60 protein-coding genes, 3 tRNA genes and 4 pseudogenes (2 of these 67 cut by a window edge) are annotated in these 55381 nt (G+C 56.8%); 35 read left to right on the plus strand and 32 right to left on the minus strand.

The features are described from left to right. The 7 genes and pseudogenes from astA to ASE07_RS15395 all read right to left on the minus strand — a co-directional run. A protein-coding gene (gene astA / locus ASE07_RS15370) for an arginine N-succinyltransferase (RefSeq protein WP_057291785.1) crosses the window boundary here: on the minus strand, positions 1–289 show its 5' end (the start). The gene continues 785 nt to the left of window position 1, outside the view; only the first 289 of its 1074 coding nucleotides appear in the window; the start codon lies at positions 287–289; its stop codon lies off the left edge, out of view. A gap of 8 nt (positions 290–297) precedes the next feature. After that, positions 298–1314: an arginine N-succinyltransferase gene (locus ASE07_RS15375; protein WP_057291702.1), complete on the minus strand. Its 1017-nt coding sequence runs from the start codon at positions 1312–1314 to the stop codon at positions 298–300. Between the two features lie 42 nt (positions 1315–1356). Further along, positions 1357–2613: an acetylornithine/succinylornithine family transaminase gene (gene astC, locus ASE07_RS15380; RefSeq protein WP_057291703.1), complete on the minus strand. Its 1257-nt coding sequence runs from the start codon at positions 2611–2613 to the stop codon at positions 1357–1359. Positions 2614–2794: 181 nt separating this feature from the next. Beyond that, a pseudogene (locus ASE07_RS29790) lies at positions 2795–2905 on the minus strand (ArgR family transcriptional regulator); the annotation flags it as partial. A 177-nt stretch (positions 2906–3082) separates the two neighbouring features. Continuing rightward, a complete protein-coding gene (locus ASE07_RS15385) occupies positions 3083–3973 on the minus strand; it encodes a DMT family transporter (RefSeq protein WP_057291704.1) in 891 nt (296 codons plus the stop codon). 145 nt (positions 3974–4118) lie between these two features. After that, a complete protein-coding gene (gene amaB, locus ASE07_RS15390; RefSeq protein ID WP_057291705.1) occupies positions 4119–5642 on the minus strand; it encodes an L-piperidine-6-carboxylate dehydrogenase in 1524 nt (507 codons plus the stop codon). 14 nt (positions 5643–5656) lie between these two features. After that, positions 5657–6748 (minus strand): saccharopine dehydrogenase family protein, encoded by a 1092-nt coding sequence (locus ASE07_RS15395; RefSeq protein ID WP_057291706.1) that lies wholly within the window; start codon positions 6746–6748, stop codon positions 5657–5659. A 141-nt stretch (positions 6749–6889) separates the two neighbouring features. Here ASE07_RS15395 and ASE07_RS15400 point away from each other — a divergent pair, with 141 nt between their 5' ends. After that, on the plus strand, positions 6890–7336 hold the full coding sequence (locus ASE07_RS15400) for an Lrp/AsnC family transcriptional regulator (protein WP_057291707.1): 447 nt from the start codon (positions 6890–6892) through the stop codon (positions 7334–7336). A 62-nt stretch (positions 7337–7398) separates the two neighbouring features. Next, a complete protein-coding gene (locus tag ASE07_RS15405) occupies positions 7399–7734 on the plus strand; it encodes a hypothetical protein (RefSeq protein ID WP_057291708.1) in 336 nt (111 codons plus the stop codon). A gap of 10 nt (positions 7735–7744) precedes the next feature. Here ASE07_RS15405 and ASE07_RS15410 read toward each other — a convergent pair whose 3' ends face one another. Further along, positions 7745–8734 (minus strand): serine/threonine protein kinase, encoded by a 990-nt coding sequence (locus ASE07_RS15410; RefSeq protein ID WP_057291786.1) that lies wholly within the window; start codon positions 8732–8734, stop codon positions 7745–7747. Between the two features lie 135 nt (positions 8735–8869). Between ASE07_RS15410 and ASE07_RS15415 the strand changes: the two are divergent. Further along, positions 8870–9553, plus strand: a pseudogene (locus ASE07_RS15415) (UPF0149 family protein); the annotation flags it as partial. 317 nt (positions 9554–9870) lie between these two features. Here the strand turns inward: ASE07_RS15415 and ASE07_RS15420 are convergent. The 5 genes from ASE07_RS15420 to ASE07_RS15440 form a co-directional block, all read right to left on the minus strand. Then, positions 9871–11661 (minus strand): glycoside hydrolase family 2 protein, encoded by a 1791-nt coding sequence (locus tag ASE07_RS15420; RefSeq protein ID WP_057291709.1) that lies wholly within the window; start codon positions 11659–11661, stop codon positions 9871–9873. A gap of 127 nt (positions 11662–11788) precedes the next feature. Further along, the gene (locus tag ASE07_RS15425) at positions 11789–14014 is read right to left on the minus strand and encodes a family 1 glycosylhydrolase (protein WP_057291710.1); all 2226 of its coding nucleotides are present in this window, start codon (positions 14012–14014) and stop codon (positions 11789–11791) included. A 449-nt stretch (positions 14015–14463) separates the two neighbouring features. Continuing rightward, positions 14464–14976 carry a glycine zipper 2TM domain-containing protein gene (locus ASE07_RS15430; protein WP_057291711.1) on the minus strand — a complete coding sequence of 171 codons (513 nt, stop codon included), beginning with the start codon at positions 14974–14976 and terminating at the stop codon, positions 14464–14466. A gap of 133 nt (positions 14977–15109) precedes the next feature. Then, positions 15110–15340: a hypothetical protein gene (locus ASE07_RS15435; protein ID WP_057291712.1), complete on the minus strand. Its 231-nt coding sequence runs from the start codon at positions 15338–15340 to the stop codon at positions 15110–15112. A 174-nt stretch (positions 15341–15514) separates the two neighbouring features. Beyond that, the gene (locus ASE07_RS15440; RefSeq protein WP_057291713.1) at positions 15515–15721 is read right to left on the minus strand and encodes a hypothetical protein; all 207 of its coding nucleotides are present in this window, start codon (positions 15719–15721) and stop codon (positions 15515–15517) included. Positions 15722–16243: 522 nt separating this feature from the next. Between ASE07_RS15440 and ASE07_RS28865 the strand changes: the two genes are divergently transcribed. After that, on the plus strand, positions 16244–16408 hold the full coding sequence (locus ASE07_RS28865) for a hypothetical protein (RefSeq protein WP_156396658.1): 165 nt from the start codon (positions 16244–16246) through the stop codon (positions 16406–16408). 79 nt (positions 16409–16487) lie between these two features. Here the strand turns inward: ASE07_RS28865 and ASE07_RS15445 are convergent, their stop codons facing one another. Continuing rightward, the gene (locus tag ASE07_RS15445; RefSeq protein WP_057291714.1) at positions 16488–16778 is read right to left on the minus strand and encodes a hypothetical protein; all 291 of its coding nucleotides are present in this window, start codon (positions 16776–16778) and stop codon (positions 16488–16490) included. Between the two features lie 286 nt (positions 16779–17064). On the opposite strand from ASE07_RS15445, the gene ASE07_RS15450 reads away from it, so the two are divergent. From ASE07_RS15450 to ASE07_RS30390, 6 genes are all read left to right on the plus strand, one after another. After that, positions 17065–17289, plus strand: coding sequence for a hypothetical protein (locus tag ASE07_RS15450; protein ID WP_057291715.1), 225 nt, complete (start codon positions 17065–17067; stop codon positions 17287–17289). A gap of 191 nt (positions 17290–17480) precedes the next feature. After that, entirely contained in the window at positions 17481–17735 is a 255-nt protein-coding gene (locus ASE07_RS28870) for a DUF1488 family protein (protein WP_156396659.1), read from the plus strand. 230 nt (positions 17736–17965) lie between these two features. Then, positions 17966–18274, plus strand: a complete 309-nt coding sequence (locus ASE07_RS15460; protein ID WP_057291717.1) for a hypothetical protein — start codon at positions 17966–17968, stop codon at positions 18272–18274. Positions 18275–18733: 459 nt separating this feature from the next. Then, on the plus strand, positions 18734–18856 hold the full coding sequence (locus tag ASE07_RS30385; protein ID WP_268793433.1) for a hypothetical protein: 123 nt from the start codon (positions 18734–18736) through the stop codon (positions 18854–18856). 197 nt (positions 18857–19053) lie between these two features. Continuing rightward, complete coding sequence (locus ASE07_RS15465) at positions 19054–20196, plus strand: mechanosensitive ion channel family protein (protein WP_235548481.1); 1143 nt, start codon at positions 19054–19056, stop codon at positions 20194–20196. A 61-nt stretch (positions 20197–20257) separates the two neighbouring features. Further along, the gene (locus ASE07_RS30390; protein ID WP_268793434.1) at positions 20258–20380 is read left to right on the plus strand and encodes a hypothetical protein; all 123 of its coding nucleotides are present in this window, start codon (positions 20258–20260) and stop codon (positions 20378–20380) included. Positions 20381–20593: 213 nt separating this feature from the next. Here the strand turns inward: ASE07_RS30390 and ASE07_RS15470 are convergent, their stop codons facing one another. Next, positions 20594–20860, minus strand: a complete 267-nt coding sequence (locus ASE07_RS15470; protein ID WP_156396661.1) for a hypothetical protein — start codon at positions 20858–20860, stop codon at positions 20594–20596. A 458-nt stretch (positions 20861–21318) separates the two neighbouring features. On the opposite strand from ASE07_RS15470, the gene ASE07_RS15475 reads away from it, so the two are divergent. The 3 genes and pseudogenes from ASE07_RS15475 to ASE07_RS29795 all read left to right on the plus strand — a co-directional run. Beyond that, on the plus strand, positions 21319–21513 hold the full coding sequence (locus ASE07_RS15475) for a hypothetical protein (protein ID WP_057291719.1): 195 nt from the start codon (positions 21319–21321) through the stop codon (positions 21511–21513). 250 nt (positions 21514–21763) lie between these two features. Then, positions 21764–21997, plus strand: a complete 234-nt coding sequence (locus tag ASE07_RS15480; RefSeq protein ID WP_057291720.1) for a hypothetical protein — start codon at positions 21764–21766, stop codon at positions 21995–21997. 184 nt (positions 21998–22181) lie between these two features. Then, positions 22182–22406 (plus strand): annotated as a pseudogene (locus tag ASE07_RS29795) (J domain-containing protein); the annotation flags it as partial. 306 nt (positions 22407–22712) lie between these two features. On the opposite strand, the gene ASE07_RS15490 reads toward ASE07_RS29795, so the two are convergent. Further along, complete coding sequence (locus ASE07_RS15490) at positions 22713–22925, minus strand: hypothetical protein (protein WP_057291722.1); 213 nt, start codon at positions 22923–22925, stop codon at positions 22713–22715. Between the two features lie 307 nt (positions 22926–23232). On the opposite strand from ASE07_RS15490, the gene ASE07_RS15495 reads away from it, so the two are divergent. After that, positions 23233–23763: a surface-adhesin E family protein gene (locus ASE07_RS15495; RefSeq protein ID WP_057291723.1), complete on the plus strand. Its 531-nt coding sequence runs from the start codon at positions 23233–23235 to the stop codon at positions 23761–23763. Between the two features lie 195 nt (positions 23764–23958). Here ASE07_RS15495 and ASE07_RS15500 read toward each other — a convergent pair. Continuing rightward, positions 23959–24034 (minus strand) — tRNA-Asn (locus ASE07_RS15500). A 214-nt stretch (positions 24035–24248) separates the two neighbouring features. On the opposite strand from ASE07_RS15500, the gene ASE07_RS15505 reads away from it, so the two are divergent. Both ASE07_RS15505 and ASE07_RS15510 read left to right on the plus strand, forming a co-directional pair. Then, positions 24249–24545, plus strand: a complete 297-nt coding sequence (locus ASE07_RS15505; protein ID WP_057291724.1) for a hypothetical protein — start codon at positions 24249–24251, stop codon at positions 24543–24545. A gap of 576 nt (positions 24546–25121) precedes the next feature. Beyond that, on the plus strand, positions 25122–26027 hold the full coding sequence (locus ASE07_RS15510; RefSeq protein ID WP_057291788.1) for a YihY/virulence factor BrkB family protein: 906 nt from the start codon (positions 25122–25124) through the stop codon (positions 26025–26027). Positions 26028–26763: 736 nt separating this feature from the next. Here ASE07_RS15510 and ASE07_RS15515 read toward each other — a convergent pair. Together ASE07_RS15515 and acs are read right to left on the minus strand one after the other, a co-directional pair. Next, positions 26764–26854: transfer RNA gene (locus tag ASE07_RS15515), tRNA-Ser, on the minus strand. 209 nt (positions 26855–27063) lie between these two features. Beyond that, positions 27064–29046 (minus strand): acetate--CoA ligase, encoded by a 1983-nt coding sequence (acs, locus tag ASE07_RS15520; RefSeq protein WP_057291725.1) that lies wholly within the window; start codon positions 29044–29046, stop codon positions 27064–27066. Between the two features lie 303 nt (positions 29047–29349). Between acs and ASE07_RS15525 the strand changes: the two genes are divergently transcribed. The 5 genes and pseudogenes from ASE07_RS15525 to murI all read left to right on the plus strand — a co-directional run bounded on the left by ASE07_RS15525 (position 29350) and on the right by murI (position 32649). After that, positions 29350–29970, plus strand: coding sequence for a YqhA family protein (locus ASE07_RS15525; protein ID WP_057291726.1), 621 nt, complete (start codon positions 29350–29352; stop codon positions 29968–29970). A gap of 17 nt (positions 29971–29987) precedes the next feature. Beyond that, the coding region (locus tag ASE07_RS15530; protein ID WP_156396683.1) for a fumarate hydratase at positions 29988–31151 on the plus strand (1164 nt) is incomplete at its 3' end. A 1-nt stretch (position 31152) separates the two neighbouring features. Beyond that, positions 31153–31547: pseudogene (locus tag ASE07_RS30695) on the plus strand (fumarate hydratase C-terminal domain-containing protein); the annotation flags it as partial. A 3-nt stretch (positions 31548–31550) separates the two neighbouring features. After that, positions 31551–31781 (plus strand): fumarate hydratase C-terminal domain-containing protein, encoded by a 231-nt coding sequence (locus ASE07_RS15540; protein WP_057291728.1) that lies wholly within the window; start codon positions 31551–31553, stop codon positions 31779–31781. Positions 31782–31830: 49 nt separating this feature from the next. Next, positions 31831–32649, plus strand: a complete 819-nt coding sequence (murI, locus tag ASE07_RS15545; protein ID WP_057291729.1) for a glutamate racemase — start codon at positions 31831–31833, stop codon at positions 32647–32649. Between the two features lie 91 nt (positions 32650–32740). Here murI and ASE07_RS15550 read toward each other — a convergent pair. Continuing rightward, positions 32741–32816: transfer RNA gene (locus tag ASE07_RS15550), tRNA-His, on the minus strand. Between the two features lie 179 nt (positions 32817–32995). Between ASE07_RS15550 and ASE07_RS15555 the strand changes: the two genes are divergently transcribed. The 3 genes from ASE07_RS15555 (at position 32996) to ASE07_RS15560 (ending at position 34086) form a co-directional block, all read left to right on the plus strand. Continuing rightward, positions 32996–33199 (plus strand): hypothetical protein, encoded by a 204-nt coding sequence (locus ASE07_RS15555; protein ID WP_057291730.1) that lies wholly within the window; start codon positions 32996–32998, stop codon positions 33197–33199. 5 nt (positions 33200–33204) lie between these two features. Next, positions 33205–33423, plus strand: a complete 219-nt coding sequence (locus ASE07_RS28875; protein WP_156396663.1) for a hypothetical protein — start codon at positions 33205–33207, stop codon at positions 33421–33423. A 258-nt stretch (positions 33424–33681) separates the two neighbouring features. Beyond that, positions 33682–34086: a hypothetical protein gene (locus tag ASE07_RS15560; RefSeq protein WP_057291731.1), complete on the plus strand. Its 405-nt coding sequence runs from the start codon at positions 33682–33684 to the stop codon at positions 34084–34086. 73 nt (positions 34087–34159) lie between these two features. On the opposite strand, the gene ASE07_RS15565 is transcribed toward ASE07_RS15560, so the two are convergent. The 3 genes from ASE07_RS15565 to ASE07_RS28880 form a co-directional block, all read right to left on the minus strand. After that, positions 34160–35302, minus strand: a complete 1143-nt coding sequence (locus tag ASE07_RS15565) for an alanine racemase (protein WP_057291732.1) — start codon at positions 35300–35302, stop codon at positions 34160–34162. A 158-nt stretch (positions 35303–35460) separates the two neighbouring features. Beyond that, positions 35461–36633 (minus strand): PilT/PilU family type 4a pilus ATPase, encoded by a 1173-nt coding sequence (locus ASE07_RS15570; protein ID WP_057291733.1) that lies wholly within the window; start codon positions 36631–36633, stop codon positions 35461–35463. A gap of 192 nt (positions 36634–36825) precedes the next feature. Next, positions 36826–37035, minus strand: coding sequence for a hypothetical protein (locus ASE07_RS28880; RefSeq protein WP_156396665.1), 210 nt, complete (start codon positions 37033–37035; stop codon positions 36826–36828). Between the two features lie 115 nt (positions 37036–37150). Between ASE07_RS28880 and ASE07_RS15575 the strand changes: the two genes are divergently transcribed. From ASE07_RS15575 to ASE07_RS28110, 4 genes are all read left to right on the plus strand, one after another. Then, positions 37151–37552 (plus strand): DUF883 family protein, encoded by a 402-nt coding sequence (locus tag ASE07_RS15575; protein ID WP_057291789.1) that lies wholly within the window; start codon positions 37151–37153, stop codon positions 37550–37552. Positions 37553–37685: 133 nt separating this feature from the next. Next, positions 37686–38057, plus strand: coding sequence for a phage holin family protein (locus ASE07_RS15580; RefSeq protein WP_162256891.1), 372 nt, complete (start codon positions 37686–37688; stop codon positions 38055–38057). Further along, complete coding sequence (locus ASE07_RS15585; protein WP_057291735.1) at positions 38054–38494, plus strand: hypothetical protein; 441 nt, start codon at positions 38054–38056, stop codon at positions 38492–38494. Before ASE07_RS15580 ends, ASE07_RS15585 begins: the two co-directional genes overlap by 4 nt. A gap of 123 nt (positions 38495–38617) precedes the next feature. Further along, positions 38618–38722, plus strand: coding sequence for an entericidin A/B family lipoprotein (locus tag ASE07_RS28110; protein WP_442946079.1), 105 nt, complete (start codon positions 38618–38620; stop codon positions 38720–38722). A gap of 178 nt (positions 38723–38900) precedes the next feature. On the opposite strand, the gene ASE07_RS15590 is transcribed toward ASE07_RS28110, so the two are convergent. Further along, positions 38901–39572 (minus strand): hypothetical protein, encoded by a 672-nt coding sequence (locus ASE07_RS15590; RefSeq protein WP_156396666.1) that lies wholly within the window; start codon positions 39570–39572, stop codon positions 38901–38903. Between the two features lie 239 nt (positions 39573–39811). Between ASE07_RS15590 and ASE07_RS15595 the strand changes: the two genes are divergently transcribed. The 4 genes from ASE07_RS15595 to ASE07_RS15610 all read left to right on the plus strand — a co-directional run bounded on the left by ASE07_RS15595 (position 39812) and on the right by ASE07_RS15610 (position 44091). Further along, complete coding sequence (locus ASE07_RS15595; RefSeq protein ID WP_057291737.1) at positions 39812–40588, plus strand: hypothetical protein; 777 nt, start codon at positions 39812–39814, stop codon at positions 40586–40588. Continuing rightward, positions 40585–42048: a RimK family protein gene (locus ASE07_RS15600; protein WP_057291738.1), complete on the plus strand. Its 1464-nt coding sequence runs from the start codon at positions 40585–40587 to the stop codon at positions 42046–42048. The genes ASE07_RS15595 and ASE07_RS15600 overlap by 4 nt, the downstream gene beginning before the upstream one ends. Further along, positions 42045–43301, plus strand: a complete 1257-nt coding sequence (locus ASE07_RS15605) for a carboxylate-amine ligase (RefSeq protein WP_057291739.1) — start codon at positions 42045–42047, stop codon at positions 43299–43301. The genes ASE07_RS15600 and ASE07_RS15605 overlap by 4 nt, the downstream gene beginning before the upstream one ends. 82 nt (positions 43302–43383) lie before the next feature. After that, the gene (locus ASE07_RS15610) at positions 43384–44091 is read left to right on the plus strand and encodes an N-formylglutamate amidohydrolase (protein WP_057291740.1); all 708 of its coding nucleotides are present in this window, start codon (positions 43384–43386) and stop codon (positions 44089–44091) included. A gap of 128 nt (positions 44092–44219) precedes the next feature. Here ASE07_RS15610 and ASE07_RS15615 read toward each other — a convergent pair whose 3' ends face one another. Then, on the minus strand, positions 44220–45107 hold the full coding sequence (locus ASE07_RS15615; protein ID WP_057291741.1) for a succinylglutamate desuccinylase/aspartoacylase family protein: 888 nt from the start codon (positions 45105–45107) through the stop codon (positions 44220–44222). A gap of 235 nt (positions 45108–45342) precedes the next feature. On the opposite strand from ASE07_RS15615, the gene ASE07_RS15620 reads away from it, so the two are divergent. Both ASE07_RS15620 and ASE07_RS15625 read left to right on the plus strand, forming a co-directional pair. Then, positions 45343–46017 carry a glutathione S-transferase family protein gene (locus ASE07_RS15620; protein WP_057291742.1) on the plus strand — a complete coding sequence of 225 codons (675 nt, stop codon included), beginning with the start codon at positions 45343–45345 and terminating at the stop codon, positions 46015–46017. Beyond that, positions 46014–46325 carry a 2Fe-2S iron-sulfur cluster-binding protein gene (locus ASE07_RS15625; protein WP_057291743.1) on the plus strand — a complete coding sequence of 104 codons (312 nt, stop codon included), beginning with the start codon at positions 46014–46016 and terminating at the stop codon, positions 46323–46325. The genes ASE07_RS15620 and ASE07_RS15625 overlap by 4 nt, the downstream gene beginning before the upstream one ends. A 179-nt stretch (positions 46326–46504) precedes the next feature. Here the strand turns inward: ASE07_RS15625 and ASE07_RS15630 are convergent, their stop codons facing one another. The 7 genes from ASE07_RS15630 to ASE07_RS15660 form a co-directional block, all read right to left on the minus strand. Next, positions 46505–47107 (minus strand): dienelactone hydrolase family protein, encoded by a 603-nt coding sequence (locus tag ASE07_RS15630; protein ID WP_235548482.1) that lies wholly within the window; start codon positions 47105–47107, stop codon positions 46505–46507. Between the two features lie 616 nt (positions 47108–47723). After that, a complete protein-coding gene (locus ASE07_RS15635; RefSeq protein ID WP_057291744.1) occupies positions 47724–49295 on the minus strand; it encodes an FAD-dependent oxidoreductase in 1572 nt (523 codons plus the stop codon). 14 nt (positions 49296–49309) lie between these two features. After that, positions 49310–49570: a hypothetical protein gene (locus tag ASE07_RS15640; protein WP_057291745.1), complete on the minus strand. Its 261-nt coding sequence runs from the start codon at positions 49568–49570 to the stop codon at positions 49310–49312. A 40-nt stretch (positions 49571–49610) separates the two neighbouring features. Next, the gene (locus ASE07_RS15645; protein WP_082584181.1) at positions 49611–50651 is read right to left on the minus strand and encodes a UDP-glucuronic acid decarboxylase family protein; all 1041 of its coding nucleotides are present in this window, start codon (positions 50649–50651) and stop codon (positions 49611–49613) included. Further along, the gene (locus ASE07_RS15650; RefSeq protein WP_057291746.1) at positions 50648–51808 is read right to left on the minus strand and encodes a glycosyltransferase family 9 protein; all 1161 of its coding nucleotides are present in this window, start codon (positions 51806–51808) and stop codon (positions 50648–50650) included. Before ASE07_RS15650 ends, ASE07_RS15645 begins: the two co-directional genes overlap by 4 nt. Further along, complete coding sequence (locus ASE07_RS15655; protein WP_057291747.1) at positions 51805–53520, minus strand: carbamoyltransferase family protein; 1716 nt, start codon at positions 53518–53520, stop codon at positions 51805–51807. Before ASE07_RS15655 ends, ASE07_RS15650 begins: the two co-directional genes overlap by 4 nt. A gap of 223 nt (positions 53521–53743) precedes the next feature. After that, positions 53744–54061, minus strand: a complete 318-nt coding sequence (locus ASE07_RS15660; protein ID WP_057291748.1) for a hypothetical protein — start codon at positions 54059–54061, stop codon at positions 53744–53746. 347 nt (positions 54062–54408) lie between these two features. Between ASE07_RS15660 and ASE07_RS15665 the strand changes: the two genes are divergently transcribed. Beyond that, positions 54409–55381, plus strand: partial view of an ABCB family ABC transporter ATP-binding protein/permease gene (locus ASE07_RS15665; RefSeq protein ID WP_057291749.1) — the 5' portion only. It continues 830 nt past the right edge of the window; only the first 973 of its 1803 coding nucleotides appear in the window; it begins with the start codon at positions 54409–54411; its stop codon lies beyond the right edge, outside the window.

The raw sequence follows: 55381 nt of genomic DNA on the forward strand, positions 1-55381 counted from the left end.
AATGCACCAGGGTGCCGAGACGATAATTGTAGAAAGGTTCGTCCAGTCCGACCGCACTCTTGATCGCAGACACGCCGACAAGTTTGTTGCGCTCGACATCTTCCATGACGAACATGTAGTCACGCTGCGCCGGCGCTATCGTTTCAGCAAAGGACGCGCAGGCGATCTCAAGGCGACGGCCCAAACTCTTGCGATCCGGCTTGAGCGTCGTCATGCCGGGGCCGACCTGGGTAGCAAGGTCGAACAGGTCGTCGAGGTCACCTTCCCTGATCGCACGTATCACCAACATGGGCTGGCTCATAGTTTCACCCATAGGACAGGATCGCCTCCAACCACATCAAGGCCGCGCATGACGTCTTGCGAGAGCAGGATATCCTCGCTGAGTTCCGGCGATGCGCAGCGCGTAACCGTCACGCGGAAGCGGTCTTCGCGTACGGTAGCGATCAGGCAGGTTTCGATATCGCCGTCGGTATGGCCGGCCCCTACCTTGCGCTCCATCGACTCTGAAAACGAACGCAGCGCATTCTTGTGCGCCCGCAGTACCGGGCCACCGTCAAAGATATCGACATATTCATCAGGCTCGAAGCCTTCGCCCGACAAAATCCGGAACGGCAGTTCCCCCTCGCTATGCACCTGACCCAGCGCAGCCTGCGCGTCACCGGGAAGCAGCGGCACATAGACCGGGTAATGCGGCATCAATTCCACGATCAGCGTCCGGTTACGCGCCCCTTCGATCATGCGTTCCGCTTCCAGAAAATCCATGCCAAAGAATTTGCGGCCGAGTGCTTCCCAGAAAGGCGAGCGGCCATCGGCATCGGTCATGCCCGACATCGATGCAAAGAATTTGTCGCTGAAACGATGCGGTGCGACGGCGGCAAACAGCAGGCGCGCCCGTGACAGCAAGGCGGCACTGTCGCCGGCACGCCGCTCACGCAGATAAAAACTCGACAACTGTGAATGGCTGGTCAGGTCGGAACAAAGTGTCAGCGCGTGCACGTTGTGACTGATATTGAGGTCGCGCGACACCTGGCTCAGCACATCATTGCGAAACGCGAAAAAGGTACCTGACGCACCGGCCGTCGCGGAAATCGCCGCCGTGCCGGCAATCGCCCCATCCGGCCCTTCCATGACGAAAAAGTAGGCTTCCTCGCTCGGCACATCGGGTTGCGCGGAGAACGACGCGATCGAACGCTCCACCGAGCGCTCGATGGTTTTGCGTGTGCGCGGCAAGGTATGGACGCCCGGTGTCGTGACGGCGGCCAGGGTTTCCAGCACCGGGATATCGGCTATTTCTACGGGCCGGACGACAAACATGGGGCTCTCCAGTCTATGCCTGCTGCATTGCGATTATCGCGATTATTGCGGCGTTACAAGCGCATCGAGCGCTGCACGCATACGGGCAATACCCTCGTCGATCTGCGCGTCGCTGATCACCAGCGCGGGCAGCAGCCGCACCACATCGGGGCCGGCGATCAGCACCATCAGTCCCTGCGCTTCCGCGGCCTTGATGATGTCCTTCGCTTTGCCGCGATAACTGTCGGCCAGCACCATGCCCAGCATCAGCCCGCTCCCCCTGACCAGGGAAAAGATCTGCGGATAATCGCGCACGACGCCGTTAAGCTTGCCGACCAGGAGCTCGGCGGCCTGATTGACACGTGCAAGGAAAGCTGGAGTGTTGACGATTTGCAGCACGCGCAGTGCCACCGTTGCCGCCAGCGGATTACCGCCATAGGTGGTGCCATGCGAGCCGACGGAAAATGCCGCGGCGATCGACTCGGTTGTCAGCATGGCGGCGACCGGATAGCCGTTGCCAAGTGCCTTGGCCGAAGTCAGAATATCCGGTGTCACGTCATAGCCCATGTAGGCGAACAGCTTGCCGGTGCGTCCCATGCCGCACTGGACTTCATCAAAGATCAGCAGTGCGCCGCGCGCATCGCAGAATTCGCGCAAGGCTTTCAGGTAAGCGGGGTCAGCCGGCAGCACACCGCCCTCACCTTGCACCGGTTCCACGACCACCGCGCAGACATCGTCGTCAATGGCGGCCCGTGCTGCCTCGATATCATTGAAGGGAACATGGCTCAGTTGTTCTGGCAGCGGCTCGAAGCCTTCGGTGTACTTGGGCTGGCCGCCGATCGAGACAGTAAACAGGGTACGACCATGAAAGGAATTCACGCAGGAGACGATGCGTGATTTGTGCGGACCAAACTTGGTGTGGGCATATTTGCGCGCCAGCTTGAAGGCGGCTTCATTGGCTTCGGCACCGGAGTTACAGAAAAAGGCACGGTCGGCGAAGGTTGCCTCGGTCAGCGCGCGTGCCAGTTGCAGCACGGGTTCGTTGGTATAGCCATTGCCGACATGCCATAGCTTGTCGGCCTGGGCACGCAAGGCCTCGACGACGGCAGGATGGGAATGCCCGAGGCCGGTAACGGCAATGCCCGCGGTAAGGTCAAGGTATTGTTTGCCCTGTTGATCCCACAGGTCCAGGCCCTGCGCCCTGACCGGCACCATGTCGCTCGGTGCGTAGGTTGGCACCATGACTTCATTGAAAGTCTGGCGGCTGACCGGGTCTGCATGGAAACTTGCTTCGTTGTCAGGTCGCGGAATGGCATTCATTACAGGCTCCGTTTCATCGTGTAGGGAAATTATAGATAGCGCGTGGTGCAAACTCTGTTAAAACTGCGGCGCCGATTTTCAACAATTCGCAGCACATGTCTTATTGAGTGTTTCGCATTGCCATTGTTCATGTTGTTGATGTTGTTTATATTGCTCAGTATCACTCAGGCCGCGATTCCGGCAGCAGCTGCCGTGCCCGGTGCAGGCGTAGCTCAAGGTAATAACGGGACGGCACACTGTCGAGATATTGCCTGAACTGCCTTTCCAGCTGACAACGCGAAATGCCAACCAGGAAAGGGCATGGATCAGGCAGAGGTATCCGGAATGCCATTGTGTGCCAATGTGCCAATGTGCCAACACTGGCGACCTACCAAGAGGCTTGCCGGGAATCTGCAAAAGTCCGTCCCATTTAAAAATCTCTCAGATGGCCAAACAGGCACTCGATGTCCTGAATTAAACCTTTACCTTATCAGCTCGAAGCAACGGCCACCGACCGTCGCTGGCGCGGCGCCCATTGGCTGACAATCATGCCAAGGATCAATAGAAAACCGCCAAACACGCTGCGACTGGTCATGGTTTCGGCCAGCCAGAAATAGGCGGCAATCGCGGCGCAAGCCGGCTCGAACGCATACACGATCGCCGCTTCGTTCGCACTGCTGTGTCGCTGCCCCCAGGTTTGCAGGGCAATGATCGCTGCTGTCGCGAAGGCCCCAAGATAGGCAAGGTTTGCCATGTTGTCGCTGACGCCCTGCCGGAGTTGTTCCAACGTCAAATGCTCGGGCGTGAACATTGCGATCGCTGCTCCGGCCAGGCAGGCCACCGTCAGAATCTGCATCGCGGTGAGCGCCATCAGATCGCTGGCTTTGCGCGTCAGGGTTTCCATCAGCTTGACGTACACGCCAAAGCACAGCGCGCCGCACAATGCCAGGGTGTCGCCGCTGCTCCAGCCACCGCCGTCCCAGCACATTGCAAACAAGCCGGCGATGGCCAGCAGTACGGCGGCGATGATGCGGTTTTCCGGCATGCGACCGGCAAGTATGCCCAGCAAGGGAACGATCAGCACGTTCAGGCCCGTGATGAATGCATTGCGGTTTGCGCTCATCTGGCCCAACGCCTCCACCTGCAACATGAAGGCGGCAAACAGCATCATGCCGAGCACCCCGCCCCAGATGAAATCCGGGCGCCGTGCCTTGAGCAGGAAAGGCAGCAGCAGCAGGCTTGCCATCGCAAAGCGAAGGAAGGCAATCCACACCGCTGAGAAATGGCTCGACAGGTCCTTCATTGCGGGGAAGGTGGTACCCCATACCATGGTGACGATGAGCAAAGCGAGAACACCGCGAAAGCGAAGCGGAATCAACATGAAAAACCTGAAAAGTGGAAAGCCGCCTATTATCGGTGTTCTTGTTGCCGCATGCATCGAGTTGAGGCACAAGACGCACCCGGCCAGCGGTGCATGCTGGCCGGGTTGAGGCAAGTTTCGGGATAAGCCTGTATTTCAGAATCGATCAGATATCGAAGCTGATGCCCTGCGCAAGCGGTAGCGCATGACTGTAGTTGACCGTATTGGTCGCTCTCCGCATATAAGCCTTCCAGGCATCGGATCCGGATTCCCTGCCACCGCCAGTTTCCTTTTCTCCGCCAAACGCGCCACCGATTTCCGCGCCGCTCGGACCGATGTTGACGTTGGCGATGCCGCAGTCGCTGCCCGTTGCAGACATGAACAATTCGGCTTCGCGGATATCGGTCGTGAAGATGCTTGACGACAGTCCCTGCGGCACGGCGTTGTTCCATTCGATCGCCTGTTCAAGCGCATCGTAACGCACGACATAGAGAATGGGCGCAAAGGTCTCGTGATGCATGATCTGCGTCTGCTCCGGCATCTCCACCAGCGCCGGACGCACGTAATAGCCGCGTTCGCAACCGGCCATCTCCACTCGGTCCCCGCCGGATACCTGGCCGCCATCGGCCCTCGCCTTGTCCAGCGCAAGCTGCATCGCCTCGAAGGCTCCGGCGTCGATCAACGGGCCGATCAGTTTGCCGGGCTCCAGCGGATTGCCGACTGCAAGCGTGCCATAAATTTTCTGCAGGCGCGGGACGAGGCTGTCGTAAATCTGCCGATGCACAAACAGCCGGCGCAAACTGGTACAGCGCTGCCCCGCCGTGCCAACCGCGGAAAAGACGATGGCGCGCGCCGCCAGTTCCAGGTCGGCACTCGGCGCGACGATCATCGCATTGTTGCCGCCCAGCTCGAGCAGCGAACGCGCCAGTCGTTGCGCGCAGCGCTGTGCTACCGCACGGCCCATGCGCGTGCTGCCCGTCGCACTGACAAGTGGGACGCGCGGATCATCGACCAGTGTCTGTCCGATATCGCTGCCGCCAATCAGCAGTTGCGACAAGCCTGCCGGCGCATCGCTGCCAAATCGCTTACACGCCCTGTCAAACAAGGCTTGCACCGCGACAGCGGTCAATGGCGTTTTTTCCGACGGTTTCCAGACCACGCTATTACCGCAAACAAAAGCCAGCGCCGCATTCCACGACCAGACCGCCACCGGGAAATTGAATGCCGAAATCACGCCGACCACGCCCAGCGGATGCCAGGTTTCCATCATCCGGTGTCCCGGGCGTTCAGACGCGATCGTGAGGCCATAAAGCTGCCGTGACAGTCCGACAGCGAAGTCGCAAATGTCGATCATTTCCTGCACTTCTCCCAGGCCTTCCTGCAGGATCTTGCCGGCCTCCATTGTGACCAGCCGGCCAAGCGCGTCCTTGTGCGTGCGTAGCTCCTCTCCGAAGAGTCGCACCAACTCGCCGCGACGCGGTGCGGGCACCATACGCCAAACATGGAAAGCACGGTGCGCGCGGGAGATTTTTTCAGCCGCCTCCTGGTGGGTATCGGCATGCAGAATTGCCATCACTTCGCCATTGATCGGTGACATGCTGCGCACAGCATTGCCTTCATGAGCGGAAAGCCCCGCATCCAGGACATTCAGAAGACCCAGTTGCGCCAACACATCCTTGATGGTTTCCATGTTGTTTTCCTTTCTCAGGCCGCATAGACGCGGCCGAAGCGGTTGTCGAGAAAATCTTGCAGGCTTGCCTGTTCCTGGCGGATCAATCCGCGCTTCGGTAAACGACCCTGCATGACCAGGTCCACCATGGTACAGAGTCCGGCCGCCGTGGTGATCTGAATCGCTGACATCAACTGGCCATTGACAGGCTGGCTGTAGATCTTCCGGGCATAGGTCTCCTGTTCCAAACGACCTTCACGTTGGCCGCACACGCTGGCAAAAACCAGCACGACATCCTGCCGCGTCATGGGAATCGACGATTCCAGCACTTCCTTCAGAATCGGCCGCCGCTCCAGCAAGCCGAGTTGCAAGTCGCGCACCAGCATCTTGATGATATCGCGGTGCCCCGGATAGCGAACTGTCTTGTAGTTCAGGTTCTGTACCTTGCCAGCCAGGGTTTCACACAGGGTACCGAGGCCGCCCGAGGTATTGAAGGCTTCATAGTCGATACCATCGAGCGAGAAATGCTCGACCTCCTCCAGCGGCGATACTTCGCGCAGCGCCCCATCCACGATGGCCTCGCAGGGATTGCAGTATTCATTGATCAGACCATCGGTACTCCAGGTGAGGTTATATTTCAGCGCGTTGCTTGGGAAGGTAGGCAATGCCCCAACGCGCATGTTGACGTCGCGCAGCGTATCGAAACGGCTGGCCAGGTCATTGGCGACAATGGAAATAAAGCCTGGTGCGAGCCCGCATTGGGGAACGAATGCGGTCGCGGCGTCTTCCGCGAGTTGCTTGACGATACGTGTGCTTTCCACATCTTCGGTCAGGTCAAAATAATGAGCGCCGGCTTTCTTTGCCGCGCCCGCAATGACCGGCGTCAGAAAATAGGGACAGGCGGAAATCGCAAGGTCGTGGCCGTGGATCAACTCTGTCACCGCTTTTGCATTGCCGATATCGACAGAGACCGTCGTCACATCAGGAAAATTCATTTGCCGCACATGGGCGAGACGCTGTGGGTCGCGGTCGGCCACCGTCAATGTATAGTCGCCGCTGTGCGACAGAAGATTAAGGATGGCATCGCCGATTTTTCCTGCACCAAGGAGGATCAGTTTGTTTTTCATGTGGCTCTCTTCTTGTCAATGGACCAGGCTGGCCATGCAAAAAGTGTAAGGGTGAGCCTGGTCAGAAGATAGAGAGCAAAGTGACGTCATCATGTATGATTCCGCTACAAAACGTCGAAACTTCAAGACACTTCGCCTGCTATGAAACCGGTACTCGACGAGATCGACAATAAAATCCTCGCCTTATTGATGGATGACGCCCGCATGCCGGTGGCGACCATCGCCAAACGGATCGACATCGCGCGTACCACGGCGATTGCACGTATCAGTAATCTTGAGAAACGCGGCGTCATTGCCGGCTACGGGGTACGCCTGAACCAGGAGTTGTACCAACCGGCAGTGCGCGCCTACGTGGGCATCGCCGTCGATCCCGGCAAGGCAACATCACTCGTTAAGCTACTGCAGCGCATGCCGGAAGTCGAAACCTTATGCGCGGTAAGCGGACCGGTGGATTACATGCTGACACTGCGTTGCCAGTCGACCGGCGAACTCGATCGCCTGCTTGACCAGATCGGCGCAATCGACGGCGTGCGTCAGACATCGACCTCCATCATCCTGACCAAGCGGATTGACCGAAGTCCGGTCTGAATAAATCAAATGCGGCTAAGGTTCGTTGAGATGAACGCGCTGCGGCCCTCAAGGAGAAACTCATGCATTCCATTCCAGAATCGAAAAAAAACCACTTGTGGCGCAAGGTTGTCTGGTTCACCGATCCGGATGAGCATCCGCTCGGGCCGCATCATTCGGTGGAGGTCTATTGCAGCGAGGAGTCCAATGGCTACGCCGTCTGGTATGTGCGCAAGCTGGGCAAGGATGATCCGCGCGGCGGCCGCATCGACAATGCCGACTACCTGCTGCATTACTTCCCGAAGAACGCCCGTGACGATGCGATCGAGCGCGCGGTCCTGATCGCCAACAGCGATCCGTCAGCCGACAGGATTATTGCAAATCTCGACGCGCTGGCCGCTGCGGCACAGCGCGTCTGACACCGAAGCGTCACGCGGGCCACAAGGGCGGCTCATCCATCAGGGCCGCCTGCTCGCGCAGTTCGAGTATCCGGTCCTGCCAATAGCGCTGTGTGTTAAACCAGGGAAAGGCGACCGGAAACGCCGGGTCATCCCAGCGCCGCGCCAGCCAGGCTGAATAATGAATCAGCCGCAGCGTACGCAAGGCTTCGATCAGAAACAGTTCACGCGGGTTGAAATCGTAAAAGTCCTCATACCCTGCCAGGACATCCGATAACTGCCGCACCATGTCGCTCCGCTCACCGGACAACAGCATCCACAGATCCTGGATCGCCGGTCCCATCCGGCTGTCGTCGAAATCCACAAAATGGGGTCCTGCATCGGTCCACAGCACATTTCCCACATGACAGTCGCCATGCAGGCGCAGCATCGCCACATCGCCTGCACGGTCATAGCAGCGCCGCACGCCGTCCAGGCATTGCTGCACAATGCTCCGATAAGCCTGTTCAAGATCTTCGGGAATAAAGCGGTTCGCAATCAGGTAATCCAGCGGCTCGACGCCGAAGGTTTCCACGTCGAGTTGCGGCCTGGACTGGAACGGCTCAATCGCACCCACGGCATGAATCCGGCCAATGAAGCGGCCCATCCATTCCAGAGTGGCACTGTCGTCGAGTTCGGGTGCGCGGCCGCCCTGACGGGGAAAGACAGCGAAACGGTAGCCGGCGTGGGTGTGCAGGGTGCGGCCGGCAATTTCCAGCGGCGCGATGACGGGAATTTCCTGATCCGCCAAGGCTTTGGTAAATACATGCTCTTCATAAATCGCTTCGTCCGACCAGCGCTCGGGCCGGTAAAACTTGGCAATCAGTGGCGCACCCTCTTCCATGCCGATCTGGTACACCCTGTTTTCGAAGCTATTGAGTGCTAAAAGACGCCCATCGCTAAAAAGTCGAACGCTTTCCAGTGCATCAAGCACCGCGTCAGGGGTAAGGGATGAAAATGGATGCACATTCGGCGGAGTCATTGCGTCATTGTAGGCGCTTATCGCCGCAATGGCGAAGGCAACCGTGCCATCAAGCAATCTATATGATGTGCAACGTTCGTAAATCCTGTTTGCGGCTTACACTATGTGTTTTCCAGCTTTGGCTTAGGTATTCCCATGCATCTCGACGAACCCCTCTCCGATAAAGAATTCAAGGAACTCGACCAGTTCCTCCTGTCCGACCGTTGCGCCGACGATGGCATGACGATGGACTCTCTTCATGGCTTTCTGACGGCACTGGCCATCGGCCCGGAAGAAGTCCTGATGTCGGAATGGCTGCCGGTGATCTGGGGCTCACATGGCGACAAGGGCCCAGCGTTCAAGAACCCGAAAGAAGCCGAGCGGATTACCGGCCTGATCGCGCGCTTCATGAATGAGGTGGCGATTACCTTCGAAGTCGCGCCCAAGGAATTCGAGCCGCTCTACTGCGAACATGAAGTCGATGGCCGCACCCTGCTCGATGCCGAAGCATGGGCCTGGGGGTTCTGGGAAGGGATCAACCTGCGCGCCGAAGCATGGGCGCCGATCTGGTCGTCCGAACTGGCCGACATGGTTCGTCCAGTTTATCTGCTGGGCGCCGACGAAATCGAGGAAGAAGAAATGGCGCTGGTCGACGACCCGGTCAAGCGCCATAAGCTGGCGATCGAGATGGAAGCGGCAATTCCGCATATTCACCGGTTCTGGCAGCCGCATCGCAAGTCGGCGGTCCAGCAAGTGCAGCGGGATACGCCCAAGATCGGCCGGAACGATCCCTGCCCTTGCGGCAGCGGCAAAAAATACAAGAAGTTGAGATCGATGGATTTTTTTGACTGGCAAGGCGCAGGAGGAGTCAATAGCGAGCTATTGACGACGAGTGCAACGCAGGCAGGCGGCTCGGCGCCCCCGGAAAAAGACGCGATCTCATGGTGCGTTATGGGTTGGGATTGGTATAAGGCGCTGTAGCTTTTTCATACACCGCGTTCCCTGGCTTGTGCAGACATCGAAGGCATGCGTTAGACCGCCAATAAACGAGGCCGGAGTCTGAATCAGACTCCGGCCTTTTCCCACAACTTCATCGAACGGGCTGGGGGCCATCAAAACGCCCTGCCCCATCCTGCCCGACATTCACCAGACTTCACTCAAATCCCATACTGTTTTTTCGCATTCGGCTTGAAATTGCGGGTGGCGGCATAGATTTCTTCCAGCGGCAGCTTCGGTGACCGGTCGGCAGTGAGCAGTCCATTGGCCTCCTGGAAGGTATCGGCAAACTGGGTATAGCAGAAGCCGCTGAACATCGGCGTCTCGTTCACCACTTCCAGCAGCCTGCGATAGCTGTCGAGGAATTCCTGGTCGCTGTCGGCCAGCGAATAACCCCATACATTTTTCACTCCCGCTTCCGGCCGCTTTGCATAGGTGATCCCGCCGAACTCGGTAAGAATAATCGGCTGGCCACGATGGGGATAACCGTCGAGCGTCAGGATGCGACCTCCAGGCCGTCTGCGGTCAAACAGCTCTTGCGTAGTCACATTGGAGGAATAACGTGCCGCCAGCCGTTCCGCGTCTCCATCATAATCGTGAATACCGAGCAGGTCGGTGGCCGATGCCTCCCAGCCGTCGTTCCCGATGACGGGTCGCGTGGAGTCAAAGGTGCGTGTAAGGTGATACAAGGCTTCGACGGCGTTGCGATGGGCCTGCATTGATGTCAGGTTCGGCACGCCCCAGGACTCGTTGAATGCGACCCAGACGATGATACAAGGGTGGCTGTAATCCCGATCGATCACTTCGCTCCACTCGCGCACCATGCGGGTGATCGCCTGCGGCGTGAAGCGATACGATGAAGGCATTTCTTCCCACACCAACAGGCCCAGCCTGTCCGCCCAATACAGATAGCGCGGATCTTCAATCTTCTGATGCTTGCGCACGCCATTGAAGCCCATGGCTTTGGCTAGTTCGACATCACGCCGCAATGCATCGTCCGACGGCGCGCATAGCAGTGTATCGGGCCAGTAGCCCTGGTCCAGCACCAGCTTCAGATGATAGGGACGGCCATTCAGCATGAATCGGTCGCGGTTGATATTCACCGACCTTAATGCCGTGTAGGATTTGAGCTTGTCGATCACCTGGTTCTCATGCCACAGCGTGATGTCGACATCGAGCAAGGTAGGATGCTCGGGGCTCCAGAGCAATTCATTGCGCGAATCGTCAATGCCTGGATCGGACAAGGCAATCTTGCGATGCGCTTCGCCGCCGATCACCTTGTAGTGGTCATCCGCAAGCATCTTGTTGCCATGCCTGATCCTGACTTCGACCGAGAGATTGTCTTCCAGGTCGCCGGCGACGAAGGCCTCGCAACCGATTTCGAAACCTTCGAAGTGCGGTGTCCAGCGCAGCTTTTGAATGTAAGTGCGCGGCACGCGCTCCAGCCAGACGGCCTGCCAAATGCCGGTGGTTCTCGGATACCAGATGGAATGCGGTTCCAGTTGCCAGTCCTGTTTGCCGCGTGGCTTTGACAGATCGAGCGGGTCATCTTCGACATACACGGTCACGACGTGACGCGTCTGGCCTCCCAGCGCCGTCGTAATATCCGCATAGAAAGAACTGTGCCCACCCTCATGCTCGGTCACGCGGTGACCATTGACCCAGACGACGGCATGATAGTCGACAGCGCCAAAATGCAGCAGTACGCGTTCACCTTCCGGATCGAGATCAAATTCCCTCTGATACCAGCAGGCGCGGTTGAATCCGCGATCGCCAACTCCGCTCGCCTGGGATTCCGGCGGGAAGGGAACCTCGATGTTATGTGTCCACTGGATAGAATCAGCCGGGTGAGTGTATTTCCTGTCGTTATCAAACGTAAAGCTCCACTGGCCGTTCAGGGGTTGCCAGTGCTCACGTACCAACTGGGGACGCGGGTATGCATAATCAGCCATTCTTGTTCCTGTTCCTTTTTATGTGGTCGGCGGTACCACGTTTGGAGTGAAACCAAACGTGGCTGTTCCCACGCCGGCCAAAGAACTTGCGCGATCACCTTGCAACCCCGGTCAAAAGCGGTTGACTTCAGGCGGCTTCGCGCTCGGATGGGCTGTCGCTCCAGGCGATGGTGTTCTCCTGCACGTACCGCTCTATGGCGCTGGTAAAGCTCGGAAGGATCAATCCACGCTCACTGGTCAAGGCCGTGATACCACTGCTGGCGCCTCGGACTCTCATCAGCGTGCCGGTATCCATGCCGGCCTGTCGCGCGGCTCTTTCGGCGAACTCAAACCAGGAAATAGCGCCCTGATTGGCAAGATGCCAGATGCCGTTGACACGATCGATCAGCAGGTCGATCGTGGCATGCGCCAGGTCAGGCACATAGGTGGGCGACACATGGACTTCATCGCTGGCTTCCACCTGGCGACCGGCAGCAAGATCACGCAACACTGCATGGACAAAGTTATAGCGGTCCCAGGGACCGAAGAATGCGCTCGTACGCACAACTAATGCGTCGGGGAAAACCTGCATCACGCGTTTCTCCGCCTCGGCTTTGCTATTGCCGTAGACGCACAACGGCGAGACCTTGTCGCTTTCCACATAGGCGCGGCCCAGCGTGCCGTCGAATACCAGATCCGAAGAAAAGGTGACATAGGGAATTCCCATCCTGGCGCAGGCCCGGGCAAGCATTTCCGCACCGGCGGCGTTTTCACGGAAGCAGCGGTCCGATTCACGCGCCGCATCCGCCACACGCACATACCCGGCGGCATTAATGACTGCCCATGGCCGGTGTCGCGCCAGGGCAGCTTCTACCGACGCCTGGTCGGCGATATCCATTTCATCGCGGGTCAGCAAGTCATGCGCCAGACTGCGGTGTTCGCACACGCGGGCAAGCGCCCTGCCAAGCGTGCCACGACCGCCGGTGATCACCAGCTTGCGGGCGCTACTACTGACATAAGGGACCCTGCTCGGTTGCGGCGGAGGTACGAAAAAGCGATCGCCGCGCTGCCACCAACCGAGTCCGTCCAGCACCGGATGATCGAATTTCCCCTCTTTGGCAAGCGAGGAAACAGCCTCGGCAAGCGCTGTAGGACGAAGGGTGCTGCCCTTGCCGCGTACATCGAATACACCGCTCTCATAGAAGCCGTTTTGCTGAGTTAGCAGGGAGTTCCAGTCGACGCAACCAAAGATTGACCAGACGGACACAGCGCGGATATCAGCGCCTTCGGCGCGCAGGTTTTGCGCCGCTTGCCAGACCTGCCCGAGCCAGCGCAACTGGTCATCGCGCGATCCGCCAAGATGTGCTTCAGTGACAGCAATCGGAACACGATAGCGCTCCCACACTTCGCGCAGACGCGCCTCGGGCCCCGTCAATCCGTCCGCCTGGTACGCACGCGTCGCATGCACATCAACGTAAGGAACCGCATCCGTATGAAAAGCGGGTGGATAGTTCCGGAAACGATGATCGAGAAAACGCTCGCTGGTGACGTAATGATTGATGCCGATCATGTCGGGAATACATGGCTGATTGACAAATTCATCCAGTTGCCCGGCCTCGATACCGGCGTCAATAAAACGCTGGTACCAGTAATGCGTCTTATCGATGCGACCGCAGAGTAGATCAAAGGAAAGCCAGCGCCGCTCGTTTTCATAATCGGCCTGGTGCTGTAACCGCGGCACACTAAAGATCTTGCCCATGTCCTCCGTCTGCACCAGCTTGGCGTCGGGGATGTGCTGACGGATTGCGCGCATTGCCAATACCGTGCCACGGCATTCGGTATACAGGGCGCGCAGCATGGTGTTCTCGTCGCGGCCATGCGGATACCAATGGCCATACAGACCACTGAAACGTGCCGTGGTCAGCGGCTCGTTCACGGGCGTGAAGAGCTTGACCCATGGATACCGTTTCGCAACGCGCTCAGCATGGCGAGCGAGCAATATCGGAAAGTCGGGGTCCAGCAGATTGGTATAAGCCGGACCGCTGCCGTGATGCACCAGTCCGGCAATGGGCGAAATGCCGAGCGCCCGCATACGGTCCATGCGCTCATCATGCCAGCTCCACACGCACTCGTCTGGATGATCCGGCGAAATGGTTTCCCAAAGGACTGGATAACGCAGCGTCCGGATACCGAGGCCTGCGATAGCGTCCAGGTCTTGCAGGCGACTGGCATGGCCGGTTTCTTCAGCTTGGTTTCGGAATTTGTCCTGGATCCGGACAACGGTACATTCAATGCCGCCCCACAGTTCCAGGGGCGTTTGGCTGATGGTATGAGAAGTAGAAGAGGGCTTGCTATTCGTATTGGTTAGATTCATAGCCGCATAGATAAAATGGAGTGAATGAAATGATCCCTACTCGTCTCCTGAGTGTTAGTGATAAAGATCAAGCACACACATCAAGTACACGCGCAGGTATAGCTGCGTGCGTTGAATGTCGGTCGATCTGATTGACAGCGGCTGCTTGCTTCCCAGCAAGCAGCCACATGAGGCTTGATTCGCTTGTTATGGCGATGTGATTACGTTAATAACGAAGACCTGTAGTGGCCGCAATTGTTCCTTGATATTTCGCCAAGTGGCGGTTGTTATCAAGCTGCGGTCGGACACCAAACCCGGCGCACGGGGGGTGTAAATAATTTTGCATCATCGTTGATGCGCCCTGCCGGTGCGCCGTTGAGGCCGTCACTGAAACCGATCTGCCTCCCCAGCGGGCCATGCGGAGAGACGGAAAGCCACGATGTCATGTCGCTTTATGCATGGAACCGGTATTACATGCGCGGGGCAACAGAAACACGTACGCGCAGGCGCTCGCCCGGATCGTAGGGCATCATGCTTGTATAAGTATGACCGTGATATTCATAGGTGACTGCATAGCCGTTATTGCGGGTCTGCCAATTGTCGACCTGGCGGCACTGGCGCACCGGCTGCTGCTCGGTGAACGTGCCTGCGTTGCTGTTTTCGACGCGGTCCCCGACGATGGCACCGGCAATGGCGCCAGCTGCCGTGGCAACAGCCCGCCCGCTGCCGCCACCCACCTGGTTGCCGAGTAAGCCGCCTGCGACGCCACCAACAATGGAGCCGCCGACACCGCGCTGCTGCTGGCGCTGTACCGGCACATACTCCGTATGGCACTCCTGCTGCGGGTAATTGACCTGCTCTATTTGGGGTGTCACGCTGAGCACCCGTGCATAATCGTCGAAATCCGCTGCAAATGTTGCCGATGCAGCTGCGGATGCAATAGTGGCCAGCGCGAGCGCAGCCACGGTCAGGGTTTTGGACATTTTTTGCCTCCCGGGAATAACAACGTTAAATCGTACGTCGTTAAACGCCTGAAGCAAGTAAATGTATTACGGGAATATGTAACGATATGTATCGTCATTCCCCAGCTTTTTTAAACCCATCCTTTATTTATCGTTAAACCCCAGCAATATCCGGTCTGGCGCTGACCATGCGGCTCAACTGGACGAGCAAAGTCCCTTGCACCATCGACACCGCAACATTGCTACCTAGCCTGAAGCCACGCATCGCTGCAGCATCCATCAACTGTAATACCTGCTCATGAGTTAAATGATGAAAATCGTCCATTCCGTATAACACTTCACGGTTGTGGGAGTTAAGCTCGGTGATGATTTCTTCCGGGGTCATGTCGCCTCCAGCGTAGCAAGCTTGTTGATAGTAATGCTGATTTATCAACATTTTTGACGACGCCGGAAATCTGGACCCTGCGCAATTTCGCAAAGCGCTTACGCCGGCCTTGTCGCCGGTCAAGGTTTATTGAAAATTTGTCATTGCGCCAAAAACACCCGGTCTTATGACTTGCTATGCGGGAGGATTATTGAATGCTTCTTCTTCGATGCGGTAATCGTCCGCACAGGTTTTACTGCAAAAGCGCCGAATGTTGTCCAGCGGCTGATTACAATACCAGCAAGCGCCTTTCGGCTTCAGTGTGGCCATGCGCATCGCATCGACGACCCGATCCTGGCCATTAGACTCGCCTTGCTCTTCAGTATGGTCTGCGTCACTCATGATTCAGCCGCCACTCCCTAACCGACAACGATTGCGCCGAGAGACAAATTGCAATCAGTATAGTCCTACCGTGCAAAGCCAACGGCAAGGACGGAAAAATCCCAACCAGATATTTGGCCAGGGATCAGGCCTTCGGCGTCAGGCAAGAAAAGCCCGCCGAGCTTACGACAGCGGGCAATACTCAACCTTGAAGAGCCGCCGGAGATGCCACCGGAGATGCGTTACGCAACGTATCCGGGGCACTTCATTAAACCAGATATAGCGCATTGCTACACGCCGGGCAATTAAATATTTTTTCAAAGCTACGCTGCAAACTTAATGAGACCGGATGCTTGCCTGTCGCTGCCTACTCCACGGTGCATTGCTTGTCGACTGCCTGTTGGTGCCGTCTTTTTCTGTTTGTTGTCAGGCATGTCGGCGATGTGTGCATCCCCGTTTCCCGTGTGAACTTTTGCTTGCGGTGCCGCGTACAAGCGCGCTCAGTTGCATGGCGGCGTATGCAGCACACGCCATCCACATATCATGACCTCGCAGTTCATCGCTGACCTTGAACTGGCAAACCGCACAGCACGCTTCAACGGCTATCCCTGGTTGCGTGCATTGATGACGCTGCTTGCGGAAATCGAGCAAATCGAGGATCAGATCTCCAGCAACAATATCATTTCGCTGGTACCGTCACCCAATTAAAAACGGCCGGCTCGCCCAAGGCGAGACCCCGAATGACCGATGCGATGGAAACCGCTGGCCACTTGCGTCGACGGGCCGTTCAAACCCCAGGCGGCTTCACTTCATGCTCAACCTGCGCACTCTCATCGCCCACTTTGCTCATCCACGCCTTCACCCAGAATGCTTTCTGGTCCTCGTCAGGTTCCTCAAACCACACGACGATCAAGGTCCCCTTGTGATCGTGCAGATGTGAAAGCTTCCCAAGGAACTGCTGGTCACCCGCCAAGTCGGCGACGGCAAGCGCATAGCCATAGACACGATTAAGACGCTCGATGCGGTCAGGTTCGGTATTGCTATTTGTTGCGCTGATTTTCGGATGGTCCAGGTACATCGTTTATTCTCCAACTGAGTGCAAAAGAGTGCAGATCGCGGTGCTCGCCCGCGCGACGGGTCCGGCGACGTGGTTATAGTTTCGGCACCATCGCATGACCTCACGGTGCCTCGCCTCGCCATGTGCTGCGGCAGATGCCAGCATAGCACCGTTCCCCTTGCGGGAACGATCGCCGACGGGACCTGCCAAACGGGCATGCATGGGGCGTACGTGACAATCCATCAAGCCGCCTGATGGGAAGCGACGACAAGTGACGGTACCGAACGGTCTTCCAAGGAGATGCATAATGAACCTGCAGGTCGAAACGCGCCAGGGTATGCATGGAGACCGTGAACCAGTTGCTTTCATGTTGGGCGAACGGCGCATCGAAGTCATCCAGGTCATCGATCGCTGGCTCGCTGCCGACCAGTGTTATTTCAAGATCACCGGTTCCGACCAGGCCACCTACATCCTTCAGTATCTTCTCGCGACACGTGAATGGGACATGACGCTGTTCCAGGCGCCGACATGACTTTGCCGATCCCTGCACAGGCTTTGTGCGATCCGTATCGCGGTGCCGTCAATAACATTCACTCCATACCTGCGCCACTTCGTATCCATGCATGCACTAGCTTGAGTGGTATCAAAACTTCACTGTATTGGCTCATTACCATCAAGCACATCAAGTTCCATTTCTGCAATCCTCACCTCATGGAGACAACGATGCACAAGACAATGTCGGAACCGCGCGTCGCAGAAGAAGGCGTGACCTTTACGGTAGAAGTTGGTTTCGCCGATCGCGAATGCCTGGTGTCGAAGAACGCCCTCGCGCATTTGCGCCGCATGAAAGGGGGACAGCTTGACTTCATGGAGACTTACCGCGCATTCGAGGACCAGATCCATAGTGTGGCACGGCGCCTTGTTGTCGCAGGTGTGAGCGGCTCGCCGCTTGTCCTTGGCGCTGCCTATTTCGTATGACGCAGTGCCGGCCATGCCGGCATCGCATCAAGACGCCGTGTACCAAGCACGGTTTATGCAGCAGCTCGCGTGGTGCGGGCGCAGTTTCTGTGTTTTGGCACGCACTACGCAAGCACACACTCTCGCACGGATGCAGATGCATGCTCCTCTGAGAATTATCAAAAAGACATCTGGGCGAATGGTCAGAATAAAACCCAGATTAGATTGAACCAGAACGGGGAATAGTCCACATGAACCAAGTTAAAGAAACGAACGCTTCAGCACAGTTCCAATACGATCCCAACAATCTGCTGGAATCGCTGATTGAGAAGCTGAATCTGAAAAACGATGCTGCCCTCTCGCGCGCGCTTGAGGTTGCTCCTCCGCTGATCAGCAAGATCCGTCATCGCCGCCTGCCGGTCGGCGCATCGCTGCTGATCCGCATGCACGAAGTATCCGACCTGAGCATTCGCGATCTGCGCCAGCTGATGGGCGACCGCCGTAACAAGTTCCGTATCAGCGACAAGCAATTCAAGCCGAAGAACAATTCGGCCGCCTGAGCTGGAAGCGATCACACCGTAGCGACGCGCGTGCCGGCGCCTGCTTTTGCAGGCATCTGCTAACGATCAGAGCAAGGTGTGCCGGTGACGGGACGGTTGTTGGAAAAAATCCGTCTCTTATCCGTATAGCCATTGTTACCGCTGCCCGGCCGATAACCGGGCTTGTCAGCTTGAAAGCGTCACAGCGGACGCGTGAAGCCTGTCGTATCTTTTCTCCTGTTTGGTCAATCGCAGGCGCAATGTCATCTGCTTCGCTGACGGTTTATCGATTGCCGGCTTACTGTAAGTGGCACATGCCAAGTCAGCCGAGGAACATTCCTTGCTGGCGAGTTTTCTATCTTGTTCTGATTCAACATATCTGCGCATGGTGTCGCATACTTGCGACCTCTTGCGCTGAGTTCGCTCAAGTCCCTTTTACACCAGCACGGTACGATGAAGCTCTCTGCATTGGAGCAAGACATGTTAATTTTTGAAAACCATCAGGTGCCGCCGGACCCGGTTCCGGGAGATGATCCGACTCCCGACCAAAGCCCGACTCCGGACGAAGATCCGGTACCGGACCACAATCCCGTCGCCGAATAACACGCAAAGGTCGATAGATCCACCGTTTGCGTTGTGTATTTAAAAGCGCCGTCCGCAACCGCATGGCGCTTGCCTCCCAAGGGCGCAGTCTGGCACATCGACTTGCCACTGGCTGGCCATGACCCTGCCTGATTGCTCGGCCCGATCCAACTCCGCCTCCATGAATCACAAGACCTCGGACTGAGGCGCGCTGCATTATGAACAATCCTGCTTCCGGATGGTTTGAAGCTTTTGCCCTGACTGTCATGCCATGGGTACTGCTGGTTAACCAAATGCCCTGGGTTAGCGTCATCGTCCACCTGCTGATCGCCGTGCCGGTGGTCGCATTAATTCATCGGACCTCCATCATCGTCCTGGAGCGCCTGACTTACTCACTGCCCTATTCGCGTCGATTGGTTCAGTATGGCCATCGCGCTGCAGGTATGGTGCTCTTTCTGGTGATATCACAGGTCATTCTGCGCAATGCCCCCGAAAGCCTGCCAAACATTGCCACCGCAAGGCACCTTGGCGCCCTGGCGCTGATTGCTGCCCTCACCTGGCTTGGAGTACGCTGCATGCGGGCCATCTCGCACACCATCATCGAACTCAATCCCGCGGACGTTCCGGACAATTTGCAGGCACGCCGTATCCAGACCCAGACAAAGGTACTGGCGCGCTGTGTCATGGCGATCATCATTCTCCTTGGTTCAGGAACGGCCTTGTCGACGCTGCCGATTCTGCGCCAAATCGGCACCAGCCTGCTGGCCTCCGCCGGTGTCGCCGGGCTGGTGGTCGGCTTTGCCGCCAAACCCGTATTAGGCAATCTGCTCGCGGGCATGCAGATCGCACTGACACAACCGATCCGGCTGCAGGATGTGGTGATTGTGCAGAATGAATGGGGGCATGTGGAAGAAATCACCGGCACCTATGTCGTAGTCCGCATCTGGGACCATCGACGAATGATCGTACCGCTCCAATGGTTCATCGAGCACCCATTCCAGAATTGGACACGTTCCAATGCGGATATCCTTGGCACCGTCACGCTTTGGGTCGACTACCGTATGCCCGTGGATGCGCTGCGCCGGGAGGCAAGGCGCATCTGTGAAGCCGCACCTGAATGGGATCACGTTCTCTGCCTGGCGCAGGTGGTCGAGGCTGGAGAACGCGCCATGCAGGTGCGAATTCTCGTAAGTGCCGGCGATGCAGGTCGCTGTTGGGACCTGCGTTGCCGTGTGCGGGAAGCCCTTGTGGATTTCGTCCAGCGCGAATACCCGGAGTACCTGCCCCGCATGCGTGCCGAAGTGGCCGCTGAAGGTCCTCAACGCGCAGCGGGCAGCAAGGACGACATGAGGTTGATCTAACGCAAATGCGGTGAACCTTGCCCTTGATACATTGTTTATCCCAACTGGGAGGAGACATACCATGCAGCAATATATCGATAGCTATCGCACAGCTTATACCTTCAATGAATACCTGATTCGTTCGAGCGTCGAATACTGGACAGCGATGTCCTTTCCGGCAATCTATCTTGCCAAATATCTCTGAAAAGCTGCAGGGAGCTGCCAATCAATGGCAGCTGCCTCGATTTTCACCATGCGCCTCATTTCCTTGGAGATCAAATACTTAGCTTTCGCGTATGGGTCTTATCCACAGGATTAACCACAGTTAATGTGGGCAAGTGGTCTGCAAGTGGTATATGCGTGATAAACCAGCACGCATGCAAAAATTGGCACCTTCTTCGATAATCACACCCGGCAATCAGCTTGGAAACGACACCAGCAGGTGCGTCATGCTCGACGGAGTGAACGGACGTTTGCGAATAACTACACTCAGGTCAGTTGCCGATGCGCTGGTTTGGCCCGCTACCAATACGGTAACCGGTGCCGCCTCCAACGCCGATTGCAAAACTATACGAATCAGTTCCTGATTGATTAAAACATCCTCCTGGCTTGCATGCCTCGGCAAGAGGCCGGCTTCGGTGGCTTTCTTCATTGCCGCATCGATCATCTGAGTTGTTACCTTCATAACAATCCCCCGCACTAAACCGCACTAAACCGCACTAAACGTTTACCAGCAACGACTTGTTCGCCCACAGCCTTGCCCAGTCAGGGTGAAAACGCTCTATAGCGGATGAAAGTGGGCGGAGCTGTTCATTCGCAGTGATCTCGTGCTGACATTGCCCTTTATCACTTGCAAAATGTATGCCGCGCCACAATGGCGCGCTGCAATGACAATAAATTGCTATAGATCAAGAGAAACCAAGCTTGGCCCGGGATTTCCCATATATATGGGTAGGCCGTAAAGAAGTGAGCATGAATAATGATGGCTTCCGTATGTCGGAAAAAAACCGACAGTTATACAAATACAAGTCATAGAAGGGCCATGCCGTGATTTTATGTACCGAATGTCGTTGCCGTCTGTCCGACCAGGCCGAAGCCTGTCCCGATTGCGGCTACCCAGCAATAGGGACTGGCATTCCGGCGTTGGATCAACATCCGCTGTCACAACAAATGTCGCTGAAGCCGTATCGGCTGATGCGTCGTGCGGGGCTGATCACGAGCATTGGCGCGGGCGCTGCGGCATTAGCTGCCGATTTTCCGGCAAGTGCGGGGATCATTGGTGTGGCGGGATGCGCTCTTTACTTTATCGGCCTACTCGGCGCATGGTGGAATACCTGAAAATCTTCGCTCGCCCCCTATACCTCGATCTGTCCTGATATATCCCGATACAGCAATCACCAGGCAAACCCGTGCAGGTTCAGAACAGCGACGCGCATACTGCTTCTTCCAACTCGCGCAGTGCAGACCGTTCCTGAAATCAGCTAGCCTTGTACGCCTGACAGCCGCAACTGACAGCGCTACCTGACAGCGGTCAATGAGCTGCCATGCATCGCTGCTAGGATAAGTCCACACTGTATGGAGATGCCAGATGCAAATCGAGACAATCGGAAAATATCAGCTGCACCTGGTTGCGCACGAAGTGGCGGGTGGCCAGCGATGGGATCCCTTCATTACCATCATGAAATTTGACGATGCCAAAGGCGACTTCCGCTGTGTCGTCGAGAAGCGACATGCGGCTAAAGAAGCCTTTGACACCTATGAAAAAGCGATCGAAGCGGCGCGTCTGGTCGGTACAATGATGATCGAAAAGGGCGAGGTGTAACGCAAGGGGACAAGTAATCGTATGCCTAAATTGACTGACTCAGATGATTTGCCCGGTCAAGGGCCTTTCGTTATACGGCTTGATAAATTGCAATGGTTTTATGTCTCAGGTCCCTTACCATGGAATTTATTCCGCTTGCCCATCGGTTAGCCTTTTTACGTAAATTCTCTTTGGATTGCCGCCAATGGCTCAGATCCACACGCATTACGACAACTTGAAAGTAGCGCGCAATGCGCCGCCGGAGATCATCCGGGCGGCGTACAAGACGCTGTCGCAAAAATATCATCCGGATCGCAATAGTGATAACCCGGATTCGATCCGCGTTATCCAGATCATCAACTCAGCGTATGCGGTCCTTTCAGACCCGGCCAAGCGGCGCGAACACGATGAGTGGATTGCGCGCATGGAAGCGCAGAGCCAGCATGCAACTGGCAGCATAGACGATGTGGATTTCGTTATCGGGCGCAGCATCCGCAGGTCTTCTTCGCGTCGCTCGCGCCATCGCCATCATTCCGCCTTCGGTAATTTCCTCGCGCGACGGGCGCATTCCAATCCGCTATTAAAAGCTTTGCAAAAGACCCTCATGTTCTGGGATCAATTGGGACGTAAGCTATTCAGGAAGATTTAAGGAAGCTAAAGAGGCGCAGTGCGAGTCGGTCGTGGCTAGGAAAACGAAGCACCTTGTTAATAAATACATCGACTATGCGGCAAGACCTTACTCGCTATCAATTCCCCGGTTGGAGCGCTCTACCTTGGCCAGCAGGGCAGCGATCGAAGCAGTATTGACCAGTTGTGCATCTTCCGCATCCAACTGGCGTCCATTCCGCATGTCGTGGATGACAGATAGCAACTCAAGTACCAATCCATAATGGCAGGCAGCTTCGACAAAAATCTCAAGTTGTCTTGCAGTATGTTCGGCGGCGGGCATCAAGAACCTCAGGGTCGGTTTCCACGTTATGTGTCACTTCGTACGGAAATTTCGCCGTAAGTTCCGGTTCTTTACATTTATCCCAACTGCTATCGACATATCCACACCGATAGAAACCAGTGCGGCGCCGAAAATAAAAAACCGGCTCGTGGCCGGCTTATGAATTCCCGTGTCTGGGATGGGGATGTTTTTATAGTACACCATCCTGTCCTTGAGGGACAACCTATTGCGGAACCAGCTGGAACCGTTATCATCGCGTCATCGTCGGCAACCACTCCCGGCATCTCTTCATTTTCGAGGACTCTGCATGACCTGGCTCATATCTGGCAGCTTGCTTGCCGCCCTGTTTGCCGCATCGGGTGCCTGCGCACAGACTCGCTCACACGATACGATTGATGAACTCTACCAGCGCGGACAACATGAAATGGCACCGAACTGGCGTCCACTCGGCAAAACACACCATGCCGCAGTCTTCATTCACAAGGATATCCGCAGGAGCGACAAGGGAGACATCACCTTGTGGACTGACCGTGAACTGCCATTGGCAGAATATTTTGAGAAGGAAAAGGCTTACCTGTCGATCCGCGAACGCATGGTAGTCGATTGCAAAGGTGCCCGCATTGGAGTTACCGACACTTCAATGTATTCCGAACGGTTTGGCGGTGGCGCCATCGTCGGTGCCACCCGAACGAAAAATCCGGATATGACCGATGTCGTACCCGACTCGATCGAAGACCAGATGCTCAAGGTCGCATGCGCGCCAAAACCGCGCAGCACACCATCAGCAAAACCAACGCCACGCAAAGCTGCCCCTGCGGAAGCCAAGCCTGCGACCTGAACCGCACCCGGTTCACCATCTCTGCAGCGGTCACCTGCCGCCTGCTACGGCCAATCGTAGTGCGGCATCCTGCATCGAAGCCGACCGGATACGGATTGGATAAGAAAGCGCTGGGCAAAAGCGGCGCGCAGTGGCAAGGCTAAAACAGCAAAGGCCCGCCAAATCGACGTGCGATTTGGCGGGCCTTTTAAATACTGGCTCCCCGACCTGGACTCGAACCAGGGACCTGCGGATTAACAGTCCGTCGCTCTACCGACTGAGCTATCAGGGAAAAGAGGCCGCATTATAAAGGCGATCCTGCCAGCAAGTCAAAAATTTATTTCAGAAGCCTTTCATCGCGACGCATCGCCTGCCATACTGCCTTGCTTTATGCATCACATCTGCATCTGCAATGTCGGGTTTCATGGAGGCTCTACCGGCCTTACGGAACTGGCGTTCGCTTTGCATACCTAATTACTCCACGGCCAACATCAATAGCAATCGTAATGAAAGACCCGAAACAAAACGCGGCGAACAGGGAAGTCAGTCTTGATGATCTTGTGGCACTAGTTGAAAAAGCAGCAGCCACCATAAGCCGGCTTCAGGAAGAAGTCGCACGCCAGAAGCAGCAGATCCGCGAACTTGAACAGGCACAGGAAGCGGTGCGTCAGGACGTCGACTGGAGCCGCTGGTTCCGACAGAAATACCAGAACACCGTTTACTACCCCGTCATCGAAAAGGCCTACTTCGAAGATCATCCTTCGGCATCTGCAGCGGCCGATCCGGGTTCCGCCGGCGCCTGATTTATCGGGCGTAGCGACGGAAATACCAGGAAGAACGACAGGAAGGATGCCGGGTTTCGGTACACTGGTCGCAAAAGAATTGGCATGCGCTTCGTAGATGCAAAACGAGGCGCCAGGCGCCTCGTAAAATCAATGTGCAATGCCTCTCATCGGCAACGCATTCAACTTACTTGCAATCCTTGCGGGCGAGGAATATCAGGCTCAGCGAGCACGCGACTCCATTTACCAATGTGCGTACCTTTGCAGCACTCAACAATGATGGACGAGACTTCAAACGAATCCTGTTGTGCAGAGACCTTCCCATGATTACCCTCCGTGTGCGCAATTAACTTTCCATTGAGTGAAATTATAAATAGCAAGCCATTACCCGAATGTGACATTCAGCACAATTGCAATTGACGCAGAGCAAATACATGTGCTGCATACGGGCATTGAGTGCATAAGCATTTTTACGCGTCGCCCATGCTTTGCACAACGCAGAATGTGTCGATCTGTATCCTTTCAGTATGCATTGCGCTCGCCTGCAATGATCTGCAGACTGTATTGTCCAAGGGGTTTCAATCATTGCATTTCACCATGCAGATCACCGACCGAAAAACCCGCTTAATGCTCGAACATCCCGGCGCCTTTGTCCTGCGAACGCTTAAGGGTTTTCGCGCCAACCAGGGCCTGCTATTAGCCGGCGCGGTCGCCTATTACGCCCTTCTTTCCATCATTCCGATGCTCATCGTGACGCTGTTCGCGTTATCGCATTTTGTAGACGAGGGTGAACTGCTTCAAACCATAGGGCGTTACCTGGAGTGGCTGATTCCTGGGCAGTCGAAGGCAGTGGTCGCTGAACTGGCAAATTTTATGACCCACCGCGAAACAATCGGCTGGCTTCTGTTTGCGACGCTGATCTTTTTCAGTTCGCTAGCCTTTACCGTCCTCGAGAATGCGATGTCGGTGATTTTTCTTCATCGCGTGTCGATCCGGCGCAGGCACTTCCTGATCTCCGCCCTGCTCCCATATTGCTACATCCTTTCATTGGGAGCGGGACTGCTGATCGTTACCGTGGTTGCCGGCAGTTTGCAAGCCATTGGCGAAGAAAGCATCAATCTGTTCGGAAGGACATGGTCATTAAGCGGCATATCCGGCGTGCTGCTTTACCTTCTGGGACTCGCGGGAGAAATTCTAGTCCTGACCTCGGTATACATGGTCATGCCCGTCGGTCGCCTTAAATGGCGCCACGCCCTGGTTGGTGGCGTCACAGCTGCCCTGTTATGGGAAATCACACGGCATGTCCTTGTCTGGTACTTCGCGACACTGTCGCAAATCAATGTGGTGTACGGTTCGATGACGACCGCAATCGTTGTCCTGCTCAGCCTGGAAATCGCCGCCACATTATTTTTGTTTGGCGCACAGGCGATTGCAGAGTTTGAGCGCACGGATACAGGACCTGATACAGAGGTCGTCGAAGGGTTTCATACAGACGACGCGTAAGATCAGACGCAACACCATGGTGTGCTTTAAAGGCGAAACGAATTCACGAAGTCCAACGGGGGATTTGATGCAGGAGCAGGAGGGGCAAGAGGAGAGGTTGGTACGTCCGCTCGTGTATTTCGAACGTGACGTACCTGACTACCATCATGCATATCGGTTGCATGTACAGCAGATGAGTGAAGCTTACCTGTCTGATATGACAGCGCCATGACGATGCTCAAAGATTATTTCGATGCAGCGGGAGGCGGGTTACACCACGCGTGATTGCATGTCGATGCGTTCTGCTTTCAGCAAGATGCTAAATAAGCGACTCAATCCAGCCGAACGTTTAAGTCCAAACAGATAAAATCTGTTTTTCTTTTACATAGTCAGTAGGCTTAAGAAATTTTTTCTTGCGGTCGATTGACACTGCTAAATTTCTGTAATGCCGTTATAAAAAAGTGGTGCCGATTTGCTTAGAACGGTCATCAAGGAAGAACGGATTCCTGATTCAGGAAGTGTCGCCCAGATAGGGTAGATGCTAAATGCATCTTCGTTATTGCCGGCAATAGAATGGGCCTAAGCACATAGGCAAGTACGAGCCTCGAATGAATAGCACTACGGCTCTTTTTGAAGACGTCGGTAAATTTTAAGGCCAGACAACGCTCGACCCGATCCGGTAGTGGACTGCTGGGGTAGGGCGGTGGGTACTGTAAAAACAAAAAAGCCCTTGAAATCAAGGGCTTTTCGATACAAGTGGCGGAGAGGGGGGGATTCGAACCCCCGATAGGCTATGAACCTATACACGCTTTCCAGGCGTGCGACTTAAACCACTCATCCACCTCTCCTGGATTCTGGTTTCGCTTTCACGAAGCCGCAGATTATAGCAAGAATTCCGAAAATTTCCGCACTTTTTCAGCAGGCAATATTTGGATACGTAAAAAAGCCGGTTCGGCTTGTGGCCGGACCGGCTTTTTGTGCTTTCTTCAAGCGGTTGCAGCAAGGCTTCCGCGTCTTGCTCGCTTGGGGGTTATCTCCTTACTTGTTCATCACTTGTTTATTGTGCCTCTTTCAACTGATCCAGGATGGCTGGATTTTCCAATGTGGAGATATCCTGCGTAATCTGCTCACCCTTGGCCAGCACGCGCAGCAAGCGACGCATGATCTTGCCGGAACGCGTCTTGGGCAGGTTGTCACCAAAACGGATTTCCTTGGGCTTGGCGATCGGGCCAATTTCCTTGCCGACCCAGTCACGCAATTCCTTGGCGATCTGTTTGGCCTCTTCTCCCGTCGGCCGTGCACGCTTCAAGACCACGAATGCGCAGATCGATTCACCGGTCGTCTCGTCCGGCTTGCCCACTACGGCCGCTTCGGCTACCAGCGGATTGGCCACGAGCGCCGATTCGATTTCCATCGTGCCCATGCGGTGGCCGGAGACGTTCAGCACGTCATCAATGCGGCCGGTGATGGTGAAATAGCCAGTCTGCTCATTGCGCACCGCGCCGTCACCGGCAAGGTAGATCTTGCCGCCCAGTTCTTCCGGGAAGTAACTCTTCTTGAAGCGCTCGGGATCGCCCCAGATGGTCCGGATCATCGATGGCCACGGGCGCTTGACTACCAGGATACCGCCCTGCCCGTTGGGCAATTCATTGCCGGTTTCATCAACGACCGAGGCCATGATGCCCGGCAGCGGCAAGGTGCACGAGCCGGGCACCATCGGTGTGGCCCCCGGCAACGGCGTAATCATGTGGCCGCCGGTTTCCGTCTGCCAGAAGGTGTCGGCAACCGGGCATTTCTCGTTGCCGATGTTTCTGTAGTACCACATCCAGGCTTCCGGATTGATCGGCTCGCCCACCGAGCCAAGCAGGCGCAGCGAAGACAAGTCGTAGCGCTTCGGATGCACGTCGGCATCGGCGTCAGCCGCCTTGATCAGCGAACGGATCGCCGTTGGGGCGGTATAGAAGATGGTGGCGCGGTGTTTCTGGATCATGTCCCAGAAGCGGCCGGCGTTCGGGTAAGTCGGCACCCCTTCGAACACGATTTGCGTGGCGCCGACGGCCAGCGGACCATAGGTAATGTAGGTGTGGCCGGTGACCCAGCCGATATCGGCAGTACACCAGAAAACGTCGGTGGGCTTGATGTCAAAGGTCCACTTCATGGTCAGCATGGCCCACAACAGATAGCCCCCGGAGGCGTGCTGGACCCCCTTGGGTTTGCCGGTGGAACCGGAGGTATAGAGGATGAAAAGCGGATGCTCGGCATCGACCCATTCGGGCTCGCAATTGTTGGCCTGGTTCGCGATGACGTCATGCAGCCAGAGATCGCGACCTCCGACAACATTGATGTTGGCGCCGGTACGCTTATAAATCACAACGTTTTTCAGGTGCTCGCAGCCGCCCATGCCGATGGCATCATCGACGATGGACTTCAGCGGAAGTTGTTTACCACCGCGCACCTGTTCGTCTGCGGTAATTACCGCGACGGCGCCGGCGTCGATGATGCGTTCCTGCAGCGATTTCGCGGAGAAGCCGCCGAAGACCACCGAGTGTGTTGCGCCGATACGTGCGCACGCTTGCATGGCGACGATGCCCTCAATGGACATCGGCATGTAAATCACAACACGATCGCCCTTTTTGATGCCCAACGATTTCAAACCATTGGCAAACTGACAGACGCGCTCGTGCAGTTCCTTATAAGTCACCTTGGTGATCTGGCCACCGTCAGCTTCGAAAATAATCGCTGTCTTGCCTGCATTGCCGTTCTGCAAATTGCGGTCCAGACAGTTGTAGGATACGTTCAGCTGTCCGTCTTCAAACCATTTATAGAACGGGGCATCGGCCTCGTTGAGCGTCTTGCTGAAAGGCTTATGCCACTGGAGGTTTTCGTTCGCCAACTTCGCCCAAAAGCCTTCATAGTCTTTTTCTGCAGCGGCGCACATGGCCTGGTAGGCATCCATCCCGGAGATGTTGGCGTTCTTAACAAACTCTGCGGGAGGATTGAAGATGCGATTTTCTACTTTGAGGGTTTCGATGTCTGCCATGGAGGTCTCCCGCGTGATGTTAGTTTGTTACGAAGGTAAGCTGTTACGCTTACTTAAGCCTTACACTGAGTATTTCGCCTGATGTCAGGCCTGCGCGACTTTGGTGGAAGTGCACTCTCCGACTGCCAAACACCGGGCTCGGCAAAAGTACGCACAGGGCACTGATTGACAAGCTATACATTATTTTTTCAATCATGCCATAGCCAGCCGCCTTGTCATAGTTGCATCAAAGGATAGCGAGAGCGGAATCGTTGACGCGTGTAAAATGCTGGGGTTTTGTTTCATTCAAAAATTATCGGAAACATGAACCACCTCGACCAAGAAACTTCAAAAGCGTCTCGTCCCATCCGCCCCCTGCCCAACCTGATTTTCATGAGCCGGTGGCTGCAACTACCGCTCTATCTTGGCCTGATTCTGGCTCAGGGCGTCTATGTCTATCACTTCTGGGTTGAACTGGTTGACCTGATCGGTGCCGCAATGGGTAATCAGGCGGCGCTCGAACATATTCTGAATGCGGTTGCCATTGATGGCGCCGTGCGCCCGACCAAGCTGAACGAAAGCACCATCATGCTGGTGGTGCTGGGATTGATTGACGTTGTCATGATTTCCAACTTGCTGATCATGGTAATCGTCGGCGGTTATGAAACCTTTGTCTCGAGGATGAACCTCGAAACTCACCCCGATCAGCCGGAATGGCTGTCGCACGTGAACGCATCCGTGCTGAAGGTCAAGCTCGCTACTGCCATCATCGGTATCTCGTCGATCCATTTGCTGAAAACATTTATCAATGCCGGAGCGTATGACGCCAAGACGTTGCTCGCGCAAACCGGCATTCATATTACTTTCCTGCTGTCTGCAATGGCCATTGCCTACAGCGACCGTATCATGGCCGGCACTACCAATCTTTCCAAGAATTCACACTGACCCTAGCTCACACCATCATGACTACCATCAAGCAAGAAGACCTGATCGAGTCGGTTGCCGCCGCGCTCCAGTACATCAGCTATTACCATCCCGTGGATTACATCCAGCACCTGGCGCGCGCTTATGAAAGCGAGCAAAGCGCGGCAGCGAAGGACGCGATCGCCCAGATCCTGACCAACTCGCGCATGTGCGCGGAAGGTCGTCGTCCGCTGTGCCAGGACACCGGTATCGTCAACGTCTTCCTGAAGATCGGCATGGACGTACGCTTCGAAGGCTTCAAGGGCTCGATCACCGATGCCGTCAATGAAGGCGTGCGCCGCGGCTACAACCATCCGGATAACGTACTGCGCGCTTCGGTTGTCGCCGACCCGCAATTCGAACGCAAGAACACCAAGGACAACACCCCGGCCGTCGTGCACATGGAACTGGTGCCCGGCAATACCGTCGACGTGCAAGTCGCGGCCAAGGGCGGCGGCTCGGAGAACAAATCCAAATTCGTCATGCTCAATCCGTCCGATTCCATTGTCGACTGGGTACTCAAGACTGTGCCGACCATGGGTGCCGGCTGGTGTCCGCCGGGCATGCTCGGCATCGGTATCGGTGGCACCGCCGAGCGTGCAATGCTGATGGCCAAGCAGGTGTTGATGGAAGACATCGACATGTACGAACTGAAGAAGCGCGGCCCGCAGAACAAGACTGAGGAACTGCGTATCGAACTGTGCGACAAGATCAACGCGCTCGGCATCGGTGCACAAGGTCTCGGCGGCCTGACCACTGTGCTCGACGTCAAGATCATGATGCATCCGACGCACGCGGCCTCCAAGCCGGTTGCCATGATTCCAAACTGCGCGGCGACCCGCCATGCCCACTTTGTACTCGACGGTTCCGGCCCTGCGTACATCGAACCGCCGTCACTTTCCGAGTGGCCGAACGTCCAGTGGACACCGGACGCAGAGCAGTCCAGGATCGTCAACCTCGACACGCTGACCAAGGAAGAAGTCGCGTCCTGGAAACCGGGCCAGACACTGCTCCTGAACGGCAAGATGCTGACCGGCCGCGATGCGGCGCATAAGCGTATTCAAGACATGCTGGCCAAGGGCGAACCACTGCCCGTCGACTTCACCAACCGCGTGATCTATTACGTCGGCCCGGTCGATCTAATCTCGGTGATATTTCGATTTNAACGGCAAGATGCTGACCGGCCGCGATGCGGCGCATAAGCGTATTCAAGACATGCTGGCCAAGGGCGAACCACTGCCCGTCGACTTCACCAACCGCGTGATCTATTACGTCGGCCCGGTCGATCCGGTACGCGATGAAGTGGTCGGTCCGGCAGGCCCGACCACCGCGACCCGCATGGACAAGTTCACTGACATGATGCTCGAGAAGACAGGTCTGATCTCCATGATCGGCAAGGCTGAACGCGGCCCTGTGGCGATCGAGTCGATCAAGAACCACARGTCGGCCTACYTGATGGCGGTCGGCGGCGCTGCTTACCTCGTTTCGAAAGCAATCAGGGGCGCCAAGGTCGTGGGCTTCGCCGACCTCGGCATGGAAGCGATCTACGAGTTTGAAGTNTGATGGCGGTCGGCGGCGCTGCTTACCTCGTTTCGAAAGCAATCAGGGGCGCCAAGGTCGTGGGCTTCGCCGACCTCGGCATGGAAGCGATCTACGAGTTTGAAGTCAAGGATATGCCAGTCACAGTGGCTGTCGACTCCAATGGCATTTCGGTGCACAACACCGGCCCGAAGGAATGGCAGGAGCGCATCTCGACCGGCAAGCTCGCCAGCATCCCGGTCACGGTAGCGTAAGCGAACCGGTGTCAAACCAGTGAACGTCACTTCTCAAGCGACGAACCTGATGGGGGCCGAGGCCCCCATCGGCGTTTTTGATTCAGGCATCGGTGGCTTGTCGGTCCTGAAATATATTCATGCCAGCCTGCCCAACGAACAACTTTTGTATTTCGCCGATTCCGGATTCGCACCCTATGGGGGCCGGCCGGAATCCGAAATCGTTGCGCGTTCGCTGGCAATCGCGGAATTCCTCATGCAGTACGGCGCCAAGGCGCTCGTGGTGGCGTGCAACACCGCGACCGCGGCGGCAATCAAGGCGATCCGTGAGCTCTACCCTTCCCTGCCTGTCGTGGGGGTCGAACCCGGACTCAAACCTGCGGCCGCATTGACCAGAACAGGTACCGTCGGCGTGATGGCAACTAAAGGCACGCTGTCGAGCACCAAATTCAACCTGCTGCGCGAGCAGATCACCGCCGCGACCAACGTGGTATTCCTGCCCCAAGCCTGCATCGGGCTGGCGGACCAGGTTGAAAAAGGTGAGCTGCACTCAGCGGCGACTGCCGCGCTGGTACGCGGCTATCTTCAACCCCTGATCGAGCAAGGCGCGGATACGCTGGTGCTTGGCTGCACCCACTACCCTTTTGTGCAACCCTTGATTGAAGAACTGATTGCCCATATCACGTCAAAGCCCATCACCATCGTCGATACCGGTGAACCGGTCGCGCGGCAACTGGTGCGCTTGCTGACTGAGAAAGGCTTGTTGCGGCAAGAAGGTGTCGGGACGATCACCGGATTTACGACTGGTAGCCAGACCGCACTGGAAAGCGCATTTGCCAAACTGTTGGGATTGCATCCACCGGTGATGCCAATTGCGGCAAGTGCCTGAAACCTAGCCTAAAAACAAGGATTTTCAGTAACGTAGAAGGCAAAAAGCAAAAAGCCCGGTTCGCGAGAACCGGGCTTTTTGTTGAATTCTTTGGGGTGGCTGACGGGACTCGAACCCGCGACAACAGGAATCACAATCCTGGACTCTACCAACTGAGCTACAGCCACCAATGAAACGGCTTGCTTGAAGTGACATCAAGCAAGCCCGCCATTATACAAACTTCACTCCAAACTGGCAAATCCAATTGCACCTCTTCCATCATTACGCAAACTGACCACCTTTCCGACGCAGAACCGCCCGCTCTTCCCCGCATCTAATGTTGATAAATTGTCTTTCCGGAGCTGCCATGATTACCAGAATACTCGCAGTCGCTCTTGCCATGATCCTGATCGGATGCGCCACCGCGCCGAACGGCGACAACCCGAGTCAGGGTGCCAACAGCGTCTACAACGATCCGACCTATCCCGGCGCTGGCGCCCATATCGGCATCGGCGGCGGCACGTGGGGTGGTCGCAGCGGCGGTGGTATCGGTATTGGCCTGGGCTGGTGAACGCCATGACGCGCCTGTTACTGCCACTGGCCCTTCTTTTCACGCTCAGCGGCTGCATGATCACCCGCGACGGTGCCCATGTCAGCCAGCCGCCACCTGCGGTCCAGGGCTCCAATGATGTACAGGGTAATCCACTGTCCACACCAGGGTCTGGCATGGGTGTCGGTTCCGGGAACCCTGCGGCGCCCGGCCCGAGCGGTCTTGGCGGCTCGTCCAGGAAGTAAATTTCCGGCACCTTGCCCACATAGCTCGCTCCGGCTCGGTTGACGAATAGATCGTACAGGTTGCCGCCGAGGCGTTCGGACGGCAGTTCGGACGAATCATGCCCGGACGCAAGCGACTATCGTTTGCACAGGAAGTGCTGCGGCGTCCTCAACGACAAACAGTGCCGGCAAGGCGGGCACTTATCACTTTCGCCATAGTCACACAAGTTCAGCTAAAGGCAACAAGCCGGGCAAACTTGAACAGGCAGGGTCACGACTATGGGAAATACACTGGTACGCGTTTACGACCATTTGGCCGACGCAGAACAGGTGCGTCAGCAACTATTGGGCAAAGGTTTTCCGGAATCCAGCGTCCATCTCACCGCTACAGGAGATGAGGCGGGCGCCGTACAAGGCAACTTTGTTGTTGACCGGAAGGAAGACATAAATCCGGACAGCACGAGTTTTCTGGATAGGCTGCATGGCACCGATCCCGACGGAGGAGATGACATTAGCCGCCGGCCGGATACCAGCGCGCCGCAGGAAGCAGTCTACCGCGGCAACATCATCCTGACAGTCGATGCTGAAACCGATGAACAGGAAAACCAGGCAGCCATCATTCTGGACCGCTCCGGCGCCGTGGACGTCGATGGACTGGTCTACCGCAGGAACCGCGAAGGCTGACGATGGCTTGCTGCGACTCACCGTAACCGGTTCGGGGCTTATCGAAGGATAAGCGATACGCTTTACCAACCTGTTACCAACCTGTTGCCTTACTCCATTTCTGCAAGGACTGACCATCAATGACGTGATAGGCATCGTAGGGCGCGACCGTCATGCATGCATGGTTCGGCAATACACGTAGGCGCGTACCGACAGGGAATCGTTCAAAGTCCGGCATCCCGTTGACGTTTTTGACGAAGCCATGTTCCTGGTGCGCATCGGCGACATACATACCCGGAAGAGGAAGGCCATCCAGGTCGCAGACGAGTCCATAGCCGACATGCTCATGAAACTCGCTGGCGCTCACGTCCTTGGAGAGCGCCAGGGCACCGGCATCGATCAGCAAATGCCCTGCTTCGCGATGATGACCAATCACGGTTGCCAGCACACTCACGGCGATATCGTCGATGTCGCAGACGCCCAGTGCGGCCTGCGCCAAATCAAAGAACACGTATACACCGGGTCGGATTTCAGTGACGCCGTCTAGCGGGATGTCGGTCAGCGCCGTCGGTGTGGAACCAATACTTACGGTCGGACAGTCATGGCCGGCCGCGCGCAAGCGTTGCGCGGCAAGTACCGCAGCGTCGCGTTCCGCAATGGCGATCGCTGTCCGTGAGGCCATGTCGTTGGCATGATAAGCATGTCCGGCATGTGTGAGCACACCATCCAGCACCAGTCCGGGTGCGGCCACGATGCGCTCGGCAATGGCCAGCAACTGTTCAGATTGTGGCGACACACCGGCGCGATGTCCGCCGCAATCGATCTCGATCAGTACCGGCACTGAGACCGCCACGTTTTGATGCACGGGCCGCTCGGCAAGCGCCTCGACCGCTTCCACCGAATCAAGCACGACACGGATGCGCGCGCCCTGCTCCATCAGCTTTTCTATCGCCCCCATCTTTCCCGGCACGATTCCGACTGCATAGGTCAGATCGCTGTAACCGGCATCAAAAAAATACTGCAGCTCCGCCAACGTGGATACGGTAACTCCGCCAGGCTGTCCCGCGGTTGCCAGTGCGGCGACTTCTGCGCATTTGGCAGTTTTCAGGTGTGGGCGCAACTGCACATTGGCCTCGCGTGCACGCGCCGTCATACGTTCGCAATTGGCCTGCAGGCGTCGCTTGTCCAGCAGCACTGCGGGCGTCGCGAGTTCGGAAAGTAATTGATGAAGGCTCATGGATTCGCTCGTTGATCGGGGAAGGATGGCACCTGTATCGCGGGCGCCCTATACGGCGATCCTAGCATGAGTGGGATGGGCTTGCGGCGCTGGATTGCACAGCCTCGCCGTGCAATCCAGCGCCTTGTCTACCCTGCTGAAAACCTAACGTAACTGCATTACTTCTTTACCTCTTCCTCGGCTTCCTTCTCTTCATCGATCGCGAGATTGAAGCCGGATGCTTCTTCCCGCTGACCGCGCGTGGCGCGCAGCTTGATCTGCAGGCGCAGTTCATTGGCCGAATCAGCATTGCGAATCGCCTCGTCGTAACCGATGTGGCCGGCGTTGTACAGGTCGAACAGCGCCTGATCAAAGGTGCACATGCCGAGTTCGCGCGACTTGCCCATGATTTCCTTGATACCCTGGAACTGCCCTTTCAGGATCTGTTCGGCAATGGTCGGTGTGTTGAGCAGGATCTCGATGGCGGCACGGCGGCCCTTGCCGTCTTCGGTACGCACCAGGCGCTGCGAAATGATCGCGCGCAGGTTTGACGACAAGTCCCCAAGCAGCTGATTGCGCCGTTCTTCCGGGAAGAAGTTGATGATGCGGTCGATGGTCTGGTTGGCATTGTTTGCATGCAGGGTACCGAGACAAAGGTGCCCCGTTTCTGCAAAGGCGATGGCATGCTCCATCGTTTCGGTGTCACGGATTTCGCCGATCAGAATCACATCCGGCGCCTGCCGCAAGGTATTTTTCAAGGCATGGTGCCAGGACAGCGTGTCGACACCGACTTCGCGATGCGTGATCAGGCAGGATTTGTTTTTATGGACGTACTCGACCGGGTCTTCGACCGTAATGATGTGGCCGGAAGAGCTGGCATTGCGATGATCGATCATCGCCGCCAGCGTGGTCGACTTGCCGGAGCCGGTACCGCCCACGACCAGCACCAGCCCGCGCTTGGTCATGATCACATCCTTCAAGACTTCAGGCAGCTGCAGCTTTTCAAAGTTGGGGATCTCGGCGGCTATCGTGCGAATCACCATGCCGGTCTGTTGCTGCTGTACGAAGACGTTGACGCGGAAGCGGCAGACGTTTGGCAGCGAAATCGCGAAGTTACATTCCAGCTCGGTCTCGAATTCATTGCGCTGTTTATCGTTCATCAGACTTAGCGCAAGCTTCTTTGTAATATCACCGGTAAGCTTTTGCTGGCTCAGCGGCTTCATGGCGCCCTGATGCTTCATGCTCGGTGGGAAGTCTGCGGAAATGAACAGATCGGAGCCTCCCTGCTGATGCATGACCTTGAGCAGTTGATGCATGTAGTTACGCGCTTCGTCAGGGCCGAAGGTAGACATAAGTGCAACCTTTCAATGCGATGTGATTAACTGATTCAACAATTATGTTTCCTGGTGGCCATACCCGCAAGAAATTTGTCCGGCATGCTGTCGCGCCCCGAGGTAACAAAGTCACATGCAGACAACAACAGGTTGCAAGAATTACATGGCCTATGTACAAAAATAGTGGTGCCGTTTTTACATTCGGGCCGCTCAGGAAGGCAAAGCATGATCTTTTTTTCCGGTTTGCCCGAGCATCCCTGTTCTTGCTCGAATGTTCACGCCATGGCACACCGTTTGCTGAGTCAACCGGTGGACATCAGGGAACCGGAGACCGATGCTGTCTGCGCCGTTGTAACGAATGATCACCGGGCTGGTATCCGACAAGCCCGGTATGGACGGTGCAGCCGGAATCGCAAGCATGTGTCTCTCGTTTTTGTTGCGTTCCCCGCAGACTTCCCGCTGCGGGCCTGGCACGGTGACTGAGTTTTCTTTCATCGTCTTTCAAATCTGGTCAAACCTCGTCAAGGAGCGATTCATGGAAACTAATCCCATCACTTCCACAACCGGAAACGGTAGCGACAAGGCATCGGCAACGATGCAATCAATGAAGGGCTCGATGAATGAAATCAAGGGCACTACACAAAAATCGGCTGCATCGCTGCGCAGCGATCTTTCCAACCTGAAAAGCGATCTGGACTCCCTGGTCAACCGTTCGTCCAGCCTTTCCGATGATGAACTGGCACAGGCCCATGCACAACTGATGGCGAAATTCAGCTCGGTACGTTACGCCGCCAAGGGCATCGCCAACCAGGCAAGCCAGCAACTGAATCGCGGTATGGAAACCACCACCGAATATGTGAAGGACAAGCCGATGCAATCGGTCGCCGTTGCCGTAGGCACCGGCCTGCTGCTCGGTCTGTTGTTCAAACGTCGCTGATCGATACCGCCGCGTTCCCTGGTTAGCCACAGCGCGGCCATTCACATTGCCGATGATTCTGGAGCCTACAGCCGCGCTTCGGAATCACTGGTATCCGATCGAATTTTTGCGACCACCTGAAAGGACGACCGCGATGTTTGCAGCCCTTCAAAAATCCAAACAGCTTTACCTGATCACGCTTGATCGCATCGGGGATTACATGGACCTGTTGCGGGTGGAAATGAAGATCCGCGAACAGCAGCTTGCCATCCGCATCGCGGGCTTTACCATCGCCCTGTTGTTCGCGCTGCTGGCGACCATCTTCCTCGGACTGGCCATCATCATCAGTTTCTGGGACAGCGACTATCGCGCGCTGGCGGCCTGGTTCGTCGTCCTCCTGTATGGCGGCATCGCGGGCGCTGCAGTGGCGGTTTGCATGAAACAATTCAAGTCACCATCATCGCTGACCAGCACCATCCGTGGTGAATTGCAGCGTGATATCGATGTCATCAAGGGGAGCATATGAGCATACAGTCACTTGAAGCGGAAAGGCAGGCAATCCTCGAGCGGATGCGGATGCGGCGCGAGAACTATCGCCGCATGCTGACCGATGGCGATGAGCTTGGCCAAATACCCGTCGGCCAGGCTATTCAGGTCGATCACACCTTTGCACATAGCTACACGCCGGCGCTGCGTCCAGTGGCGGCGCATCAAACAGTGCCTGATGTTTTTCCACGCAGCACTGTTGTACGTACATTGATGCAGCATCCGATGTACATTGCCCTCGGAGTTGCGGCCATTCTCGCCATTGGCCCGAAACGCATCATGCGCACGGCCGTGACTGGCACCACCGCTCTGGCAACTTTGACCGGGCGCAACGAATCGAACGCAGACCTTGTTGGTCGACTCATAACAATGGCAGGGGCATATTTGCAAGGCCATAGCAATTCCCAGTCGCAGTAGTGTTGCAGGGGAGCATGCTGAACGGGTTGGGCATGATCATTGCAGCGTTTTGGAAAACCCGTCTTTTTAATAACCTGAAAGGAAAAAATCATGAAAAAAATTATCTCCGTACTGAGCATCCTGATGGTCACTATCGGCCTGTCCGCTTGTAACACCATGTCCGGCCTCGGCAAAGACGTTGAGCGCGGCGGCGAGAAAGTTCAAGGCGCTGCTGAAAAGAACAAATAAGCCAGTCCTGGCTGTGAGGTAAAGGGCAGGGTCGGCCTTCAGGCCGGTCCTGCCTTTTGTGTTTCAGGACGTCACCGCTTCGCCTCTGTGGCAGCAACGAGGCGACCAATAAATAAGCAATGAAGCAAATAAGCAATAAAGCTTTACGCAACCTTATCGTGCGTCGTAGTCCCTTGTTTCATCGTGTTCCCGTTCCGGTGTGCCCTTGCCCAGACCCGGATTCGCCGGACGTTACTGGCCCTGCCGGCGCCTCGGCCACTTGTTGGGGCCATACCAACACGGCCTGCGTGAGATGTCGACTGCCCTTTCGCTTCGCATCCACCTTCACCTGGCGCTGCAGCGAATAACCTGCCGCATCGGCAGTCACCCGATAGCTTCCGCTTTTCGGAAGGTCCACCAGCAGGATGGGTGAATCACAGCGTGTCTGCAGCAACGAAGCGCCGTTCGGACCGCTGATCGTCACATTGACATCGGCGAGATAGGCGCCGTCGCGCGCGGCGAAAGTCAGCATCAGGTCATAGCCTTTCGCCTCCTGCTTCATGAAATTGGCTTCTTCCTCGCCTATACCACCGCACAAATAAGTAATGTCATTGGTCACCACCGGTTTCAGACGGTCTGTCGGCGATGGCAGCGTGGCCGTGTCGACGCCGGCTTCGGAGTTGGTCGCGTTGGCGCCACCGGACGACAATTCGCGACTCGGCTCGGGAATGCCTTGCGATGTAATACCTGCTGCCGATGATTCTTCCGCAGGTGCGGTGGCCGACGCAGGCGCACCAGGCGACACCTGCGCGAGCGAAAACGCAGGTGCCGCAAGGCCGATCATCATCAAACCGCGCATTCTTTCTCTCATGATGCACCTCCAATCATTGTTGTGGCTGTCCAGCTCCATCAAAGCACCATCCATGCCGTATTCCACCACACGCCAGGATCGGCGCTTACCGTCGCTGGAAACTTTTACACGCGACCGGTATCAGTAGCCAGGTACATTAACCACGTAGGCCGCTCTGTCAGCAAGAGTAATCGCGCCTCCATGGGCCTGCTTTGACTGGCACCAAAAATGCTATGCACTAAGAAGGAGTGCCTGTTCCCATGAGACAGTTCAACCACAAAGACAGCCCAGCACAATTTCCAGTGAGCCATGCAATTTTGCAGTTGCCGGTCAACATCCTGCCGCAGCCGGACGAAACCACCTGTGGCCCCACGTGCCTGCACGCCTTGTATCGCTACTGGGGGGACGACGAACCCTTATCGGAAGTCATATCACGTACCGGCAGGCTGGAGCACGGCGGTACCTTTGCGGTTTTCCTTGCCTGCGACGCGCTGCGCAAGGGGTACATGGCCAGCATCTATACGTACAACCTGACGGTGTTCGATCCGACCTGGTTTACCGAACCCGGCGTCGATATTGCCGATCGCCTGCGCTCGCAGCGCGAACACAAGATGGATTACCGCCTGCAGCATGCGACCAACGGTTACCTGGAATTCCTGAACCTGGGCGGGCGACTACGGCTGTTTGACCTGTCGCGCTATCTGATACGCAATATCCTGTTGCGCAGGATGCCCATCATTACCGGCCTTAGTTCCACTTTCCTGTATCGCGCGGCACGAGAGTTCGGGCCGGAAGATGAAGCTGATGATGTTCGGGGCCTGCCATCAGGCCACTTTGTCATCATCGGTGGCTACGACAGCGAACGCCGCAAGGTTCTGGTCGTCGATCCCTACCAGGCGAACCCTTATGACAGCAAGCATGCCTATTGGTTAAGCGTGGACCGTGTCGTCAATGCGGTGCTGCTCGGCATTGTCACCCACGATGCCAACCTGCTGATCATTCACCCCAAGCGCAAGCCGCGACAGGAAGCGCCATGAACATTCTTTTCGTTGTGAGTCGAGAGCAGGACTGGCCCAACGACATTCCGGGCGTCACGGTCATACCCGCCCAAACCTACCTGATGGATCCCGCCTACGGCGACACCCGTTCCACCAAAGTCTTCAATCTCTGTCGTACCTACCGTTATCAAAGCAAGGGTTACTACGTATCCCTGCTGGCGGAAGCACGCGGACACCAGCCCCTGCCGGATGCAGAGGCGATGAAAGACCTGCATTCGGAGACGCTGGTGCAGGACGTGTCGGACAAGCTTGGCAACCTGATCGATTGCTCGCTCTCGCGCACGCACGAGGAGATGGTCGATCTCAACATCTATTTTGGCCGCGATGCCGACGGCGCGCACCAGCACCTGTGCGAACAGTTATTCAAACTGCTGCGCACGCCGGTGCTGCATGCACGCTTCGAGCGCGCCAACGATCATTGGCATCTATGCAGCATTCATGCTGGCAGCATCTGCGATATTCCTCCGCATCACAATGACCTGGCAACACAGGCCGTGATCGCGCACCTGAAAGAACAAAAGATCCGGACCAGCACTGCGGCACGCAAGCCCTGCCTGGCAATACTGCACGATCCGCAACGCGCCGAGTCGCCATCGAACGACGAGGCGATGCGTAAATTTCTGGAAGCGGCGGCGCTGCTTGGCATGGATGCCGAACTGATCACGCCGAAAGACATGCGCCGCCTGACGGACTTTGATGCGCTGTTCATTCGCGACACCACCAACGTCGATCACTACACCTATCAGGTTTCGCGGCAGGCGGCCGCCGCCGGCATGGTCGTCATCGACGATCCTGATTCCATCCTGCGCTGTACCAACAAGATTTATCTGAACGAACTGTTGACGCGCCATCATATTCCGACCCCGAAAACACTGGTGGTTCATCAGGGTAACGTCGATCAGATCGTGTCGACGCTGGGTTTGCCCTGCATCCTGAAGCAACCGGATGGCGCGTTCTCGCTGGGCGTGGTCAAGATCGAATCGGAACAGGACTTGCTGGTGAAAGTGAACGAATTGTTGCAGCAGTCCGAGCTGGTGCTGGCCCAGGAATATCTGCCAACGCAATTCGACTGGCGCATCGGCGTGCTGGACCAGCGCGTCCTCTTCGTCTGCAAGTACTACATGGCGCCCGGCCACTGGCAAATCATCAAGCATGACCATCACCATACCAGCGAAGGACGCACGGAAGCGCTGTCGGTGGGCGAAGTGCCGGACGATGTCGTCAAGATCGCCTTGCAAGCCGCCAACCTGATTGGCGATGGCTTCTATGGCGTGGACCTGAAGCAGGTTGGATCGCAGTACTACGTCATCGAAATCAACGACAACCCCAACGTCGATGCCGGCAATGAAGATGCCGTGCTCGGCGATGCGCTGTACCGCGAGGTCATGGGTGTATTTCGCAAGCGCATCGAATCCAGCAAAGGAAACTGCACGCTATGAATGACGACGAAGAGGGGGAGCCCCCGATACTGCATGCCTTCATGGGCTATGGCATTGAACTGGAATACATGATCGTCGACCGTGACAGCCTGTCGGTGCTGCCCTGGTCGGACCGACTGCTGCGCGACGCACCGGGCAGCGAAAACAATGAAATGCGGCGTGGCCGCATGGGCTGGTCCAACGAGCTGGTGATGCATGTCCTGGAGGTCAAGAACCTGCGCCCTACCGTATCGCTGTCCATGTTGCCGGAAGCATTCGATGCGGAAGTACGCGAGATCAACCGTCTTCTTCAACCCATGAACGCCAGGCTGATGCCAACGGCGATGCATCCCTGGATGGACCCGGTGCGCGAAACGCATTTGTGGCCGCATGACAACGAAGAAATTTATCGCGCGTACGACCGCATCTTCAATAGCAAGTCGCATGGATGGGCCAATCTGCAAAGCATGCATATCAACCTGCCGTTTGCCAATGACGATGAGTTCGAGCGGCTACATGCGGCGATACGTCTGGTGTTGCCAATCCTTCCGGCGCTTGCGGCCAGTTCACCGTTTGCGGATGGCCGCGCCACCGGCATGGCGGATTACCGCATGCATGTCTACAGCCACAATGCGGATGCGGTCCCTTCCATCGCCGGCAAAGTGATTCCCGAAACGATCACCAGCCGCGCGGCCTATGAACAGCGCATCCTTGCGCCGATGTACCGGGATATTGCGCCTTACGATCCCGAGGGGGTACTGCAAAAAGAATGGCTGAACTCGCGCGGCGCCATTGCGCGCTTCGACCGCAACGCCATCGAGATCAGGGTCATCGACACGCAGGAATGCCCGCGTGCCGATCTTGCGGTGGCAGCCGCGACTGTCGATGTAGTGCGGCGCCTGTATCGCGTGGGACGGGAAGAATTGATCGCACAGCAAGAGATGTCTACCGCCGCACTGGCGGCCGTGCTGCACGCCTGCCTGCGCGATGCCGAGCAAACGGTGATCGACAACGCCGCCTACCTGCGGCTGCTGTCCTATCCGGGCCAGCGCTGTACGGCACAGGAACTGTGGTATCACCTGATCGGACAAATGCTGAACGAAGACGATGGCCATGCCCAGCACTGGAGCGTCCCGCTGCAGACCATGCTCGAGCATGGACCGCTGGCGCGCAGGATACTGCGGGCAGCCGGAGATGGATCGGCCGGAAAACTCCATGCGGTCTACCAGGAACTGTGCGACTGCCTGCAGGAAGGGAGGATGTTTCTGGCATAGCGATCAGTGTAATAGTGTAATCTCAACTTCAGCGATCGCTGGGTCATCCCCAGCCTGCAATGACGTCAACGATGACATCAACTTGAGCCGACCCGACTTCTACCTCATCAGCTGCGAACATGGCGGCAATCGCATACCGTCCCGTTACCGCGACTTCTTCCTTGGTCGTGAAGACGTTTTGCGCACGCACCGGGGTTACGATCCGGGCGCACTGCGCATGGCGCATGACATGGCAAAGACGCTCGATGCACCGCTGGTCGCTGCGACCGTCAGCCGCTTGCTCATCGATCTTAATCGCTCGATTGGCCATCCTCATGTGTACTCGGAAATGACGCGCGCCGCCGAGCCGGAATTGCGTGAAGAGATTTCCCGGCGCTATTACCAGCCTTACCGTACCAAGGCCGAAAGCCGCATCCGGCAAGCCATCGAGAGCGGCGCGCGGGTGGTGCATGTGTCCTGTCACAGCTTCACGCCGGAACTCAATGGTGAAATGCGCAATGCGGATATAGGGTTGCTGTACGACCCCGCGCGGCCTGGCGAGGCGGAGCTAAGTCGGCGCTGGCGTCAGGAGATGCGGGAGGCGTTACCGGAGATGAGGGTGCGGATGAACTACCCTTATAGCGGGACGGCGGACGGGTTTACCGTGCATCTGCGCCGACGGTTTGCGGCTGAGAATTATGTGGGGATCGAGTTGGAGATCAATCAGAAGCACGTGTTTGAACGTGGGGGACATTGGAAGGAGTTGCGTGCCGGGGTGATTGGGGCGTTTGTGCGGGCTTTGGGTTTGTAGTTTTGCTGGGCTGGCAATCGCAGGCGGCTGATCGACCTTCGCCCCCCCACCCTAGCCCTCCCCCTAAAAGGGGGAGGGAATTTTACGGTGCGTGTTTCTATCCTGACATTTCAATAATTGAGGCCTTTCTACTCCGGATACGCCGTTGCCGTCCCAAAGTAAAACCACTCTCCCCCTGTTGCCGCCGCTTCCTTCGGCAGTACGATGAACCCGTCTTCCGGCGCTACCAGCTTCTCGCCATTGGCATAGCTGGCAATCGTCTCGCCTTTGGCAACTGCATCAAAATGCCGCCACGGCTTGCAGAAGCTGGCGCCTTCATCCCGGTAAAACACGCTTTTCATGCGTACGCAACGCAGGTCGGCTGCCGCTGCGGATTGACCCAGGCCGGAGGCTGCCGGGCACGATGCATCCAGCATGCCAAGATGCGACAGCGCCATCAGGATCGCACGGTAGCCGACGTCTGCCGCATCCGTATTCAGGTGCTGGCCGCATTCCAGCGTCACGGCCAGTGCGCCGCGCGTACGGGCATACTCGGTCGTGCCCTGCGATTCCTTGCTGCCGCCACCGCCGTACGCTTCCGCCCAGCCATAGACGAAATCCGACACGCCAAGCGACTTGGCATAAGCCAGTTCATCGGGGTTTTTTCCACTCAGGAAAATGAAGGGTCCGCCCGGCGACGCGAAGGAATGCAGGTCGAGCAGCACGTCGGTCCGGTCGAGCAGGTCGCAGACTATCGGGTCAAGATGATCTTCGTAGTGGACTTTCTCGTCCTTCGGATACAGCTGGCGATTCAGGTTGCGTTCGACGAAGCGCACGTTCTGCGCATAGGCTTTCGGATTCACGACTGGCATCAGTTGCAGGCTGCCACGGCTTAGCGCCACGGTGCCGTCTTCCACGTCGCCAATCAAGCGGCGGATGGCTTCGGGGCCGCAGCGTTCATTGCCGTGAACGGCGCCCAGTACAGTCAGTGCGGGCCCGGTTTCCAGTGCATGAAAGACAACGGTTTTGACGGTCATGGTTTTCCTTCCCTTGCTTGTTCGGTAATGTGGCCTTTGCCGGTTTGCCAAGATGCGGCAGACCCGGTGGCGAGTAAAAAGGCGCATTGTCGCATTCCTTGGCAACACCCGTCCAACCATGCCCCTGGCGAAGCGGCGTGCCGGATGCGGGCAATGTCGCTGGAATCGGCGTTACAATTTCGCAAAACCTTTTCAGGAGAGCCATTGTGTTATTCCGTGTAAACCGCCGTACCTCATGATGATCCTCTATCACTGCATCAGCGCACGTTCCTTCCGTCCCTTATGGGCATTGGAAGAGCTCGGGCTTCCTTATGAGCTGAAGATGCTGCCGTTTCCACCGCGCGCCCTGGCACGGGAATACCTGGCGGTCAATCCGCTCGGCACCGTACCGGCACTGTTTGATGGTGCGCTATGCATGACGGAGTCAGCAGCGATCTGCCAGTATCTGGCGTCCCGCTTTGGCAAGGGCAACCTCGATGTCGCTCAGGACGACCCGGATTACGGCCGTTACCTGAACTGGCTGCATCTGGGTGAAGCCACGCTCACCTTTCCACAGACGCTGGTACTGCGTTATGGCCGGTTTGAACCACAGGATCGCAAACAGCCGCAGGTCGTGGAAGACTACAGCCGCTGGTTCCTGGCACGACTGCGTGCGGTGGACGCGGTAGTAGCACGCCAGGATTTCCTGTGTGCGCAGCGCTTCACGGCAGCCGATATTTCAGTCGGCTACGCGCTGATGCTGGCCGACTATCTTGGCATGGCTGAACGCTTTTCTGAAGCTGTGCTGCGTTACTGGCAACGACTGCAACAACGAGACGGATTCCAGCGTGCGCTCGCCGCGCAGGAAAAGGCCGCACTGGCGCAGGGCGTCTCCCCGGTCCCGGCACCGCTCGCCGACCCCGCGGCATGAACAGTGACAAGCCAGTCCAGCAATTCTCGGTAGGTATCGAACCTTCCGGCTGGCGCTTTACGGCTCCGTCGGACGGCTCCCTTCTGGTTGCCGCACGTACGGCAAGCATCGACCTGCCCGCCTCATGCCGGAACGGAACATGCCGCACTTGCCTCTGCAAGCTGGTCGACGGACGCATCCGCTACAGCATCGAATGGCCGGGCGTCAGCCCCGAAGAAAAGCGCGATGGCTATATTCTCCCCTGCGTTGCTGTGGCCGAATCGGATCTGGTCATCCATGTTCCGCATGCGAGGCGCCTGCCCGGTTAGAGGGACATTTCCCCTCTTCTTTGCGCACTGTAATGTAATACCAATCACTAACCATAACGCAACATGAGATCCCACTGATTTCATGTTGCGTTACAGGCTGGAATTGGCATACGTTCCGCGCAGAGCAGAAGCGATTACCGACCTCGCTGCCCGGATTTACACAACCCGCAATGTCAACGTTACACCAGTGCGAAATGCGTATGCTGCAAGAACCAGCCACGTGCCAGCCTGGCGACGACTTCCAGGCTGCCCGGTTCATCGAACGCATGGGTGGCGCCGGGAATAATTTCAAGTCGCTTCTTGCATTCCAGTGCTGCGTACGCGCTCCGATTGGCATTGAGCACGCCATCATCCAGGCTGCCAACGATCAGCAGCGTCGGCGCAAGGACTTTGGCCAGCATCTGGCTACCGAGATCCGGTCGCCCTCCGCGCAACACGATCGCGCAAATAGTACGCTGTCGCAACACCGCCAACTGCAGTGCCGCGGCGGCACCATAACCTGAGCCGAACAAGGCAATGGGCAGCTCCCGTGTCGACTCATTAAGCTGCAGCCAGTCGCAGGCCGCCTGAAGACGCTCCGCAAGCAGGGCCACGCTCGGGCGGGGCTGGTAAGTGCGGCGCTCGTCAAGCGTGACCATGTCCAGCCACAGCGTGGCAAGGCGGGCATTGTGCAAGACGCTGCCGACATAGTCGTAAGGCGGCTTGAGTCGATTGCTGCCGCTGCCGTTGGCGAATAACACAACGCCGAGATGGTTCTCGGGAAGCCAGAGTGCGCCCTCCATGTGGATGTCTCCGCACGGGACGCGGATCGCCGTGCTTTGCATTGATAAAACCATTGTTTTTCTCCAACAGGCCCATGGCCTGTGAAACGCGAGGATGACGGGCAGGACTGAACTTGCCCGTGTAAGTGGTTGACGAAATGCCTGGCAGCGACGACTTGACACCGCCGCGCGGTGGAACGCAGCTGCCGAAGCGGTTATACAGGCGTAGGTGGTGTTGCGCTGCTGCTGCAGCACCGGGGGCGAGGGACAAAACAGGAAATTCCATAACAGCTGAAATTCCTGCCGCCGCATTGCGACGATTACATCGATCTGCCATTGCGAAAACAAAGGAATTTCTTCACGGCCTGCGGTAACGCAAAGTTTGTGCCATGAGGATAAGCGTGCTAAGGGCCTGGGCGCGTTAGAAGCCTGAACCGCTTGCGAGTGGCGTAGCTGGAGAGGGAACGAGATGGATGGGGTGTATTGCAAGGCCGGCTAATTCATTTTCCCGGCCTGTCAGCTCTCCTCCCGCCGGCCACGATGGAGAGAAGTTTTATGCTTCAGCAATGTCATCAGGCACCTCGTGTCCGGGCAAATTAGACCACTACAAAGCGCACCTATTCACCACTAAATTTTATTACTCGCTCACCGTCCCCTCGCCTGGCTTCATCGGCTCCTCGGGCAATGCCAGCTTTTTCAGTCCGGATAAAGCCGGCCCCTCAAGCACCGTACCCTCGACCGAGAAGCGACTGCCATGACATGGGCAGTCCCATGTGCGCTCCGCCTGGTTGAAATGCACCAGGCATTTCATATGGGTGCAGACCGGGGAAACCACATGCAGCTGATATGCCTCGTCGCGATAGACCGCCAGCTTGTTGCCGGATACCTCGACAATCCGCCCTTCCCCGCGCGCGACCTCGGAAATCTCTTTCGCTTCCGGTGCTTTCAGATAGTCCTTCACGTAATAGCTGGCGATGTTCAGGTTTTCCTTGATGAAAGTCGGTGCCGCCTTCATCGGATTGAAACGACGCGGCGTGTATAGCTCGGCGTATGGATTGCTCACCCCATTGATTTCGTCGGCAATCATCATGGCGGCAACCGTACCGTAAGTAAGCCCGTCCGCGGCAAAACCCGTCGCATGCAGGAGTCGCGACCCGGCGGTCATTCTGCCGATATAAGGCAAGCTGTCGGCCGGCCGGTATTGCTGGGCGGACCAGCGATAGGCAACGTCGCCGCTATTAAAATTCCGGCGCAGCACAGCTTCAAGCTTTAGATATTCTGCCTGCGCATCTTCCTTCTGCCCGGTCTTGTGCTTGCCGCCGATGATCAATACATGCGGTGTGCCATCAATTTCGACCAGGCGCGTTGAATGTTTCTCGGGACCGGCGCTCCAGAAAATCCCGCCAGACAGCTGCGCTTCGTGCAAGGGTGCAGCGACCGCGTATTCCCGGTACACGCCCAGCTCGGTATGCAACAGGCTGATGCCCAGCGGGGTATGCGTTGCCATCACAATATGCTGTGCACGCACCCTGCCCTGCAGTGTCTTGATCAGGCCAATGTCTTCATCGACATCGGTGACCGGGCTCATTTCATAGATTTCGCAACGGCCCGACCGGATCGCCGAAGCCAGTTGCCGCACATAGCTGAGCGGATGGAATTGCGCCTGGTTGGAGACGATCAGCGCCTTATGCACCGGATAAGGAACCGGCAGGTCATTGCTGATCCTTGCCTGCAGGCCAAAGCGCATTGCCGCCTGGTATTCGTGTTCAATGGTGTTGTTGGCGGTCGGATCGGCATTCATGCTGTAGAGCGTCCATGGTTGCCGCGAAAAGCCGCATTGAACGTTGTGCTGGTGCACCAGGCTTTCGATGAGGTCAACCGCGCGGCGACGCGAATCAACCACTTGCCGCGTCTTGAGCTCTCCCCATTTGGCACTCAGCTTATGGAGATTCTGGTCGACCGTCGCATACAGGTTGCCGGTCGAGTGGCCGGTCGTGCCGGACCCGATCTGCGCAGCTTCCAGCACCGCGACCCGCAGATTGGACTGCGCGAGCAAGGCGGCAGTCGTAATCCCGGTTATACCGCCGCCAATGATCGCCACATCAACGTCGATCTCCGCAGCCAGTGCCGGAAAATCGGGCTTGGGCGAAGCTGCTTCCCAGATCGGTCTGCGGGCCAGGGCAAAGCCGGTATTGTCGTCAAGGTCCATGATGTTTTCCTTGTTCAGATTAAACCAGGCACCCGGGGCATCGGCCGTGCGGGCACAATGAACGGTACGGTCACCACCTCTCCCTCCGGCACGTCGTTGCTATCGTCATCATCAATGGCCGGGATATGTACTGTGGGCCGTGGCATGGCTTGTGGTAGCGGTGGATCGGTGCGCCGCTCACTGCATGCGACGGTTGCCAGCGCCAGTGCGGCAAGCAGAAGGGAGGACGTCCAGCTGATGCGATTTTTCTTCCAGGACTCGGGGGAATGTTTCATGGGCTTGCCTTGCGCTCTGGTTAAGAGGGGTTAAGCGGGGTTAAGCGGGTGACGGTGATCCGCCATGCAAGCCCTGTTCCTGCATGCCGGTCGTGAAGCCGGCCGGGACATCAACATCCTCATCATCGAGCCCGGCACGCATTCCCTTGAAGTAATCGATCGTGCGCTGCAATCCCTCATCAAGACTGACCCTGGGTTCCCATTCGAGCACGCTGCGTGCGAGCGAGATGTCCGGCTTGCGGCGTACCGGGTCATCGCTGGGCAAGGGTTTGAACACAATACTCGAGCGCGAGTTGCTCAAGGCAATCACCCGTTCGGCCAGTTCGAGCATGGTGTGTTCGGTCGGGTTGCCCAGGTTGACAGGACCGCAAAATCCGTCCGGGCTATTCATCAACTTGTCGAATGCAGCGATCAGATCATCGACATAACAGAACGAGCGCGTCTGCGAACCGTCGCCGTAGATCGTCAGCGGCGCATTGGACAATGCCTGCATGATGAAATTGGACACGACCCGCCCATCATTGGGGTGCATGCGCGGACCGTAGGTATTGAAGATGCGCGCGATCTTGACATGGAGATTGTGCTGGCGCCGGTAATCCATGAACAGGGTTTCCGCGCAGCGCTTGCCTTCGTCATAGCAGGAGCGGATGCCGATCGGATTGACATGTCCCCAATAGTGTTCGGTCTGCGGATGCACCTGGGGATCGCCATAGACTTCACTGGTGGATGCCTGCAGGATCTTGGCCTTCACCCGTTTGGCGAGGCCCAGCATATTGATCGCCCCGTGCACACTGGTCTTGGTTGTCTGTACCGGATCGTTCTGGTAATGCACAGGCGACGCCGGGCAGGCCAGGTTATAGATTTCATCGACCTCGACGTACAGCGGAAAAGTAACATCGTGCCGCATCAGTTCAAATCGCGGATGCGCAAGCAGATTTGAAATATTGTGCTTGCTGCCTGTGTAAAAATTATCGACGCACAACACGTCGTGGCCCTGGCGCAGCAGGTATTCGCACAAATGCGAGCCAAGGAAGCCGGCGCCGCCGGTCACGAGAATACGTTTGCAGTCGGCTTCTTTCATGAATGCATTTCCCTTAGAGCTGATTTTGATGGATTCAGTGTGTTCAAGCGGTTCGCCGCGTTTGACAGGTGTGCTTGCTCATCGAGAAGACTAGCAGCCATCCCGAAAACCTGATCCACCGTGACATCCTGCGCGCACTGGTGTCCGATCGGACATACCAGGTGCATGCAGGGTCGGCATGCGACTGGTGCCGCGATGACACGATGACGCGAGCGGTCGAGCGGCGCCCAGCGGACCGCGTCCGACCCGCAGGACACAATGACGCTGAGCGTCGCCACCGCCGCCGCGACATGTGAAATGCCGGTATCGTTGGACACCACCAGCCTCGCTTGCGACAGCAAGGCGGCAAGGCCGCCAAGGTCCGTCTTGCCGCAGAGATTGCGCGCGGGCAAGCGCATGGCGCGCTGCACGGCGTTCACCACATCGGCCTCATCCGGCGATCCGGTCAACACCACCTGCAATCCGGTCAGTGCAAGGCGATCGGCCACTTCCGCAAAACGCTGCGGCAGCCAGCGCCGCGATGGCAAGCGCGCACCGGGATGAACACAGACATAGGTGCCTGGCGCCGGCAGATCGGAAACGCTCTGCTGCAAGGACGTGACATCGGCCTCGGTCAACGGAAATTCCAGCTGCTCGCCCTGTGCCGGCACACCGAGAAATTCCATCAGGCGCAGGAACCGCAATACCTCATGCTCGCGTTCATCCCACAGCGCGAAAGTTTGCGGGTCCGGACAATACTCGCCGGGTGCGATATAGCCGGCATTACGCTGTGCACCCATCAATACCGTCAGCGGATTGCTGAGGCCGCCGCTGCCGTGCATCTGGATCGCCAGATCGAAGCGCCTGGCCTGTGCGTCGGCAAGGAAGGCGGGAAAAGCATCGATGCGTGCCTCCTGCTCCGGAAAACCCGGATAGCCGGGAAACACCAGCAGCTCGTCGATGTATTGGCTGAAGCGGCTAACAAAGCTTGCGGCCCACGGCATACCAATCAGCGTAATACGTGCATCCGGTGCGGCTGCACGCAACGCGCGCAAGGCCGGCACCGTGCACAGCATGTCGCCTAACTGCAATGCCCGGAATACCGCGATGTTTTGCACGGACGGGTTGACGATGGACTGCCTCTCCGGCAGGCCGATAATGTGCGTCGTCCCCGTCATGGCTTCTGCACGATGAAGGAACCGATGGCCAATGCATCGAGCGGTGTCGTGCAGAATGATTCGACAGCGTCGCGCGGACTGCATACCACCGGTTCGCCGCGTGTATTGAACGAGGTATTGATCAGTACCGGCACCCCCGAACGTTCTGCAAATGCCGTGAGCAGATCGTAATACGCCGGATTCTGCGAGCGGTTGATGGTCTGGATGCGTGCGGTGCCATCGACGTGGCGCACCGCCGGAATCTTGTCTTCCTTGTCGGCACGCACGTCGTACACAAAAACCATGAAAGGCGACACATCGCCGTCGACGAACCAGTTGGCGGCTTCTTCCTCCAGCACTACCGGCGCCACGGGACGGAAGTCTTCCCTGTCCTTGATGGTATTGAGGCGCTGCTGCATAGCCGGATCGAGTGGCGAGGCAAGAATGGAACGCGCACCGAGTGCGCGCGGGCCAAATTCCATGCGTCCCTGGAACCAGCCGATGACCTTGTTTTGCATCAGCAACTCGGCGACCTCCTTCGACAAGTTGTCGGCACGGCGGTAGCTGAGCTTGGCCTGCTTCAGGAATTCCTCGATTTCATCATCGTCATACGATGGGCCAAGGAAGGCATGGTCCATTTGCCAGCTACGCTTGGACATGCCACGTTGTTGGCCATCGATCCACAGTGCAGCACCCAGCGATGTACCCGAATCTCCCGATGCCGGCTGCACCCACACTTTCTTGAAAGGACCACGGTCGCGCACCCTCGCATTCATCACGCAGTTCAGTGCGACACCACCCGCCATCGCGAGCTTCTCTGCACCGGTCTGCTCGTGCAGCCAGTGCACCATCTTCAGCACCGTTTCTTCGAGCACGATCTGCAGCGACGACGCGATGTTCATGTGATGCTGGGTAAACTCCGCGCCGCGTTCGCGTGCCGGACCGAACAGCTCAGCCCAGTTCGCGGGATTGACTTCGTAGTCGCCATCGCCGCGATATTGCAGGATGTCATGAAACTGTTCGGCGAACACCGGCTTGCCGTAAGAGGCCAGCGCCATGACTTTGTATTCATCGGAAGAATGCAGGAAGCCGAGGTAGTCGGTGACGTTTTCGTAGAGCAGACCAAGCGAATGCGGCAGGTTGACCTGCTTGAGCCGGTGATAACGCCGGTCCTGGTAATAGCCGTAACTGGTGGTCGCCATTTCGCCCCGGCCATCCATGGTAAGCACCGCGCATTCGTCGAAGGGAGCGGCAAGAAACGCGCTCGCTTCATGCGCAAGGTGATGTTCGACGAAGTGCCATTTGAACGGGCCATCGTGCTGCACACCGCGAAAACGTTTGCGGATATGATGCGGTGCACCGCTTGCCAGCTGGCGTGGCGCATTGACGATGGACGACAGGAATAAAGGATCCCAGGGTGACAGCCAGTCGCTCTTGTGCGCGGAAGGCTCCAGCGGCAGCGTGATGGTTTCATTGCCCTTGCGCTCACCGAGCAGCAGCCATGGATTGTACGAATACGCGACATGGTCCACGTCAGCTAGTGCGATACCGCCTTCCTTCAGGCAATAGTCGATCGCATGGAAAGGGAGCTGCCATGTTGAAAACGGCACCGGCCGTTTTCCGTGCTTGATGCGAGTGAAACGTTCCTCTTCCGCAGCGGCGATGACTTCACCGTCGCGGACCAGGGTAGCAGAACAATCATGGTAAGCAGCATTGATTCCAAGCGTATACACATTTCCCTCCGGAGTTGGATTTGCCGTGCAGGTAGTGCTCAAGCGACAGGATGCGCGGAGCCGACGGCGTAATGCAGGACATCGCAATGTATGGACAATTAAGCAAGCGATATACCTATGCCGAATGTGCGTCCTTTGTCCATGGAACAGTCATCCAGAGTGATACCGCAGGAGAATTTGCACGTAACTTCTACAGGCGTATGTAATTAAGACACTGTGGCATTTACCTTCCGGCCGCATGAGCGGTGCCGGAAGGATTTTCCTGAGTGGTAGCCTGCCGCTGGGCATGTCGCTTGTTGCTGAGATAGATAAATTCACCTACCACGGCGGTCAGAAACATGAAAAAGTTAGTAAAGACGAACACCCAGTTATCCACCAGGTAACTGTAAATCGTGAAGCCAAATGATGCGCTCAACTGACCAATAAATAGCCACTTGGATACACCATCGACGCGCTTGGTGCGCCACTGCGTATAGACCTGCCTGGAAATCGTCGACACGAGTACGAGCGAACTGATCCAGCCGACAATATCGGCATTCATTGTGACTCCTTTCAAAATGGAAGAGCTGATAAGCTATCCGGGGTGCGCGCCGCAATCGTCATGCCTGCTTGCGAGATTTTCTTGAAGGAATGGTTTCCGTTGCGCCGTCCCTGTAGTCCGTATCAGCGTCACGAAGACACGATGACGTATAGAAAAGCAGGTGCCCGGAACTTGTGTGCCTGCACAAGTATCCCATTCCCTTCACCGGCGACTACCATCAACTCCTACCCTGGCCTGACCTGGCCTGAAATAGCTCCGGAATAAATTTCAGCGCCCAGGTGTAAGGATTACAGTGATCAATACCGAGGCGGCGAGCCGGAATCGCCACCCTGAAGGACACAAGCCTTATGTCGGATGCAAGCACGGAAAAAGGCGGTGATATCAACGTCGTGAAAGACCTGTGGCGAGTCGTGTCCGCCTTTCGCGGCAGGATTTTCCTCGCACTTTTTTTCCTGATCCTCGCCAAGCTGGCGGTCGTGTCGGTTCCGCTGGCGCTCAAGCGCATCGTCGATGAACTGTCACGGCCCGAGCATATCGTCGCCCTGCCCGTCGTTCTGCTGATCGGCTATGCGCTGCTGCGCTTTGCCAGCACTCTGTTTAATGAACTACGCGACCTGTCGTTCTCGCGGGTGACCCAGCATACGGTGGCCACCTATGCACTGAATACCTTTTCCCATTTACATGCACTCGGTGCGCGCTTCCATGCAAAGCGGCGGATCGGCGGCCTGCTTCCCGACATTGATCGCGGCACCAATGGCATCGCGTTCCTGCTCGGTGTCGGTCTGTTCACGCTGGTGCCGACCCTGCTCGAAATCGGCATGGTCATCGCCATCATGACAGCCCGGTACAGTGACTGGTTTACCGTGATACTCGGCGTGACCTTTCTGATTTATTGCGGCTTCACGCTGATCTTTACGCAGCGTCGATCCATCTTCCAGCGGCGCGTGAACCGGCTGGACTCGAATGCAAAGAGCTTGCTGGCCGACAGTCTGATCAATTACGACGCGGTCAAATACTTCACCAATGAGCGCGGCGAAGCACAGCGCTTCCAGCACATCATGGATAACTGGGCAGAGGCAGCGGTGACCAACCAGCGCGCCTTGTTTATCCTGCACGTCGGCCAGAGCGCAATCATTGCGATGGGCGTCGCCTCGGTGATGCTGCTTGCAGGAAAATTCGTACTCACACGCGAGATGACTGTCGGCGACCTTATCCTGATCAATGCCTATGTGATCCAGATCTGTCTCCCGCTCAATGCCCTCGGCTTCGTCTACCGCGAAGCAAAAGATGCACTGGTCAATGCGGAAAAGCTCTTCCAGT

The sequence above is a fragment of the Noviherbaspirillum sp. Root189 genome (genome assembly GCF_001428545.1).
In the GTDB taxonomy this organism is placed as follows: domain Bacteria; phylum Pseudomonadota; class Gammaproteobacteria; order Burkholderiales; family Burkholderiaceae_D; genus Noviherbaspirillum.

Excerpts from the sequence above, each read along its gene's own strand:
- ASE07_RS15375 (WP_057291702.1), bottom strand. The coding sequence starts at position 1,314 with ATGTTTGTCGTCCGGCCCGTAGAAATAGCCGATATCCCGGTGCTGGAA.
- astC (WP_057291703.1), bottom strand. The coding sequence starts at position 2,613 with ATGAATGCCATTCCGCGACCTGACAACGAAGCAAGTTTCCATGCAGAC.
- ASE07_RS15385 (WP_057291704.1), bottom strand. The coding sequence starts at position 3,973 with ATGTTGATTCCGCTTCGCTTTCGCGGTGTTCTCGCTTTGCTCATCGTC.
- amaB (WP_057291705.1), bottom strand. The coding sequence starts at position 5,642 with ATGGAAACCATCAAGGATGTGTTGGCGCAACTGGGTCTTCTGAATGTC.
- ASE07_RS15395 (WP_057291706.1), bottom strand. The coding sequence starts at position 6,748 with ATGAAAAACAAACTGATCCTCCTTGGTGCAGGAAAAATCGGCGATGCC.
- ASE07_RS15400 (WP_057291707.1), top strand. The coding sequence starts at position 6,890 with ATGAAACCGGTACTCGACGAGATCGACAATAAAATCCTCGCCTTATTG.
- ASE07_RS15405 (WP_057291708.1), top strand. The coding sequence starts at position 7,399 with ATGCATTCCATTCCAGAATCGAAAAAAAACCACTTGTGGCGCAAGGTT.
- ASE07_RS15410 (WP_057291786.1), bottom strand. The coding sequence starts at position 8,734 with ATGACTCCGCCGAATGTGCATCCATTTTCATCCCTTACCCCTGACGCG.
- ASE07_RS15420 (WP_057291709.1), bottom strand. The coding sequence starts at position 11,661 with ATGGCTGATTATGCATACCCGCGTCCCCAGTTGGTACGTGAGCACTGG.
- ASE07_RS15425 (WP_057291710.1), bottom strand. The coding sequence starts at position 14,014 with ATGAATCTAACCAATACGAATAGCAAGCCCTCTTCTACTTCTCATACC.
- ASE07_RS15430 (WP_057291711.1), bottom strand. The coding sequence starts at position 14,976 with ATGTCCAAAACCCTGACCGTGGCTGCGCTCGCGCTGGCCACTATTGCA.
- ASE07_RS15435 (WP_057291712.1), bottom strand. The coding sequence starts at position 15,340 with ATGACCCCGGAAGAAATCATCACCGAGCTTAACTCCCACAACCGTGAA.
- ASE07_RS15440 (WP_057291713.1), bottom strand. The coding sequence starts at position 15,721 with ATGAGTGACGCAGACCATACTGAAGAGCAAGGCGAGTCTAATGGCCAG.
- ASE07_RS28865 (WP_156396658.1), top strand. The coding sequence starts at position 16,244 with ATGACCTCGCAGTTCATCGCTGACCTTGAACTGGCAAACCGCACAGCA.
- ASE07_RS15445 (WP_057291714.1), bottom strand. The coding sequence starts at position 16,778 with ATGTACCTGGACCATCCGAAAATCAGCGCAACAAATAGCAATACCGAA.
- ASE07_RS15450 (WP_057291715.1), top strand. The coding sequence starts at position 17,065 with ATGAACCTGCAGGTCGAAACGCGCCAGGGTATGCATGGAGACCGTGAA.
- ASE07_RS28870 (WP_156396659.1), top strand. The coding sequence starts at position 17,481 with ATGCACAAGACAATGTCGGAACCGCGCGTCGCAGAAGAAGGCGTGACC.
- ASE07_RS15460 (WP_057291717.1), top strand. The coding sequence starts at position 17,966 with ATGAACCAAGTTAAAGAAACGAACGCTTCAGCACAGTTCCAATACGAT.
- ASE07_RS30385 (WP_268793433.1), top strand. The coding sequence starts at position 18,734 with ATGTTAATTTTTGAAAACCATCAGGTGCCGCCGGACCCGGTTCCGGGA.
- ASE07_RS15465 (WP_235548481.1), top strand. The coding sequence starts at position 19,054 with ATGAACAATCCTGCTTCCGGATGGTTTGAAGCTTTTGCCCTGACTGTC.
- ASE07_RS30390 (WP_268793434.1), top strand. The coding sequence starts at position 20,258 with ATGCAGCAATATATCGATAGCTATCGCACAGCTTATACCTTCAATGAA.
- ASE07_RS15470 (WP_156396661.1), bottom strand. The coding sequence starts at position 20,860 with ATGAAGGTAACAACTCAGATGATCGATGCGGCAATGAAGAAAGCCACC.
- ASE07_RS15480 (WP_057291720.1), top strand. The coding sequence starts at position 21,764 with ATGCAAATCGAGACAATCGGAAAATATCAGCTGCACCTGGTTGCGCAC.
- ASE07_RS15490 (WP_057291722.1), bottom strand. The coding sequence starts at position 22,925 with ATGCCCGCCGCCGAACATACTGCAAGACAACTTGAGATTTTTGTCGAA.
- ASE07_RS15495 (WP_057291723.1), top strand. The coding sequence starts at position 23,233 with ATGACCTGGCTCATATCTGGCAGCTTGCTTGCCGCCCTGTTTGCCGCA.
- ASE07_RS15505 (WP_057291724.1), top strand. The coding sequence starts at position 24,249 with ATGAAAGACCCGAAACAAAACGCGGCGAACAGGGAAGTCAGTCTTGAT.
- ASE07_RS15510 (WP_057291788.1), top strand. The coding sequence starts at position 25,122 with ATGCAGATCACCGACCGAAAAACCCGCTTAATGCTCGAACATCCCGGC.
- acs (WP_057291725.1), bottom strand. The coding sequence starts at position 29,046 with ATGGCAGACATCGAAACCCTCAAAGTAGAAAATCGCATCTTCAATCCT.
- ASE07_RS15525 (WP_057291726.1), top strand. The coding sequence starts at position 29,350 with ATGAACCACCTCGACCAAGAAACTTCAAAAGCGTCTCGTCCCATCCGC.
- ASE07_RS15540 (WP_057291728.1), top strand. The coding sequence starts at position 31,551 with ATGGCGGTCGGCGGCGCTGCTTACCTCGTTTCGAAAGCAATCAGGGGC.
- murI (WP_057291729.1), top strand. The coding sequence starts at position 31,831 with ATGGGGGCCGAGGCCCCCATCGGCGTTTTTGATTCAGGCATCGGTGGC.
- ASE07_RS15555 (WP_057291730.1), top strand. The coding sequence starts at position 32,996 with ATGATTACCAGAATACTCGCAGTCGCTCTTGCCATGATCCTGATCGGA.
- ASE07_RS28875 (WP_156396663.1), top strand. The coding sequence starts at position 33,205 with ATGACGCGCCTGTTACTGCCACTGGCCCTTCTTTTCACGCTCAGCGGC.
- ASE07_RS15560 (WP_057291731.1), top strand. The coding sequence starts at position 33,682 with ATGGGAAATACACTGGTACGCGTTTACGACCATTTGGCCGACGCAGAA.
- ASE07_RS15565 (WP_057291732.1), bottom strand. The coding sequence starts at position 35,302 with ATGAGCCTTCATCAATTACTTTCCGAACTCGCGACGCCCGCAGTGCTG.
- ASE07_RS15570 (WP_057291733.1), bottom strand. The coding sequence starts at position 36,633 with ATGTCTACCTTCGGCCCTGACGAAGCGCGTAACTACATGCATCAACTG.
- ASE07_RS28880 (WP_156396665.1), bottom strand. The coding sequence starts at position 37,035 with ATGCTTGCGATTCCGGCTGCACCGTCCATACCGGGCTTGTCGGATACC.
- ASE07_RS15575 (WP_057291789.1), top strand. The coding sequence starts at position 37,151 with ATGGAAACTAATCCCATCACTTCCACAACCGGAAACGGTAGCGACAAG.
- ASE07_RS15580 (WP_162256891.1), top strand. The coding sequence starts at position 37,686 with ATGTTTGCAGCCCTTCAAAAATCCAAACAGCTTTACCTGATCACGCTT.
- ASE07_RS15585 (WP_057291735.1), top strand. The coding sequence starts at position 38,054 with ATGAGCATACAGTCACTTGAAGCGGAAAGGCAGGCAATCCTCGAGCGG.
- ASE07_RS28110 (WP_442946079.1), top strand. The coding sequence starts at position 38,618 with ATGGTCACTATCGGCCTGTCCGCTTGTAACACCATGTCCGGCCTCGGC.
- ASE07_RS15590 (WP_156396666.1), bottom strand. The coding sequence starts at position 39,572 with ATGAGAGAAAGAATGCGCGGTTTGATGATGATCGGCCTTGCGGCACCT.
- ASE07_RS15595 (WP_057291737.1), top strand. The coding sequence starts at position 39,812 with ATGAGACAGTTCAACCACAAAGACAGCCCAGCACAATTTCCAGTGAGC.
- ASE07_RS15600 (WP_057291738.1), top strand. The coding sequence starts at position 40,585 with ATGAACATTCTTTTCGTTGTGAGTCGAGAGCAGGACTGGCCCAACGAC.
- ASE07_RS15605 (WP_057291739.1), top strand. The coding sequence starts at position 42,045 with ATGAATGACGACGAAGAGGGGGAGCCCCCGATACTGCATGCCTTCATG.
- ASE07_RS15615 (WP_057291741.1), bottom strand. The coding sequence starts at position 45,107 with ATGACCGTCAAAACCGTTGTCTTTCATGCACTGGAAACCGGGCCCGCA.
- ASE07_RS15620 (WP_057291742.1), top strand. The coding sequence starts at position 45,343 with ATGATGATCCTCTATCACTGCATCAGCGCACGTTCCTTCCGTCCCTTA.
- ASE07_RS15625 (WP_057291743.1), top strand. The coding sequence starts at position 46,014 with ATGAACAGTGACAAGCCAGTCCAGCAATTCTCGGTAGGTATCGAACCT.
- ASE07_RS15630 (WP_235548482.1), bottom strand. The coding sequence starts at position 47,107 with ATGGAGGGCGCACTCTGGCTTCCCGAGAACCATCTCGGCGTTGTGTTA.
- ASE07_RS15635 (WP_057291744.1), bottom strand. The coding sequence starts at position 49,295 with ATGGACCTTGACGACAATACCGGCTTTGCCCTGGCCCGCAGACCGATC.
- ASE07_RS15640 (WP_057291745.1), bottom strand. The coding sequence starts at position 49,570 with ATGAAACATTCCCCCGAGTCCTGGAAGAAAAATCGCATCAGCTGGACG.
- ASE07_RS15645 (WP_082584181.1), bottom strand. The coding sequence starts at position 50,651 with ATGAAAGAAGCCGACTGCAAACGTATTCTCGTGACCGGCGGCGCCGGC.
- ASE07_RS15650 (WP_057291746.1), bottom strand. The coding sequence starts at position 51,808 with ATGACGGGGACGACGCACATTATCGGCCTGCCGGAGAGGCAGTCCATC.
- ASE07_RS15660 (WP_057291748.1), bottom strand. The coding sequence starts at position 54,061 with ATGAATGCCGATATTGTCGGCTGGATCAGTTCGCTCGTACTCGTGTCG.